The organism is Methanobrevibacter oralis (assembly GCF_001639275.1).
GTDB lineage: Archaea > Methanobacteriota > Methanobacteria > Methanobacteriales > Methanobacteriaceae > Methanocatella > Methanocatella oralis.
Window position 1 is genome coordinate 57,672 of the sequence record NZ_LWMU01000048.1, and the last position, 57,671, is coordinate 115,342.

General features: G+C 29.6%; 60 protein-coding genes and 6 tRNA genes (2 of these 66 cut by a window edge). 24 read left to right on the top strand and 42 right to left on the bottom strand.

Annotation, left to right across the window (positions count from 1 at the left end; genetic code table 11):
* The 5 genes in view from hisA to pyrI are tightly spaced (at most 12 nt apart) and all read left to right on the top strand, a layout consistent with a single transcriptional unit that may run on beyond the window.
* A protein-coding gene (hisA, locus tag MBORA_RS02525; RefSeq protein ID WP_042691346.1) for a 1-(5-phosphoribosyl)-5-[(5-phosphoribosylamino)methylideneamino]imidazole-4-carboxamide isomerase crosses the window boundary here: on the top strand, nucleotides 1–5 show its 3' end. 742 nt of this gene lie to the left of the window's left edge; the window shows 5 of its 747 coding nt (coding positions 743–747); its start codon lies beyond the left edge, outside the window; the stop codon is at nucleotides 3–5.
* On the top strand, nucleotides 2–460 hold the full coding sequence (locus MBORA_RS02530; RefSeq protein WP_231475705.1) for an FAD synthase: 459 nt from the start codon (nucleotides 2–4) through the stop codon (nucleotides 458–460). Before hisA ends, MBORA_RS02530 begins: the two co-directional genes overlap by 4 nt.
* A gap of 1 nt (nucleotide 461) precedes the next feature.
* Entirely contained in the window at nucleotides 462–1,481 is a 1,020-nt protein-coding gene (gene argC, locus MBORA_RS02535; protein ID WP_042691348.1) for an N-acetyl-gamma-glutamyl-phosphate reductase, read from the top strand.
* 12 nt (nucleotides 1,482–1,493) lie between these two features.
* The gene (locus tag MBORA_RS02540) at nucleotides 1,494–1,988 is read left to right on the top strand and encodes a flavodoxin family protein (protein WP_042691352.1); all 495 of its coding nucleotides are present in this window, start codon (nucleotides 1,494–1,496) and stop codon (nucleotides 1,986–1,988) included.
* A gap of 6 nt (nucleotides 1,989–1,994) precedes the next feature.
* Nucleotides 1,995–2,474: an aspartate carbamoyltransferase regulatory subunit gene (gene pyrI, locus MBORA_RS02545; protein WP_063720190.1), complete on the top strand. Its 480-nt coding sequence runs from the start codon at nucleotides 1,995–1,997 to the stop codon at nucleotides 2,472–2,474.
* 5 nt (nucleotides 2,475–2,479) lie between these two features.
* Here pyrI and MBORA_RS02550 read toward each other — a convergent pair whose 3' ends face one another.
* Complete coding sequence (locus MBORA_RS02550; RefSeq protein WP_042691354.1) at nucleotides 2,480–3,682, bottom strand: GMC family oxidoreductase N-terminal domain-containing protein; 1,203 nt, start codon at nucleotides 3,680–3,682, stop codon at nucleotides 2,480–2,482.
* Nucleotides 3,683–3,803: 121 nt separating this feature from the next.
* Between MBORA_RS02550 and MBORA_RS02555 the strand changes: the two genes are divergently transcribed.
* The 4 genes from MBORA_RS02555 to MBORA_RS02570 all read left to right on the top strand — a co-directional run bounded on the left by MBORA_RS02555 (nucleotide 3,804) and on the right by MBORA_RS02570 (nucleotide 7,390).
* Complete coding sequence (locus tag MBORA_RS02555; RefSeq protein WP_042691357.1) at nucleotides 3,804–5,174, top strand: TldD/PmbA family protein; 1,371 nt, start codon at nucleotides 3,804–3,806, stop codon at nucleotides 5,172–5,174.
* Complete coding sequence (locus MBORA_RS02560; protein WP_042691360.1) at nucleotides 5,174–5,731, top strand: TIGR00296 family protein; 558 nt, start codon at nucleotides 5,174–5,176, stop codon at nucleotides 5,729–5,731. The genes MBORA_RS02555 and MBORA_RS02560 overlap by 1 nt, the downstream gene beginning before the upstream one ends.
* Before the next feature lie 8 nt (nucleotides 5,732–5,739).
* Nucleotides 5,740–6,759 (top strand): NOG1 family protein, encoded by a 1,020-nt coding sequence (locus MBORA_RS02565; protein WP_063720191.1) that lies wholly within the window; start codon nucleotides 5,740–5,742, stop codon nucleotides 6,757–6,759.
* 70 nt (nucleotides 6,760–6,829) lie between these two features.
* Nucleotides 6,830–7,390, top strand: coding sequence for an Hsp20/alpha crystallin family protein (locus tag MBORA_RS02570; protein WP_042691362.1), 561 nt, complete (start codon nucleotides 6,830–6,832; stop codon nucleotides 7,388–7,390).
* Nucleotides 7,391–7,513: 123 nt separating this feature from the next.
* Here the strand turns inward: MBORA_RS02570 and MBORA_RS02575 are convergent, their stop codons facing one another.
* The 7 genes from MBORA_RS02575 to MBORA_RS02605 form a co-directional block, all read right to left on the bottom strand.
* Nucleotides 7,514–8,524 carry an SIS domain-containing protein gene (locus tag MBORA_RS02575; RefSeq protein WP_042691364.1) on the bottom strand — a complete coding sequence of 337 codons (1,011 nt, stop codon included), beginning with the start codon at nucleotides 8,522–8,524 and terminating at the stop codon, nucleotides 7,514–7,516.
* 260 nt (nucleotides 8,525–8,784) lie between these two features.
* Nucleotides 8,785–10,500, bottom strand: coding sequence for an adenine deaminase (gene ade / locus MBORA_RS02580; protein ID WP_042691368.1), 1,716 nt, complete (start codon nucleotides 10,498–10,500; stop codon nucleotides 8,785–8,787).
* A gap of 1 nt (nucleotide 10,501) precedes the next feature.
* Nucleotides 10,502–11,722: an ornithine cyclodeaminase, nickel-pincer nucleotide-dependent gene (locus MBORA_RS02585; protein ID WP_042691371.1), complete on the bottom strand. Its 1,221-nt coding sequence runs from the start codon at nucleotides 11,720–11,722 to the stop codon at nucleotides 10,502–10,504.
* 181 nt (nucleotides 11,723–11,903) lie between these two features.
* Entirely contained in the window at nucleotides 11,904–12,710 is an 807-nt protein-coding gene (locus tag MBORA_RS02590; protein ID WP_063720192.1) for a class I SAM-dependent methyltransferase, read from the bottom strand.
* 115 nt (nucleotides 12,711–12,825) lie between these two features.
* A complete protein-coding gene (speB, locus tag MBORA_RS02595) occupies nucleotides 12,826–13,698 on the bottom strand; it encodes an agmatinase (RefSeq protein ID WP_042691374.1) in 873 nt (290 codons plus the stop codon).
* A 33-nt stretch (nucleotides 13,699–13,731) separates the two neighbouring features.
* Complete coding sequence (locus MBORA_RS02600; protein ID WP_042691377.1) at nucleotides 13,732–14,121, bottom strand: translation initiation factor IF-5A; 390 nt, start codon at nucleotides 14,119–14,121, stop codon at nucleotides 13,732–13,734.
* Between the two features lie 103 nt (nucleotides 14,122–14,224).
* Nucleotides 14,225–14,497: a hypothetical protein gene (locus MBORA_RS02605; RefSeq protein ID WP_169805456.1), complete on the bottom strand. Its 273-nt coding sequence runs from the start codon at nucleotides 14,495–14,497 to the stop codon at nucleotides 14,225–14,227.
* A gap of 196 nt (nucleotides 14,498–14,693) precedes the next feature.
* Here MBORA_RS02605 and MBORA_RS02610 point away from each other — a divergent pair, with 196 nt between their 5' ends.
* From MBORA_RS02610 to MBORA_RS02635, 6 genes are all read left to right on the top strand, one after another.
* Complete coding sequence (locus MBORA_RS02610; protein WP_042691382.1) at nucleotides 14,694–15,155, top strand: pyruvoyl-dependent arginine decarboxylase; 462 nt, start codon at nucleotides 14,694–14,696, stop codon at nucleotides 15,153–15,155.
* A gap of 2 nt (nucleotides 15,156–15,157) precedes the next feature.
* A complete protein-coding gene (locus tag MBORA_RS02615) occupies nucleotides 15,158–17,008 on the top strand; it encodes a bifunctional NADP phosphatase/NAD kinase (RefSeq protein ID WP_063720193.1) in 1,851 nt (616 codons plus the stop codon).
* Entirely contained in the window at nucleotides 16,989–18,365 is a 1,377-nt protein-coding gene (gene cfbE / locus MBORA_RS02620) for a coenzyme F430 synthase (protein WP_063720194.1), read from the top strand. The genes MBORA_RS02615 and cfbE overlap by 20 nt, the downstream gene beginning before the upstream one ends.
* Nucleotides 18,366–18,516: 151 nt before the next feature.
* Entirely contained in the window at nucleotides 18,517–19,386 is an 870-nt protein-coding gene (gene hemC, locus MBORA_RS02625) for a hydroxymethylbilane synthase (protein WP_042691386.1), read from the top strand.
* A gap of 12 nt (nucleotides 19,387–19,398) precedes the next feature.
* Complete coding sequence (locus MBORA_RS02630; protein WP_063720195.1) at nucleotides 19,399–20,352, top strand: Gfo/Idh/MocA family protein; 954 nt, start codon at nucleotides 19,399–19,401, stop codon at nucleotides 20,350–20,352.
* A 13-nt stretch (nucleotides 20,353–20,365) separates the two neighbouring features.
* A complete protein-coding gene (locus MBORA_RS02635; RefSeq protein WP_063720196.1) occupies nucleotides 20,366–20,980 on the top strand; it encodes an orotate phosphoribosyltransferase-like protein in 615 nt (204 codons plus the stop codon).
* A 44-nt stretch (nucleotides 20,981–21,024) separates the two neighbouring features.
* Here the strand turns inward: MBORA_RS02635 and MBORA_RS02640 are convergent, their stop codons facing one another.
* A complete protein-coding gene (locus MBORA_RS02640) occupies nucleotides 21,025–21,399 on the bottom strand; it encodes a hypothetical protein (RefSeq protein WP_042691388.1) in 375 nt (124 codons plus the stop codon).
* 287 nt (nucleotides 21,400–21,686) lie between these two features.
* Here MBORA_RS02640 and MBORA_RS02645 point away from each other — a divergent pair, with 287 nt between their 5' ends.
* Both MBORA_RS02645 and MBORA_RS02650 read left to right on the top strand, forming a co-directional pair.
* Entirely contained in the window at nucleotides 21,687–22,280 is a 594-nt protein-coding gene (locus tag MBORA_RS02645; RefSeq protein WP_063720197.1) for a TetR/AcrR family transcriptional regulator, read from the top strand.
* A gap of 1 nt (nucleotide 22,281) precedes the next feature.
* Nucleotides 22,282–24,162 carry a YhgE/Pip domain-containing protein gene (locus MBORA_RS02650; protein WP_042691390.1) on the top strand — a complete coding sequence of 627 codons (1,881 nt, stop codon included), beginning with the start codon at nucleotides 22,282–22,284 and terminating at the stop codon, nucleotides 24,160–24,162.
* Between the two features lie 49 nt (nucleotides 24,163–24,211).
* Here MBORA_RS02650 and MBORA_RS02655 read toward each other — a convergent pair whose 3' ends face one another.
* The 9 genes from MBORA_RS02655 to gdhA all read right to left on the bottom strand — a co-directional run bounded on the left by MBORA_RS02655 (nucleotide 24,212) and on the right by gdhA (nucleotide 31,693).
* Complete coding sequence (locus MBORA_RS02655; RefSeq protein WP_042691392.1) at nucleotides 24,212–24,502, bottom strand: hypothetical protein; 291 nt, start codon at nucleotides 24,500–24,502, stop codon at nucleotides 24,212–24,214.
* Nucleotides 24,503–24,583: 81 nt separating this feature from the next.
* The gene (locus MBORA_RS02660; protein WP_147659453.1) at nucleotides 24,584–24,787 is read right to left on the bottom strand and encodes a nitroreductase family protein; all 204 of its coding nucleotides are present in this window, start codon (nucleotides 24,785–24,787) and stop codon (nucleotides 24,584–24,586) included.
* 44 nt (nucleotides 24,788–24,831) lie between these two features.
* Nucleotides 24,832–25,326, bottom strand: a complete 495-nt coding sequence (gene larC2 / locus MBORA_RS02665) for a nickel pincer cofactor biosynthesis protein LarC2 (RefSeq protein ID WP_063720198.1) — start codon at nucleotides 25,324–25,326, stop codon at nucleotides 24,832–24,834.
* Nucleotides 25,320–27,107 carry a hypothetical protein gene (locus MBORA_RS02670; protein ID WP_198643709.1) on the bottom strand — a complete coding sequence of 596 codons (1,788 nt, stop codon included), beginning with the start codon at nucleotides 27,105–27,107 and terminating at the stop codon, nucleotides 25,320–25,322. Before MBORA_RS02670 ends, larC2 begins: the two co-directional genes overlap by 7 nt.
* Before the next feature lie 311 nt (nucleotides 27,108–27,418).
* Nucleotides 27,419–27,565: a hypothetical protein gene (locus MBORA_RS10490; protein WP_156482687.1), complete on the bottom strand. Its 147-nt coding sequence runs from the start codon at nucleotides 27,563–27,565 to the stop codon at nucleotides 27,419–27,421.
* Between the two features lie 180 nt (nucleotides 27,566–27,745).
* The gene (gene dusB, locus MBORA_RS02675) at nucleotides 27,746–28,723 is read right to left on the bottom strand and encodes a tRNA dihydrouridine synthase DusB (RefSeq protein ID WP_042691401.1); all 978 of its coding nucleotides are present in this window, start codon (nucleotides 28,721–28,723) and stop codon (nucleotides 27,746–27,748) included.
* 206 nt (nucleotides 28,724–28,929) lie between these two features.
* Nucleotides 28,930–29,868 carry an AAA family ATPase gene (locus MBORA_RS02680; protein WP_169805457.1) on the bottom strand — a complete coding sequence of 313 codons (939 nt, stop codon included), beginning with the start codon at nucleotides 29,866–29,868 and terminating at the stop codon, nucleotides 28,930–28,932.
* Between the two features lie 54 nt (nucleotides 29,869–29,922).
* Nucleotides 29,923–30,114 (bottom strand): ATP-binding protein, encoded by a 192-nt coding sequence (locus MBORA_RS11435; RefSeq protein WP_106787296.1) that lies wholly within the window; start codon nucleotides 30,112–30,114, stop codon nucleotides 29,923–29,925.
* Nucleotides 30,115–30,358: 244 nt separating this feature from the next.
* On the bottom strand, nucleotides 30,359–31,693 hold the full coding sequence (gdhA, locus tag MBORA_RS02685) for an NADP-specific glutamate dehydrogenase (RefSeq protein ID WP_042691403.1): 1,335 nt from the start codon (nucleotides 31,691–31,693) through the stop codon (nucleotides 30,359–30,361).
* 385 nt (nucleotides 31,694–32,078) lie between these two features.
* Here gdhA and MBORA_RS02690 point away from each other — a divergent pair, with 385 nt between their 5' ends.
* Nucleotides 32,079–32,285, top strand: a complete 207-nt coding sequence (locus MBORA_RS02690; protein ID WP_042691406.1) for a hypothetical protein — start codon at nucleotides 32,079–32,081, stop codon at nucleotides 32,283–32,285.
* Nucleotides 32,286–32,289: 4 nt separating this feature from the next.
* Here the strand turns inward: MBORA_RS02690 and prf1 are convergent, their stop codons facing one another.
* Entirely contained in the window at nucleotides 32,290–33,534 is a 1,245-nt protein-coding gene (gene prf1, locus MBORA_RS02695; protein WP_063720199.1) for a peptide chain release factor aRF-1, read from the bottom strand.
* Nucleotides 33,535–33,613: 79 nt separating this feature from the next.
* Nucleotides 33,614–34,585 (bottom strand): hypothetical protein, encoded by a 972-nt coding sequence (locus MBORA_RS02700; protein WP_042691411.1) that lies wholly within the window; start codon nucleotides 34,583–34,585, stop codon nucleotides 33,614–33,616.
* Nucleotides 34,586–34,689: 104 nt separating this feature from the next.
* Here MBORA_RS02700 and MBORA_RS02705 point away from each other — a divergent pair, with 104 nt between their 5' ends.
* Entirely contained in the window at nucleotides 34,690–35,256 is a 567-nt protein-coding gene (locus tag MBORA_RS02705) for a zinc ribbon domain-containing protein (protein ID WP_042691414.1), read from the top strand.
* Here the strand turns inward: MBORA_RS02705 and rimI are convergent.
* Nucleotides 35,243–35,680, bottom strand: a complete 438-nt coding sequence (gene rimI, locus MBORA_RS02710; RefSeq protein ID WP_042691416.1) for a ribosomal protein S18-alanine N-acetyltransferase — start codon at nucleotides 35,678–35,680, stop codon at nucleotides 35,243–35,245. The two genes, MBORA_RS02705 and rimI, sit on opposite strands and share 14 nt — an antisense overlap.
* A gap of 115 nt (nucleotides 35,681–35,795) precedes the next feature.
* On the opposite strand from rimI, the gene MBORA_RS02715 reads away from it, so the two are divergent.
* Genes MBORA_RS02715 through cobK form a run of 3 tightly spaced genes read left to right on the top strand, consistent with a single transcriptional unit; the run spans nucleotide 35,796 to nucleotide 39,406 of the window.
* Complete coding sequence (locus MBORA_RS02715) at nucleotides 35,796–36,185, top strand: UPF0146 family protein (RefSeq protein WP_042691420.1); 390 nt, start codon at nucleotides 35,796–35,798, stop codon at nucleotides 36,183–36,185.
* A 6-nt stretch (nucleotides 36,186–36,191) separates the two neighbouring features.
* On the top strand, nucleotides 36,192–38,612 hold the full coding sequence (locus tag MBORA_RS02720; protein WP_042691422.1) for a cation-translocating P-type ATPase: 2,421 nt from the start codon (nucleotides 36,192–36,194) through the stop codon (nucleotides 38,610–38,612).
* Nucleotides 38,612–39,406 (top strand): precorrin-6A reductase, encoded by a 795-nt coding sequence (gene cobK / locus MBORA_RS02725; RefSeq protein ID WP_063720200.1) that lies wholly within the window; start codon nucleotides 38,612–38,614, stop codon nucleotides 39,404–39,406. Before MBORA_RS02720 ends, cobK begins: the two co-directional genes overlap by 1 nt.
* 19 nt (nucleotides 39,407–39,425) lie before the next feature.
* On the opposite strand, the gene MBORA_RS02730 is transcribed toward cobK, so the two are convergent.
* The 18 genes from MBORA_RS02730 to MBORA_RS02815 all read right to left on the bottom strand — a co-directional run bounded on the left by MBORA_RS02730 (nucleotide 39,426) and on the right by MBORA_RS02815 (nucleotide 54,437).
* A tRNA-Ser gene (locus MBORA_RS02730) sits at nucleotides 39,426–39,508 on the bottom strand.
* Between the two features lie 36 nt (nucleotides 39,509–39,544).
* A complete protein-coding gene (gene rpsJ, locus MBORA_RS02735) occupies nucleotides 39,545–39,853 on the bottom strand; it encodes a 30S ribosomal protein S10 (protein WP_042691424.1) in 309 nt (102 codons plus the stop codon).
* Between the two features lie 66 nt (nucleotides 39,854–39,919).
* A complete protein-coding gene (tuf, locus tag MBORA_RS02740) occupies nucleotides 39,920–41,161 on the bottom strand; it encodes a translation elongation factor EF-1 subunit alpha (protein WP_063720201.1) in 1,242 nt (413 codons plus the stop codon).
* 147 nt (nucleotides 41,162–41,308) lie between these two features.
* Nucleotides 41,309–43,504 carry an elongation factor EF-2 gene (locus MBORA_RS02745; RefSeq protein WP_042691427.1) on the bottom strand — a complete coding sequence of 732 codons (2,196 nt, stop codon included), beginning with the start codon at nucleotides 43,502–43,504 and terminating at the stop codon, nucleotides 41,309–41,311.
* Nucleotides 43,505–43,527: 23 nt separating this feature from the next.
* On the bottom strand, nucleotides 43,528–44,088 hold the full coding sequence (locus MBORA_RS02750; RefSeq protein WP_063720212.1) for a 30S ribosomal protein S7: 561 nt from the start codon (nucleotides 44,086–44,088) through the stop codon (nucleotides 43,528–43,530).
* Nucleotides 44,089–44,102: 14 nt separating this feature from the next.
* Entirely contained in the window at nucleotides 44,103–44,528 is a 426-nt protein-coding gene (locus MBORA_RS02755) for a 30S ribosomal protein S12 (RefSeq protein WP_042691432.1), read from the bottom strand.
* Between the two features lie 534 nt (nucleotides 44,529–45,062).
* Nucleotides 45,063–45,494: a NusA-like transcription termination signal-binding factor gene (locus MBORA_RS02760; RefSeq protein ID WP_042691435.1), complete on the bottom strand. Its 432-nt coding sequence runs from the start codon at nucleotides 45,492–45,494 to the stop codon at nucleotides 45,063–45,065.
* A 6-nt stretch (nucleotides 45,495–45,500) separates the two neighbouring features.
* Nucleotides 45,501–45,800: a 50S ribosomal protein L30e gene (locus tag MBORA_RS02765; protein WP_187115401.1), complete on the bottom strand. Its 300-nt coding sequence runs from the start codon at nucleotides 45,798–45,800 to the stop codon at nucleotides 45,501–45,503.
* A gap of 8 nt (nucleotides 45,801–45,808) precedes the next feature.
* Nucleotides 45,809–46,963: a DNA-directed RNA polymerase subunit A'' gene (gene rpoA2, locus MBORA_RS02770; protein ID WP_042691437.1), complete on the bottom strand. Its 1,155-nt coding sequence runs from the start codon at nucleotides 46,961–46,963 to the stop codon at nucleotides 45,809–45,811.
* Between the two features lie 8 nt (nucleotides 46,964–46,971).
* A complete protein-coding gene (locus MBORA_RS02775; RefSeq protein ID WP_042691440.1) occupies nucleotides 46,972–49,695 on the bottom strand; it encodes a DNA-directed RNA polymerase subunit A' in 2,724 nt (907 codons plus the stop codon).
* A gap of 24 nt (nucleotides 49,696–49,719) precedes the next feature.
* Entirely contained in the window at nucleotides 49,720–51,681 is a 1,962-nt protein-coding gene (gene rpoB, locus MBORA_RS02780; protein ID WP_231475710.1) for a DNA-directed RNA polymerase subunit B, read from the bottom strand.
* 23 nt (nucleotides 51,682–51,704) lie between these two features.
* On the bottom strand, nucleotides 51,705–53,249 hold the full coding sequence (locus MBORA_RS02785) for a DNA-directed RNA polymerase subunit B'' (RefSeq protein ID WP_042691443.1): 1,545 nt from the start codon (nucleotides 53,247–53,249) through the stop codon (nucleotides 51,705–51,707).
* A 251-nt stretch (nucleotides 53,250–53,500) separates the two neighbouring features.
* On the bottom strand, nucleotides 53,501–53,737 hold the full coding sequence (locus MBORA_RS02790; protein ID WP_052331727.1) for a DNA-directed RNA polymerase subunit H: 237 nt from the start codon (nucleotides 53,735–53,737) through the stop codon (nucleotides 53,501–53,503).
* A 44-nt stretch (nucleotides 53,738–53,781) separates the two neighbouring features.
* Nucleotides 53,782–53,855 (bottom strand) — tRNA-Lys (locus MBORA_RS02795).
* A gap of 23 nt (nucleotides 53,856–53,878) precedes the next feature.
* A tRNA-Asp gene (locus MBORA_RS02800) sits at nucleotides 53,879–53,950 on the bottom strand.
* A 143-nt stretch (nucleotides 53,951–54,093) separates the two neighbouring features.
* A tRNA-Tyr gene (locus tag MBORA_RS02805) sits at nucleotides 54,094–54,167 on the bottom strand.
* A 6-nt stretch (nucleotides 54,168–54,173) separates the two neighbouring features.
* Nucleotides 54,174–54,248, bottom strand: a tRNA-Pro gene (locus tag MBORA_RS02810).
* Nucleotides 54,249–54,363: 115 nt separating this feature from the next.
* Nucleotides 54,364–54,437: transfer RNA gene (locus MBORA_RS02815), tRNA-Thr, on the bottom strand.
* A gap of 116 nt (nucleotides 54,438–54,553) precedes the next feature.
* On the opposite strand from MBORA_RS02815, the gene thiM reads away from it, so the two are divergent.
* Nucleotides 54,554–55,417: a hydroxyethylthiazole kinase gene (thiM, locus tag MBORA_RS02820; RefSeq protein ID WP_042691445.1), complete on the top strand. Its 864-nt coding sequence runs from the start codon at nucleotides 54,554–54,556 to the stop codon at nucleotides 55,415–55,417.
* Nucleotides 55,414–56,037, top strand: coding sequence for a thiamine phosphate synthase (gene thiE / locus MBORA_RS02825; protein WP_063720202.1), 624 nt, complete (start codon nucleotides 55,414–55,416; stop codon nucleotides 56,035–56,037). The genes thiM and thiE overlap by 4 nt, the downstream gene beginning before the upstream one ends.
* On the opposite strand, the gene MBORA_RS02830 is transcribed toward thiE, so the two are convergent.
* The 3 genes in view from MBORA_RS02830 to tpiA are tightly spaced (at most 45 nt apart) and all read right to left on the bottom strand, a layout consistent with a single transcriptional unit that may run on beyond the window.
* On the bottom strand, nucleotides 56,018–56,365 hold the full coding sequence (locus tag MBORA_RS02830) for a VOC family protein (RefSeq protein ID WP_063720203.1): 348 nt from the start codon (nucleotides 56,363–56,365) through the stop codon (nucleotides 56,018–56,020). The two genes, thiE and MBORA_RS02830, sit on opposite strands and share 20 nt — an antisense overlap.
* 5 nt (nucleotides 56,366–56,370) lie before the next feature.
* A complete protein-coding gene (locus tag MBORA_RS02835; RefSeq protein WP_042692127.1) occupies nucleotides 56,371–57,591 on the bottom strand; it encodes a phosphoglycerate kinase in 1,221 nt (406 codons plus the stop codon).
* A 45-nt stretch (nucleotides 57,592–57,636) separates the two neighbouring features.
* Nucleotides 57,637–57,671: the 3' end of a triose-phosphate isomerase gene (gene tpiA / locus MBORA_RS02840; RefSeq protein ID WP_042691448.1), read on the bottom strand. The gene runs 634 nt beyond the window's last position; only the last 35 of its 669 coding nucleotides appear in the window; its start codon lies beyond the right edge, outside the window; the stop codon is at nucleotides 57,637–57,639.

Consider the following 57,671-nt stretch of genomic DNA (forward strand, 5'->3'; position numbering starts at 1 on the left):
AATGAAAGTAATGGCCACTGGAACCTTTGACATTTTACATCCAGGACATGGAGTATACCTTGAAGAATCAAAAAAGCTAGGAGGAAAAAATGCTAAACTTTATGTTGTTGTAGCACGTGATTTAACCGTTGAAAAGCGAAAAAGAGTTCCTATTATTGGAGAAAAACAACGTTTAGAGGTAATTAAAATGTTAAAACCTGTTGATGAAGCTTATTTAGGTAATGAAAATGGAAATTTTTTAGAGATTGTAGAAAAAATCAAACCAGACATTATTACTGTTGGAGCCGATCAAAATCATGATATTAATAAACTACAAAATATGCTCAATAACAAAAATTTAAATGCTAAAGTTGTTCGTATTGAGAAATATAGGAATTGTGAGTTAGATAGTAGTTGTAAGATTATTAAAAAAATTCAAAAAACTGATTTTACTGATAAAATAATGGATAATTGTGATTAAAATGTTTAAAGTAGCTATTGTTGGAGCAAGTGGATATACAGGAGGAGAACTTTTAAGGATCTTATTAAATCATGAAAAGGTTGAAATAACAGATATTACTTCAAGACAATATGATGGTATTGCAGTTCATAAAATCCATCCTCACATAAGAGATTCAAATTTAATTTTTAAAAATAAATCTGTTAGTGACTTGGATGCTGATGTTGTATTTACAGCAACACCTCATGGAACATCAATGAAAATAGTTCCAGATATATTAGAGACTGGAGCAAAAGTTGTTGATTTGAGTGGAGATTACAGATATCATGATAGAGCAGTTTATGAAAAATGGTATGGAATTAAACACAGCGATAATTTAGAATCTGTATTTGGTCTTCCTGAAATTTATAGAAAAGAAATTGAAAAAGCTAATTTAGTTGCTAATCCAGGATGTTTCCCAACTGGAGCAATTTTATCTTCATATCCCCTAGTAAAAAATGATTTAGTAGATAGAATTGTGATTGACTCAAAAACTGGAGTTAGTGGAGCTGGAGTTAACCCATCGTCAACTACACATTATCCTAATATTGCTGATAATGTTAATCCATATAAAATTTCAGCTCATAGGCACACATCTGAAATTCAACAAGAATTACACGGTTTTGATGATGTTAAAGTATCATTTACACCTCACTTAGTACCAGTTAATAGAGGAATACAAACTACAAGCCATAGCTTTTTAAATGATGAAAATATAGACATTACTCCAGAAGAGTTGAAAAAATTATATGAAAAGGAATATAGTAGGGAATACTTTATTAAGTTAATGGATGATGGAGAAATTCCTCATTTAAGCTCTGTTAGAGGATCAAACTTTGTTCATATTGGTGGATTTGAAATTGATGAAACCGGAAGAGTTATAATATTATCTGCAATCGATAACTTAGTCAAAGGAGCATCAGGTCAAGCAGTCCAAAATATGAATATTATACTTGGTATAAAAGAAAATATTGGATTAACAAACTTTGGTCTTCACCCTTAACAAGGCGATAATATGAAAACATTAATAATATATTATTCAAACAGTGGAAAGACACATCTTGTAGCAAAAACCCTTGCAGTTAATTTAAATGTAGACATGGTTAGAATCAATGATTTAAAAAACCGTGACGGATTTAAAAATAGATTATTATCCTCAATTAATGCACTTAGAGAAACAAAAACAGATATTGTTCCTGCAAAACTAAATTTAAATGAATATGATATAATTTACTTTGGAACACCAATCTGGGCAGGTAATCCTACACCAGCTATTCTTACAATAATTGATAGATGCGATTTAAGAGGAAAAGATGTGATACTATTTGCAACAATGAATTCTAATCATGGTGAAGCTAACATTAAAAGACTTGAAGAAAAAGTTAAAACACGAGGAGCAAGAGTTATTGAAAGTTTTACTCTTAAAACTCAAAATAAGAGTTCTGAAAAAATAATAATGGATACCGAAACCATGATCGAAATATTAGATTTAAAGATGTATAAAGGATAGGTTAAATTGACAAGCAACAAAAAATCTGAATTAAAAATCGAAGCAATTGAAAATGGAACAGTAATCGACCACATTACTGCGAACAAATCCTTACACATTCTTAAAATCCTAGGATTACCAAATTCTGAAGTTATCAATGTTACAATAGCAATGAATGTATCATCTAAAGAAATTGGTAGAAAAGATATTTTAAAAATTGAAAACAGAGAATTGGATTATAATGAACTTAATCAAATTGCGTTAATTGCTCCTAAAGCTACAATTAATATTATTAGAGACTTTAAACCAATTAAAAAAGATAAAATTGATTTACCTAAAAAAATTACATCGATTCTTAAATGTACAAATCCCAAATGTATTACTAATTATGAAAATGAACCTATTACTACAATATTTAATGTTATTAAAAAACAGCCCCCAATTGTAAGATGCCATTATTGTGAAAAATTAATTGGATTAAAAGATATTGAAAAACAATTCGAATAATCCTTTTATTTTTTTAAATAATCACTTAACCTCTTTGATAAAGCAAGTATTGTGAGAATTGGTGGTTTTCCAGGAGATATTGGAAGAACACTTGCATCACAAACATACAAACCATCAATTTTTGTTTTTAAATTATTATCAACAACTTTTCCAATCGGTGCTGTTCCTCCAGGATGCGCACCTCTATAAACTGTTGATGCAATGGTTGTTGCATCTACACCAGCTTTTTCTAGAATAAAGCCAGCAGTAGCGACTCCTTCTGACAAGTATCTAATATCATTAATTGTATTATATTTAACAACATTTCCTTCCCTATCCACATAACCTCTACATTCATCTGAGGTTTTAACCATAATACTTAAAATATCTTTATCACTTACACCATTAACATCAATATTGCCCTTAATAGATGATGAAAAATGAGGAGATAATACAAAATTTCTACCAATAACCAAAGCACCCATTTGAACTTCAGAATTAAATTTAATATCTTTAAGATAACCTCCCACACTAACAAAAGGATCAAAAAATATTTCATTACCTGCTTCAATATCTACTTTTCGCAAAATTAAAGTAGAACCAATAGCTCCTGCAGATAACACAATCGTGTCAGATAAGATTGATTCTTCTTTACCATTTTTAATGTAAATTAATCCTTTAACCGAATTATTTTTAACAATTACATCAACAATATCAGCTTCAGTAATTAAATTTGCACCATATTCAATAGCTTTATCAACAAAATCCTTTCCAGACCATTTGGCATCAACAGGACAACCAAATGCACACTTTCCACATTGAATACATTTTTCCTCACGAATAGCTTTAGGCATTTTTAAAGTATTTAGTCCTAATTTGTTACCTGCATCTAAAAATAGCTGTGTTCCCATGCCTATATGAGAATCACTAAGTGGTTTAACATTAATTAATTTTTCCACATATTCATAAGCGTCTGATAAATCAATCCCAAATTCCAATAACTCTTCATCTAATGCACGAACCATATTAGCCATTGAAACAATAGTTGAACCACCGACACAAGTTGTTGTTAATAAATCAATCCCCTCATTATACTTATCATAATAATTAAAAGCATATTTTGATTTTATATACGATCCTTTTTCAATAATAGTAACAGGAACATTGTCCTTAGCCAGTTCATAAGCAAGAATTCCACCACCTGCACCAGTACCTACTATCACGACCATTAAATCACCTACTATAAAAAATATATCATATGTTATGAATATTTAATCAACCAATATAAAAAACTTTTATTAAACATGTGAATTAAAATAAACAATATAATACTCTTTTAGGAGAGATAAAATGGAAGAATATATTGACTTATTTAACAAAGTTATTGACAAAACAATCCCTCAAGTAGATTACATCGATATTAGAGCAGGAAATGGTGATATAACTTCTATATTAATGAAAGATGGAATCATTCAAGAAATTAATACTGGAATGAGTTTATCAGTGCGAATAAGAGTTTTAAATAATGGTGCATGGGGATTTGCACATACAACAGACTTATCTAAACTTAATGAAATAACAAAAACAGCAATTAAAATTTCTAATTCACTTAAAGGAGATGAAAAGTTAAGTGAAGAAGAAATAATAAAAGATAAAATTGCTGTTGATGTTAAAATACCATTTAATGAAATATCAATAGATGAAAAAAAAGAAATAATGAAATATGCGAGTGATTCGGCCAATATTGATAAAATTAATAGTACTACAGTTAGCTATGGAAATTCTGAAGTTGAAGAAATATTTTTAAATAGTGAAGGAAGTAACATCCAAGTTAAAACCTCAAGAGTTAGAATGGCATTAAATGCCTCTGCAACAAATGGAGAAATCATTCAATTTGGACATGGGAGTCTTGGAGGAGTTAAAGGATTTGAAATAATAGCTGATGCAGATATTGAAGAATTTGGAAGAAAAATTGGTCAAAAAGCTGTCAGATTGTTAGATGCTAAAGCTGCACCATCTGGAAGATTCCAAGTTATTACCGATCCTGAACTAACAGGTGTTTTAATACATGAAGCTTTAGGTCATGCAACAGAAGGAGACTTAATCTTACAAAATGATTCCATACTTAAAGATAAACTCGGAAGCAAAATTGCCTCAGATATTGTGAATATATATGATAATGCAACACTTAAAAATGGCTTTGGATATTATCCATATGATGCTGAAGGAATTAAAACAACACCTAATCAATTAGTTAAAGATGGAGAATTAGTATCTCTTTTAAATTCCAGAGAAACAGCAGCAAAATTAGGTATGAAATCCTCTGGAAATGCAAGATCATCCATATCTGACCAGCCAATTGTAAGAATGAGCAATACTTATTTAGAACCTGGAGATATGAATTTTGATGAACTTATAGAAGATGTTTCAGATGGAATTTACCTTAAAGGATCAAGAGGTGGACAAGTAGATACTGGTAAAGGAATTTTCCAATTCAATGCAGTTGAAGGATTTAAAATTGAAAATGGAGAACTAACAACACCACTAAGGGATGTTTCATTATCAGGAAATATTTTGGAAACTTTAAAAAATGTAGATGCATTAGGAAATGATTTTAAACTTAGTGTGGGTTACTGTGGAAAAGATGGGCAAACAGCACCAGTAGGAGATGGTGGACCACATACAAGAATTTTAAATACAATGGTAGGAGGAATGGGTTAATGATAAGTGAGAGTAGTGGAAAATACTTATTAGAAATAGCTAAAAAAGCAGTTTATGAGTATATAACAAATGGAAAAACTTTAGAAATCCCAGATGATTGTCCTTCAGAACTCCATGAAAAATTAGGAGTTTTTGTGACAATTAATAAAAATAATCGGTTGAGAGGATGTATTGGTTATCCAGAACCTATCAAAACAGCAATTCAAGCAACAATTGATGTAGCTATTGCTGCAGCAGTAAATGATCCAAGATTTAATCAAGTAGGTGAAAATGAATATGATGATTTGGAATTTGAAGTAACAGTTCTTACAAAGCCAGAATTAATTATAATTGCTCATCCAAATCAATATTTTGAAGAAATAGAAATTGGCAAAGATGGATTGATAATTCAAAAAGGAAGATCAAGAGGTTTATTACTTCCACAAGTAGCAGTTGAAAATGCTTTTGAAATTGAAGACTTTTTAGAACATACCTGTATGAAAGCTGGAATCAGTGCTGACAGTTGGTTGGATGAAAGCTGTGATGTCTACAAATTTCAAGGACAAATATTTAAATAGTGATTGCAATGATGATACCAACAATCCCTACACCTGATGAACTGTTAAACAAAGGGTTTAGCAGAGGAAAAAAAGCAGCGGATTTACTTAGAGATCAAAAAATACCTAAGCATCTAAAAGGTAAAAGAATTGAAGAAAGACGTGTGATAACTTCATGTCAAGTGATTAAAGATAAATTAAAATCAATATTAGATGCAGTTCCAGAAATTGAAGAACTACATCCATTTTATCAAGATTATATTGATATTACTGTTGGTGTAGATGATATGAAGCAATCACTTGGAGCTTTAAACTGGGCATATGGAATTTTAACACAACTTGAAAAAGAATATGGTGGAAAAATTAGGAAAAATCCGTCAGAAAAAGCTACAATGCTTCAAAAACAAGCTTATGGAAGAATTGCTTCAGTTGTAAATAAAATTAAAAAAGATCTCGATTTTCTCGATTTTGCAAAAGCCAATTTAAGAAATATGCCAACAATTGACTTTGATGCAACTACCATAGTTATTGCAGGATTTCCCAATGTAGGAAAATCAACACTTCTCCGCCAAATTACAGGAGCAGATCCGCAAGTAGCTAATTACCCATTTACAACAAAAGGAATACAAATAGGTCACACCGAAAGACATTGGAAAAGCATTCAAATTATTGATACACCAGGATTACTTGACAGACCAGTTTTAGAAATGAACGATATTGAAATGAATGCAATAGTAGCTTTAGAACATTTAGCAGATGCAATTTTATTTATTTTTGATGGATCTGAAACTTGTGGATTTCGTTTAGATAATCAATATAATCTTTTAAAACAAATTGAAAAAATTTTTAGCGAAATACCAATTGTATACCTTTTCAATAAAATGGATTTAGTTGAAGATAAAGAATATCTTAACCAATACATAGACAATGTAGATAACACAATATTTATATCAGCCATTGAAGGAGAAGGTATTGAAAAAATTAATAAAAAAATAGACAGTATTAGTAAAATTGAAAGAAATATTGATGATGAAGATGAATATTATTAATGGTTAATTTTATATACAACATATAATAATTATATTAGTAACCAAAATTAACTAAAAGGAGGCAATTAATATGGTTGATAATAAAACAATAAAAAGCAAAGTAGAAGATGCAAAAGAAAAATACGAAGAAACAAAAGAAACAAGAAAAGAAAAATACGAAGAAACAAAAGAAAAAAGCAAAAATTTTGCAGATAATGTAATGAATGATTTATACAAAAGTATTGATGAAATTAAAGAAAATATTAAAACCGTTCAAAAAGCAGCTGATGAAAAATATACTTCCTATAAACAAGCAACTGTCCAAAACTTAGATGTTGATTTAATTGAAAGTGATGATGTATACTACTTAAAAGTAGCTGTACCAGGAATTCCAAAAGAAGATATTAACATAGAAGCTGGGGACAATGATATTACCATTGAAGCAACTTTTGATGCATACATTAATGAATTTGCAGAAGATGATAGTGCTAAAGAAATCGTGTCTAACTTGAAAAAAGGAAAATGTGTAAAAACTGTAAGATTTGAAAGTAGTATTAATATTGAAGAAATTTCTGCTAAATTTAATAATGGAACTGTAATTATTAATATACCAAAATTAATCATACCAAAACATAAAGTGAATGTAGAATAGAGTTATTTATCCTAAACTTTTTTTTACTCTATTTTTACCTTTTTTATTTTTATAAAAAGTTTCGAAAAAACTATTGTTTAAGTCTTTATTGGCATATATAAAAAAAATGCAAAATATTTTTTTTTAATATCTGACTTTGCCAATATGTCTTGTAGCTCCAGGATCTTCACCATTAAAATGAGCTAAATAATATACAAACCATTCAAGTGGAACCACAAATATTAATGGAGATAATAAATTATCTACATCAGCATAATCTTTCAAATTATAAACTATTGCTTTTAATTCAAAATTGTTAGAAAAATCAATAGTTTTATCAGTAATTTCATCAGATTCAAAATTGGAATGGAATATAATTACTGGAACTCCTTTTTCTGCACGTTCAATTAAACCATGCCTGAATTCTGCAGAATAAAGAGGGCATGCATGTTTAATAGCTCCTTCCATAAGCATAGTCATAGCTAATTTAAATGATAAACCAAAGTTAGGACCACTTCCCATACAATAAAAAATATCTTCGTCTTTAAATTCTTTAGCTAATTTTTTATTATCATTTTCAGTAGTTTTTAATAGATTTTCAATAATATTTGGAATTTCTTGTAATTGATTTAATAGTTTATCTGCATTTTCATAATTAGCTACCTTAAAGAAGATTTGATAAAGACATGCTAGTTGAGTTACATAAGTTTTAGTACCCAAAATAGCTGTTTCTCTCCCACATTGAGTTACAATAGGAATTTTAACTTCTTTAATCATTGAACTATCTTTTTCATTTGAAATAGAAACCGTGTTAATTTCATAATCATTTGCTTTTCTAAGTGATGCAAGAGTATCAGCAGTTTCACCTGATTGTGATGCAAAAATAGCTATTGAGTTTTCACCCTTAGTTAATTTTTTATTATAAAAAAACTCATAGCCAGTAAATACTTCAATATTGATATTGGTTGAAGACATTCTTATTGCATCTCTAATTGTATAACATGTTGAAATTGAACTTCCACAACCAATTAAATAAACTTTATCAACCTTTGAAACAAATTTTGAAACATCATTTAATTTAGACATCTCACTTTCAAATGTTTTTCTTAATGAATCGGGTTGTTCCATCATTTCATCATACATATTATAGTTCATTATTAAACCCCTTAAAAATTGATAAGAATTATGATTATTTTATTTTTTTATCTATATATATTTTGAGGACATGCTAAAAAATATTTTATTAAAAAATCAGCTTAACATTACATATAGCATAACTTTAGATATAATTATATATCAAAAAAACTTTTGTTAATATATGTAAAAATTCGGAATTATCCACTCTATCAACTATTGAAAATATCCTTTAATAATAGATGAAGTAAAAAGAGCATTAATTGAGAAGGTTTTAAGATTTAATTAATAATTAAATCAATAAATTCAAAATTATCTCCATCAAATAATCCTTTATCTGAAAGTTTTAAAGAAGGAATTACCAAAAGAGCCATGAATGATAATGTCATGAATGGAGAATCAAGACGACATCCAAATCTATCAACAATTTCTTCAAGTTCATCTAATTTAGAAGCTACACTATATGCATCCTCATTACTCATTAAACCCGCAACAGAAAGAGTTAAATAATCATTCATATCCTCATAAGCAACAGAAAATCCTCCCTTATTTTCAATTAATATGTTAATAGCATTAGCCATATCATTAGCATTTGTCCCTACAACAATCAGATTATGAGAATCATGGGAAACAGAAGATGCAATAGCACCTTTTTTAAGGTGAAAACCCTTAATAAATGCATTTGAAATATTATCCCCAGTATACCTATCAACAACAGCTATTTTTAAAATATCTTCTTTTAAGTCTGGTTGAATAATATTATTTTCACACTTTAAAGTTGATTTAATGTTTTGAGTTATTAATTCACCATTAAAACATTGAATAACATTAACTTCGCATTCTTCACCATCAAAACATACTTCAAAATCACGAACCTCTTTTTTAGAAACATTGATAGTGTTTTTATAATCTATCTCTTCAACATCAAATAAGACATTTTCTCCATCAAAAACACATTGTCCACCAATATATGTTTTTAAAACATTTAAATCGACTAAATTATCTACTACTATAAAATCTGCTTTAGCACCCTTTACAATAGTTCCAGCATCTATATTATAATGAGAAGCAGGATTAATTGTAACCATTTCAATAGCTTTTATAATATCCACTTCTAATTCACAAGCTTTTTGAATTGATTTGTTTAGATGTCCTTTAGTTAAATCATTAGGATGTTTGTCATCACTTACAATAAAATCAAAAATTGGTGAGTGAATTCTTCTCTCTAAAATTTCAGTTGGTATTATTCCAAAACTGTCTTGGTTTCTCCAATAGTTTACTCTTTCAGTGAAATCAAAAAGAGCCTCCATATTTTTAGCAGAAGAACCATCACGAACCATTATTTTCATGCCTTTATGTTTTTTTTCAATAGCTTCACCAAAACTACTGCATTCATGATCTGTGATAATATATTGTTCTATATATTTATCTAAATCTTTACCAGAAAGCATAGGTGCATGACCATCAACTGGTTTATTATATTCATTAGCTAGTTCTAATTTTCTTAAAACTTCAACATCACCATTAATTACCCCTGGAAAATTCATCATTTCCCCTAAAGCAACAATTTCATCTTTTTCAAGCAAAAATTCCATATCACTACTATCTAAAACAGCTCCAGAAGTTTCAAAATTAGTAGCAGGAACACAAGATGGTGCTGTAAAATAAAAATTAAAAGGAACTGTTTGGGCATTTTTAATCATGAATTCAATGCCTTCAATTCCACAAACATTAGCTATTTCATGAGGGTCACAAACAACAGAAGTAGTACCATGCCTAACAGCAATTTTTGCAAATTGGGCTGGTGTAAGCATTGTACTTTCAATGTGAATATGAGAATCAATGAAGCCTGGAAGAATTAAACCTTCAATATCTGCTTTAAATTCACTTTCAACAGCTATTGGAATAATTTCTTTAAAAATCCCATTTTCAATAGTTATTTTAGCTGGATAAACAGAATCTGTTAAAACATCAAGAATATAAGCAGTGAAAGTCATTTTAATCCTCATGTAATGAATTATAAAGAAGAGGTAAAAATGTACCAATATCTGTTACAATACCAACTACCTGAGCACTACCTCTATCAGATAATTTAGTAACCGTAGATGGATTAATATCTACACAAATACTTTTTACTTTTGAAGGTAGTAAATTACCAGTTGCAATCGAATGCAACATTGTAGCTATCATAATAACCATGTCAACTTCTTGAGCGTATTTTCTCATTATTCTTTGAGATTTAGCTGTGTCAGTTATTACATCAGGAAGAGGACCATCATCACGAATAGAACCGGCTAAGACAAATGGAACATCATTCTTAATACATTCATACATGATTCCACCATTTAAAGTTCCATCCTCAACAGCATTCTTAATAGAACCTGAATTATTAATTCTATTAATTGCCCTCATATGATGAGTATGACCATGAGCTATAATTTTACCAGTTTCTACCTCAATACCTAACGATGTTCCAAACAAATTACTTTCAATATCATGAGTAGCTAATGCATTACCTGCCATTATAACATCAATATAACCTTCACGAATTAATGATGCTAAAAACTTACCAGAACCTGTGTGAACAATAGCAGGCCCTCCAACAATGGCTATTTTCCCGCCTTTTTTCTTAATTTCTTTTATTTCATCAGCAATTCCATTAATTAAACTCATCAATGGTTTTTCAGAAGAAACTTCACTATTCATAAACTCAAATACTTCTTGCTCACCTCTTGATCTCTGAGGAGGTGTAACTTTTACTCCTTCAAGACCAACGACAATTTTATCTCCAGCTTTAATATCATCTATTGGTTTAACAAAAGCTCGTTTTTCTTCTTCATCAACAACAATCAAACAATCCATTTCAATTTGTTCTACATAAATCCAATCCCCAGCATAAAGAATGTGAGTTGTATGGTTGGATGTGGAATAAAAACCTTCAGGAGCAACTTTATCTTTAGTTGATGCAACTAATTGAACTTCTTTTAACTCTGCAATTGATGCACCAAGAACAGATAATTCATCTAATATTGAATCCAACAATTCAGGAGATTCAGCAGAAACAGAAATTTTAGCTCTGCTTGTATCTGATTTTTTTCTACCAACTTCGAATTCTAATATATCAAAATCCCCACCTTTGTCCATAATTAAACCCATTGTCTTAGTAAGAGCCAATGAATCTATAATATGGCCAGAAAGTTCAATAGTTCTTTTATTCATAATACTTTGCCCCATTATAATTAATATTATAAGTATACTTTAAAGTGATATTTAATTGTATTGATGAAATCCTATCCTTTCAATCAAGTAATATATCAGCAGTTAAAAAGATAAATCTAAAGCATCATAATATGAATAATAAAAAAAAGAAAATAAATCAATTGAAAAGTTATGATTCAAATTAATTTATTTTTTTGAATTTGCCGATTCTATTGTTTCTAGATTTTAGAAATGGAGAAATTAAAGTAATAAAAATTGGAGAATATCTTTTCATAACATTAGTTAAATTATAATCTCCAGTCATTTTAAACATTGGACAGAGATCTTCAAAATCTCGACTTTCTTTTATACCCCATTTAAATACTGCACCAGTTTGCCTCACAGTATCATGATTCTTTTGATTTTTTACCATCCAAGGAGTCATTAATTCTATAAGTAATTCAACTTTTCCAAAGCTTTCAGAAATTTTAAAAAATAATTTTTTTACCTTTTCTTCAGATAAATACATTAAAAAACCTTCAGCTATGATTAAAACATTATCTTTATTCTCAATTTTATCAATCCAATTAAAATCAAGAGCTGAAGATGAAATATTTAAAACTCTATCATGATTATCTATTAATTTATTTCTCAAAGAGATAACATTTTCAAAATCAATATTATACCATTTTATTTTTCCATTATCTACTCTACTAAATCTATCATCCAAACCACAAGCTAAATTAATAACAGAACATTCAGGGTTGTTTTTAATATATTTAGAAACCTCATCATCTAGTATAATAGTTCTTGCAGCACATCCCCAAAAGTTCATTTTATTTTTAGACTCTTTAAAACGTTCTGCAAAATCGTAATCAAGATTATTAATAATCTCAATTGCAGTTTTATCATAAAATGCTGGATTTTCCCTATTATTTTCTAATGCTCTTGAATATAATGGAACAAGCATTGTTTCACTAACACCAGATAAATCTACTCTTTCTTTCATAAAACACCTCCTTTTCTGATTTGATGTATTAATTCTAAAACATCAATAATTAGGTATACCTAAATTTTTAATTCATCATATATAATCTTTTCACCGAATAAGACATATAGTTAAATTAATCAATTAATGTTAAAAAATCATGAATAATTTTAGCCGCAACAACTGCAGTAACATCACCTAATTTGTCACTAGCTGTTTCTACAACATCAAAACCAACAATATTTTTATGAGATGCAGCCTGAAGTAAATCTTCTATCTCAGAAATAAACAATCCTGCAGGAACTGGATTACCCACATTAGGAGCAATAGATGGATCAACTACATCCATATCAATAGATAAATAAATAGGACCATCAATATTAGATACATAATACTCAATAGCATCCATATGTTTATGAACATCTTTATTTTTAAATGTTTGAATATTATACGTTGATTTTACAAATTCCTCTTCATCAATAGACGATGACCTAATTCCAATTTGAACCAAATCGCAACCAATTTCATGAGCTCTCCTCATAACAGTTGCATGAGAATACTTCTCACCAATAAAATCAAAAGCTAAATCTCTATGAGCATCTAAATGTATAACTGTCAAACTACCATATTGATTAAAAAGTGCTTTAATAGCTCCGATAGATACAGAATGTTCTCCACCAATTATAATTGGTTTAATTTTTAAATCAGCTAATTCACAAACAGTTTCTTCTACAATGTCACATGTTGCTTTACAATTACCATAAACTACATTAACATCTCCAAAATCATAAAAATTAGCTGTTAATTCTTTATTAAAAATAGTATTAAATTTTTCAAGGCCAAATGATGCTTCACGAACAACAATTGGACCCAAACGAGTTCCAGAATGATAAGAAGTAGTGCTGTCAAATGGAACTCCAATTATACCATATGAATTCTCACGAATATTTTCAAAATCATTTTCACTAGAAAATGCAAATTTCCAAGGTTCGTAAGTGTTTAATAGCATAATTAATCTTGAAAGGAAAAATAATAGAAGAACTTATTTAGTTCTCATTATTTTCATGTTACCTAAAGCAACAATGTATTCTACTTCAATACCTTCAGTTATTGTATCTTTTAACTCTTCAGGCATTGGTAAATCTAATGTATCATAACTTTCCATATCCATTAATTGAACATTGTCACCTTGAATGGATAAAACTTGACCTACTCTTTTATCAATAATAGGAATATCTACTTTAGTATCTACTGGTTTTACAATGCTTCTTTTTTGATTATCAAAGATACCTACAGCTTCTAATCTTGCTTTTGCAGCCCCATGTTTACCAGGGGATGAAGTAGTTAAACTAGTAATTTTAGATGCTTCTCCACCTAAAACTATATATTTTCCAACTTTTAATGTTTTAATCTCTACAACTTTTGTTGACATTAATTTTCCTCCATAAATAAAAACCGGTTTTTATAATCTTATAATAAGGAATATTATTAGACTAATATTAATTTATATGTTCTATTTTATATAAAAGTACCTATTATATTAAAGCTTTATTTTTCAAAAATAAAATCATTGCAATAGACAAACAAAACAATATAAAAATAACCCAAATTATAATAAACAATTTTTTACTGTCTTTTTCTCCCTTAATTATATAATGTTCTCCTTTAACATCACTAGATTTCTTCTTAGTATTTTTAAACTCATCATCATTTCTCAAAAAATTATAAAATGAACGAGAAAGAATAAAGAATACAATCAGCAGTATTACACCTAAATAAGAAGCTAAACTACTTTTAACAAATATCATGATCATAGATGAAGATAATAAGACTAACAAAATATAAAATGCTACACTCAACAATAAAGACAAATATTTGTTTAAAATCATAAAGTTACACCTATTTAATTATAATTTAAAATACTATTTAATTTTAAGGCATATATAAAAATTCATTATATAATATTATTAAATAGAAATAACATATTAAAATTTAGTGATTTAAATGAAAATAGCTATAGTTTGTGGAAAAGATGAAGGTCCAACAAAATTAAATGCTTTCGACAATGCTCTAAGTGATGCAGGAATTGGAGATGTTAATTTAATCAAAGTATCCAGTATGCTTTCAGGAAACACAGAAATAAAAAAACTACCTAAACTTAAAGCTGGAGCTATGGTCAACTGTGTATTATCTGAAGTTACATCCAACACACCAGGAGATCAAATAACAGCAGTTGTAGCAGTAGCTATTGGAAATAAATTAGGTTGTGTAGTTGAAACAAGTGGAATAAACAAAAATCGAAAAGAACTATTAAATAAAGCAGAATTGATGGTAAAATATATGATGGAAAAACGAGATGTTGAAATAAAAGATTTAATTGTAAAAGAATCAACAACAACAGTTAAAAATATTGCATCAGTAGTTTCATCAGTTATTTATTTAAATGAAGATATAATAGAGGAATAAAAATGGATGCTCGAGATAAAAAAATAGCAACTGATCTTTCTTATGAAATTATAAAAGAAGTTGGAAGAGCTATACGACCCTATGTTGGAAAAGTAGAATCCGGGGAAAAAGTAAAAATGGGAGCTGATGGAACACCAACATCCCTTATTGATATTATTGCTGAAGAAAAAGTCATTAATATATTAAAAAATGCTCCTGTTTACTCTTACATTATTAGTGAAGAAATTGGAGAGTTAAAATTAGGAAAAGGAACAGAAAAAAGTGTTGTTTTAACTCAAGAATTAAGACGTGAATTAGAAGATAATGAGGAGCGACCGAAATTCATATTCTTAGTTGACCCTCTTGATGGAACAAGCAATGCAATTAAAGAAATTCCTGCTTACGGTATTTCAATAGCTATTGCAAATGTTCCTAAAGGAAGAATAGCTAATTTAAACGATGTAGAATTAGGCTTTATTAATAATTTCGGGAATGGTAACTTTTTTGAAGCGGAGAAAGGAAAAGGATGTTGGTTAAATAATGAATCAGTACATCCAAGCGATGAAACTAACATAGCTAACATGTCTCTTGGAGGATTTACCAAAAGTGGAACCATAGAAGCATCAAAATTAGTTGATAATGCAAGAAGAATGAGAGTGCTTGGAAGTGTAGTTTTAGAACTTTCATATATAGCTAGTGGAAGATATGATGCCTTCCTTGATTTGAGAGGCAGTCGAATTATAGATATAGCCGCATCTAAATTAATTGTAGAAGAAGCAGGAGGAATTATCACAAATAAATATGGTGAAAAATTAAACAACAAACTAAGCATCCATGAAAGAGCTATTGTAGTTGCAGCTAATACTGAAAAATTACACAAACAAATAATTGACATTTTAAATAATAATCAATCAGAACATTTCGAAAAAATAGGTATTATAAGCCGTATTGATAAATATAAAGCATTATTATTCTCAGCTAAGATCATAGATTACCTAGAAAAAAAAGGAAAACAAGTAGTTATTGAAAAAAGGTTAGCTAATAAAATCGAAGAACTAAAACAAGACCCTAAATTAGATAAAAGAATAAAAAAAGTAAAAAAGAATTCACCCAAATTATCCTCATTTTTCGATGATGTAAATCTTAATCGAAACTTTAAAACAATTTCTGAAAGTATTTTTGACTTTGATTGTGATATGGCTATTGTTCTTGGAGGAGATGGGACTCTCCTCAGAGCACAATCAAAATTAAAAGATGAAACACCATTATTTGGAGTTAATATGGGAACAGTGGGATTTTTAACAGAAATTGAAAGCGAAGACACATTTAAAGCATTGGATGAAGTTTTTAATGAAAATTACTACAAAGAAAAAAGAACAAAACTTGTTGTATCTCACGAAAATCACAGATACACAGCAATGAATGAAGTAGTAATCATGACAAATAAACCTGCTAAAATGTTGCATTTTGAAATACAAGTAGATGGTGAAATAATAGAAGAAGTTAGAGCTGATGGATTAATAATTTCAACACCAAGTGGATCTACTGCTTATGCAATGTCAGCAGGTGGACCTATTGTTGATCCTAAGGTAGAAGGATTTGTTATAATTCCAATATGCCCCTATAAATTAGGTGTAAGACCATTTATCGTGTCAGACAATAGTGAAATCATTGTTAAATTACTTAAAAAAGGTAAAAGTGCTGTATTTGTAATGGATGGGCAAAGAAACGAAGAAGCTGAATATCAGGAAGAAATTAAATTTAAAAAATCAGAAAAAGATGTGTATTTCATTAGAACCTCTACAAAATATTTCTATGAAAAAGTTAAAGACAAACTAAGTGAAGGCGGAATTAATGACGGAAACCACTACTAATCTAGTAATTGATTTAACACATGGTGGAGTCAAAATAGCTATTAATTTAGCTAAAAAAGGTGAAAAAGTATATGCTTATGACATATACAACACATTAAAAATTGATGAAAAAAAGCTTTTAAAGAATTATAAAGTAGAATTAATCCAATTAAAAGACATAAATAAGTTAAGAAATAATTTAAAAGTTATTTATCCAATTCATCTTCCTTTAACACATGAAGAAATTAAAAAACACAATCCCGATTTAAATTATACATTCATCACACACCACAAAGCAGTTAAAGAACTTTTAAAAGAATGGGGCAAAAATATTTTAAAAGTAGAAATAACAGGAGTTAAAGGGAAAACTAGCTCTGTTTTTATGCTTAAAGAAATATTAATAGATAAAAATCCTTTAATTTTATCTAGTTTAGGTGCAATTTTTTATAACAATGGTAAAAAGAGCCTGCTCAAAAAAAATATCTCAATAACTCCAGCTAATATTAAAGAAACAATAGATTTAGCAAATGGAAAGGATTATAATTTAGCTATTTTTGAAAACTCTCTTGGAGCTTGCGGTATTGGTGATGTTGGTCTTTTAACAAACATTGCTGAAAATTATTCAATAGCTAAAAACAAATGTAATGCAGCTGAAGCTAAAAAACAAATATTTGATTGTAACCTTGTAGTTTGTCAAAAAGAAAGTTTAGATAAGTATTATTCAGATATCCATCATGAAAAAATCAATAGCTTTTCTCTAGATGATAAAAATGCTAATCTTTACTTAAATGATGTGAATTTTTCATTAGATAAAACAATCATGGACTTAGAATATAAAGACATGATAACTCTAAAAGGAGAAAGAATAAGTGGTAATTTTAAAGTGGAAAGCTTTGCACCAGGACTTCATCATGTTTCAAATGTACTAGGAGTTGTTTTAACCTGTTTATCATTAAATATTGATAAAGAAAAAATAATATCTGGACTTAAAAAATATAAAGGAATTAAAGGAAGAACAAATAAAAAAACAATTAAAAATAGCATTATTATAGAAGAGATTAATCCTGGAATAAATACAAAAGCTATAAAAGAATCAATAAACATGATTAAAGATTTAAAAAATTATTACATTGCTATTGGTGGAGATTATGGTATTACTTGTGAAGAAATTGATGAAAAAAAAGTAAGTGAATTTTTAGATACTATTAGCAATGATATTATACTTACAGGACCTGTTGGTAATGGAATATTAGATAAAATGAAAAATAAGCCAAAATATATGGAAAATTATAATGAAGTTTATGATTTAGCTATTAAAAACAACAAAAACTTATTATTCATTTACAGATCCAATTACAGCAAATTATCTAAACGATAAAACAAAATTATTCTTAAATGAAAATTGAAACATTTAATAAATATTAATTATAAAGATTAAGAATATAAATATTTGTTATAAGTTAAAACTTATAAATATAATTAAAAAGATTTTTCTTAAATTAAGTTATTAAACAATTGGTGACTATTAAATGATTGTTGGAACAAGAGGAAGTCAATTAGCACTTGCACAAACAAAACAAGTATGTTCTGAACTGTCTAAAATAACAAAAAAAGCTATTGACATCAACATAATTAAAACAAAAGGAGATAAAATAACTAATTCTCAACTATACAACATAGATTCAAAAGGATTATTTACTAAAGAATTAGATATTGCTCTTCTTGATGAAGAAGTTGATTTTACTGTTCATAGTTTTAAAGATTTGCCTACTGAATTAGATGAAGATTTAGAAATAGTAGCTGTCCCTAAACGTGAATCTCCAAATGAAGTTCTAATATCAGATAAAAGTTGGAATGAATTAAAAACAGGTTCTAAACTTGGAACAAGTAGCTTAAGACGTGAAGCTTTTTGTAATCGTTACCAAAAAGATTTTGAACTTAAACCTATGAGAGGTAACATTGAAACTAGAATTCGAAAAGTTTATGAAAGTGATTTAGATGCTACTATTATGGCTGAAGCAGGAATTAAACGATTAAATTTAACAAAATACATAAAACAAGTATTTTCTCTAGATTATATCACACCTCCTGCTGGACAAGGAGCATTAGCCATTATAACTAGAAAAGATTCTGATAAAAAAGAAGCTATATCAAAGTTAAATGATTATACTTCAATGCAAGAAGTATTTGCAGAAAAAAAAGTGCTTGAAGAACTTGGTGTTGGCTGTCAATGGCCAATTGGTTCAATTGCACGTATGAAAGAAAATCAGTTTAATATTTATTCAATATTATTAACTAAAGAAGGAAATATCTTAAAAGAGCAAACTGAAAAAGGTTCCATTAAAAATGCTGTTGAACTTGGTAAAAAAATTGGGAGACTTTTTGAGGACTATGTTTAAGGAGGAATAAAATTGAGTGCAGTAAATGTAGGAGTTATTGGAGTAGGAGCAATGGGTGAAAACCATGTGCGTGTATACCATAAAATGGAAGAAGCTAATTTAATTGCTATTTCAGATGTTAATGAAAGAGCTTTAAAAAGAATCGAAAAAAAATATGAAACAACCGGTTATACTGACTACAATGAATTATTAGAAAATCCTGAAATAGAAGCAGTTAGTATTTGTGTCCCAACAACATTCCACCATTCAGTAGTGATGGAAGCCATTAAAAACAAAAAGCATGTTTTAGTTGAAAAACCAATTGCATTTACTTTAGAAGAAGCTGAAGAAATGATTGCTGCTGCAAAAGAAGCAGGAGTTATACTTGCAACAGGACATGTAGAACGATTTAACCCCGCAGTTCAAAAAGCTAAAGAACTTGTTGATGATGGTGTTATTGGAGATATCGTTTCAGCATTTGCAAAAAGAGTAGGACCACTACCTCCAAGAATAAAAGATGTTGGTGTTGCAATAGATTTAGCTATTCATGATTTAGATGTAATGAATTACTTATTTGATGAAAATATTGTTCAAGTTTATGGCGTAATGAACAGTATTTTAGATGATTGTGAATTTGAAGATCATGCTGAAATTATGGTAAGTTTTGATAATGAATCTACTGGAATTATTGAAGTTAATTGGTTAACTCCATACAAAAGAAGAGAATTAGAACTTACTGGAACTGATGGTATCATATCTGTAGATTATATTGAACAAAGTATTGATGTATTTGGCAAATTTGCTCAAGATATTGAAATTAAACATGAAGAACCATTGAAAGAAGAGTTAAAATCTTTTTTAAATGCAGTTGAAAACGATCAAGAACCAGAAATCACTGGTGAAGATGGTCTTAAAGCTCTTAAAATGGTTATTGCTGCTAATAAATCTTCTAGGGAACATAAACCAATTAGTTTTGATGAACTTTAATCAGGTGATATAATTGAAGAAAAAATTAATTAAAAAAGCTCAAGAACTAAGACAACACGGTTTTACAACTGGAGAAATAGCTGATGAACTCAATGTTAGTATGGACACAGCTAGATGGTTAACTTTACAAAAACCAACTGAAGAAAAAACAAAAGCACCAACAGACTTTGCAATAAATTGGAAAAGTGTTGGAGGTAATTCAACACGTTTAAGATATGTTTCTGGTGCATTAAGTGACATGGCATTATCTCATGGAGAAGCAAATGTAGTTGTTGGAATTGCTGTAAGTGGTGTACCATTTGCAACCATGATGGCTGATTTTTTAGAAGATATGTCAGAAACAGAAACTTCACTAGCTATTTTCCACCCAAATAAACATAGAAAAGGACAAGACACAACTGATGATGAAGGAACTATCAGTACAAACTTCGGAAATGTTGAAGGTAAAAAAGTCATTATTGTAGATGATGTTATAACTAGCGGTAAAACTGTAAAAGAAGTCATTCATACAGTTAAAGACCAAGGTGGAGAACCTACTTGTGTTACCGTATTAATTGATAAAGCAGGATTATCTGAAATTGAAGATGTTCCTATCGAATCGTTAATAAAAGTTAGTAGACTAGGATAATAACCTACCTCATTATTTTTTTAAACTTTCATTATTTAAAGTAATTATTGGTATAATCCACCAAAATCGTTCAATAATTCTTCTGAAGAAATTTCACTGATATCTCTTTTTTCACTAGAAACCCCTCCAATAACACCAATACTTTGAATATTATTCTTTAAAACGGCTGTTGATATGATTCCTCCATTTTCAGGAGATAGTACAAATAATTCTAAAAATAATTCATCTTCACCTACAATAAATGCTGGTTCAATAGACTCTGGAGATTTAGTTTGGACTTTAATTAATATGTTTTTAGCATCATTAATACCATCAATACCAATTTCTTTTCTAATGGTTTCATCTAATTGCATTACTTTTTCACTCCAATTAATTTTAAATAAATCATTTTTATTGGTTCTGGTTGTTTTATTTTCCATGATAACACCTTTTAGTCATTTACACAATATCTAAACATCTTTTTAGTAAACCAACTTTTCTAAAACTAATCAATTTTTTAAATGATATTCTTTTAAATATACTAAAATTTATACAATTTTACATAAATATTCTAAGTTGATATTCATTTTCTAAAAAATATTTGCTTTTAAAGGGTACTCTATCTTATGTTATAAACACTATATAACATTTTTGTGTTTTTCAAAAATAATTTTTCAAAGTCAAAACAATGAAAAGGTTTATATGTATGTAGGTGCTTACTTACATTATGGAAGTAAAAGCTGGTAGTGTTGAAGAGAGAATAATAAATGCTTCATTTGATGTATTAGAAAAAGAAGGATACAGTGGAGCAACGACAAAAAAAATTGCTAAAAAAGCCAATATAAATGAAGTAACATTATTTAGAAAGTTCAAATCAAAACACAGGTTAATGGAAATAGTTAAAGAATATTATAGTGATTATTTAATAAATCAATTAGAAGAAATATTTCAATTTAATGATGAAATTAGTTTTGAAGAATACTCAAAAAATTGTTTTTATAAAATAGTAAATTTGTCTGATAATGAATTAAATATTATTAAAATAGGATTAGAAGAAGTAAGAAATCCCGGGGATGAACAATTATTTTCAAAAACTTCTGATATGATAATAAATAAACTAACAGAATTTTTTAAAATAAAAATTGCTAAAAAAGAAATAAAAAAAGTTAATCCACATGTATTAGCCTTAAATATGTTTAGTATTCTTTTTGAATCCATGATTCTTTGGAAAGTTTATGGAAAAAGTCCCCATTATGATATAGACCAGTATGTTAAAGACTTCCTTGAAATTATAATAAATGGAATAAAATGTGAGGTATAAAATGGAAAAAACATTAAAAAACATTTCTGAAATCATGAAAAATGATTTAAAATCAGCATTTCAAAACCCAATTGTAGTTATTGTTTTAGTAGCTTTAATTATCATTCCATCATTATACGCACTCATAAATATTGAAGCTTGTTGGGATCCCTACCAAAGAACTGACGATATAGATTTTGCAATAGCTAATCTAGATAATGGTTCTCAATATGATGGTGAAAAAATAGAAGCTGGTAGCGAACTTGTAAATGAGTTAAAAAATAATAGTGATTTTAACTGGAAATTTGTTAGTGAAAAAGATTTGAGGCAAGGAGTAGATAATGGAACATATTACGCTGGAATCATAATCCCTAAAAATTTCAGTCAAAAAGTAGTTTCGATTACCTCAGATAATCCAGAATCTGCAAAATTAATTTATATTGTCAATATTAAAGAAAATCCAGTTGCAAATAAACTAACAGATAGTGGAGCAAAAGCTGTATATAATACTATGAATGCAAAAATTGTAGAATTTATAAATATTGCTGCTTATGGAAAATTAGGTGATTTACAATCAAGTTTATCATCAGGGTCAATGCAATTATCATCAGGAGCATCACAATTATCATCAGGAGCTCATGATGTTTCAAATGGTGCAAATAAAGTATCATCTGGAGCTTCAAACTTAGCTAATGCTAAAAATCAGGTAAATTCCGGAGCTAATGATGTTCAAAATGGAGCATCACAAATAAAATCTGGATCCAACAATATCAATAAAGGCGCATCTGATCTTTCAAATGCTGCAGGACAAGTAAGTAGTGGTTCTAAAAAAGTTCAAGATAGTGCCTCTCAAATCCAATCAAGTATTGATCCTAGTAAATTACCTGATGGACCAGTAAAGAATGTGGTTGAAGGTTCTGTTAAATTAGCCAATTCAAGTTCAAAAGTAGCTAGTGGATCAAACTCTGTTGCACAAGGTTCTGTTAAATTAGCTAATAATTCAGCAAAACTAGCTAATGGAGCATCTGATGTAGCAGGTGGAGCTTCAAAATTAGCAAATGGGGCAGTTGATTTAGCAGATGGTTCTGGAAAATTAGCTGAAGGATCATTAAGTTTAGCAGCAGGTTCACAATTACTTGCTAATTCAGCCGCTTCTGCTTTATTTTCAGCTTCAAGTTCACTAGCTATTGCATCTGATTCATTATCTGATGTTACTGGAATTGATAAAGATAAAGTTGGAGATTATTTTTATTCACCTGTTGAATTAGAAAAAGAAGAACTATATCCAGTTGATAATTATGGTTCACAAGTAGCTCCATTTTATATTGTTTTATCAATGTGGGTTGGTGCAGTTATTACTGGAGCTATGATAAAAGTTGGAAGTAGTCATAAGACTAAATACAAACCAATAGAAGTATATTTTGGTAAATTAGCTTTGTTTATTATAATGAGTATTTTACAAGCTTTAATTACATTATCAAGTGCATTTATTCTTGGAATTACTGTTGAAAATCCTGCATTATTCATATTTTCAGGAGTATTAATATCTGTAATATTTATGACGATAGTTTATTCATTTTTATCTGCATTAGGAACCGTTGGTGAAGGTGTTGCTGTTATTCTTTTAGTACTTCAAATATCTGGTACTGGAGGAATTTATCCAATAGAAATTATGAGTCCTATATTTCAACAATTGTACTCGTATCTTCCAATGACACATGCAATAACATTACTACGTGAATCCGCCCTTGGAATTGTATGGTCAAATTATATACCAGCATTAGTATTTTTAGTTGTTGTAGGAATTTTAACTGAAATAATAGCAATAATTATCAAAACAAAAGCAGATAAAAGATCCCACTACTTTGAAGAACGTTTAAAAGAAAGTGGATTGTTTAAATAGTTCTTAAATTAGATTTATTCTAATTTAAGAAATTTTTTTAAAAAAAAAATTATAAATATAAATCAGATGGTTTTCCAATATATTCAAAATCATCTTTATTATTGAGATATTTCACACCATTGACTTTACCATTCGGTAATTTAGTAACAACAGACATTCCATCATTTACATCAATAATAATCATCCTAACTTTACCGTCATTTTCAACTCTGATTTTGATTACATCATCGTTTTCTACTAATTCAGCTTCTTCAAAATCATTGTGAACATCAGTTGAATACCAATGTTGCGGTATTTTAATTCTTAAACCTAAATCATCTAAAATATCTTTAACATGCATTTTTAAAACCTTCCTAATATAACCTATGTATGAAATCTATTTAAATATTTTGTAACTTTATTAGGGTGAAAAGTAGTAAAACTAAATTAAAAAATGAATTTTACTTTTACCAATATTATCTAAGGACTGTGGTTCAACATTACCTTCTGGAATCCCTAAAGCTAAAATACCAGCAATTAGATAATTCATCAGTTCCTCTAATTTCATGAATTGTTCTTTTGAAATTTCATCCTTTGTAAATTTACATACACTTTTCCTTTTTAACATTATCTCTAACAAAACCACATTACCACTAAGGAATATAAGTTAAAAAGAGTTTATAATGATGATTAAAGAGATAATTTAATCTCATCTAAATCATCATTATATGCTTCTGCCTCAATAATAGTTTTAATTTTAGAAAAAGAAATATTAAATCCATTACTAGCTATTTCATTAGAAAAAGTTTTTAAATCTTCATATTCAGCTTTTAAAGATATTATTTCATCATTTAAATTATATAAATATTTAATTTTGATTTTTTTATTGAATTTTTGTTTATTTATCTCAACAGAAACATCTTTAGTTTTTAATTTAAATGGAAACTTTAAATGTTCACAAGACAATATTCTCATCCCAATAGTTCCAAACTCTAAAGCCAAAAGGGATGAAACATCTTCTAATTTATTCTCATCTAAATCTACAAATAGAATATATTCCATTCTTCCTTTTTTAGTAAATGAATTGATTATATGAAAATTATTAGCTCCATTATCAATTAATCGATTACCAATATAAGGAATACTTTCAAGAGATATATCATCAATAGTAGTCATTATTAACATGATAAGTCTCTCATTATTTTTCTTGCTCTTTTAGCACAGTTTTCTGCCCTTTCAATTCCACCAGGAATAGATGAAGTTACATATGCTCCCCGTGTAGCTTTAACAGCTATTTCATGCACATCCCCATCAGTCATTGCCCCTGCAACTGCTGCTGGAACAATGATATTAATTATAGTGTGTCCACAAAGTTGTAATTCATCGATAGGAACTGCAACTAATGGAATAACATCTAAAATATCTGTTTTTTTATTTAAAACAGCATCAGGAATTATATTATTTGCAATACCTTTAAATTTAATAGTTTCACCATCAATTGTAACTTCAGCATCAACATCTGTGTCAAAACCTGCATAATGACGTAAAAACGGATTTTCAACTCGACGAGAACATCCTGCATATTTAGTAATTTTAATATTAATCTCTTTATTCATCATTCCACTAAACATTTTAGATGCTGCATTTTGAATATTTTCTACTTTTTCATCATCGAGTAATTTAGTTATCTCATCAACAGTTAATCCTTCTTTAATTTTATCATAAGCAAGTTTAGCTATTCTTAAAGTTTCTTTTGCTAAAGCTCCTTCACTAGCTAAAATCATAGCTTTTGTAACAGGCCCTCTTTGAACTTGCTCTGCTTTACGTGTAATTGTATTTGTAGCTATTTTAGCAATTTCAGGTTCTAGCCAAAAATTATTTTTAATATCCTCAATAGCTAATGCTGCTTTTTCAATATCCCCATTTTTTGAAAGTAATACTTTTAAAGCCAAAATTGCATCAGCAGCCATGTGCCCTAATGGAGGTTGTAGTGGACCACCTGAAAAACCAGCTCCAATATCTAAAGACTCTTCAAAAGCAGATAACATTTCTTCAAATGCAATCATACCTACAACAGAAGGCCCTCCAATATCTTTCATGATGACGCCTAAATCTCCAACTAAAGTAGCTGTATCATATTCTTCCCCAGTCCCCCTAATATGTAACTTTTCAGGAAGACCTGCAGCTTCACATGCTCCTAAACCTGCAACATATGCACTATTAGCTTGAAAAAGTCCACCATATTCTTCTGCAACTTCTGAATCAGGATGAACAATTTCTAAAATAGCTGCTACTCCTAAAATTGCTGCAATTATTGGGCTTGGAGGCATACCAACATTAGCATATGCAGTTAACATTCCTTTAGTTCCTGAATATGCTCCCTTTTTTGCAAGAACTGTAAAACCTGTATCCTCACCTAATGAATTATGTCCATAAAGTGGACCTCCTCCAACACCTAATGGGAGAATTGATCCATCAATTGGGGTTAAATTACCTTCAAAAATATCATCATAAATTGCACGAACCGCAGCATAACCAGATATTCTATTATTAGCTTTTGGAGTTGGAATAGCTATTACACCAGTTCTATTAACTCCTGCAATCATTCTTGCCATGGCTCCAAGTTTTCTATTTCCTGCAGGGACTCCTGCTTGAGCATTGGATCCTGCAAAATAACATAAGGTTGCACTTAGTAATGCTGCATTTGTAGGATCAGCTCCAGCATTTTCAGCAGATTTAATAGCTTTTTTTAAGATAAAATCAATTGGAAGCTCCCTTACATTTTCATCAGTCAATTGAAGGTTACTTCCCCTGATAACTTCTTCAGCAATAGAATTAGCAGCGCAAATAGCTGCAATATTTAACATTCCATGACCTTTTGTTAAAGCTTCAATCCTATCACTTGTCATATTATCCACATCTAATGTAGATGCCATGATTGCTGATACTAATTCTTTTTCCATCATAAACCCTCCTTCAATTATATATTTCAATTGAATATTATTTAAATTAATCTTTTCAAAATAAAATATTTTTTTAGAATTATTAATCTTTTCAAGTTTATATGAAAAATTTTTATAAACTAAATAAAAAGTGTTAGAAAAAGTAAATTATATAAACAATTTTCTAGGAAATATTTTTATTCATTTGAAATAATCAATCTTTTAGACCATTCATCATACGCTGAAATATAAAATCTTCCACCAATTATTCTAGATTTTCATTATTTAATAATATATCTAAAGACATTTTTTAACAAACAATGCTTTAAGATTATCTAGAAAATTATACTATCAAAATTGTATCCTTCTTTTATTTTTTCTAAAATATGGAACATATCAATTTCCATGCCACAAGTCGGATAATCTTTGCCATAATTAATAATATCATCAAGTAAATAATTGGGGATTTTAAAATTACTCATAAAATCTTCAAATTCTGAAAAAATGAATCGAATCCATCAGCTTTCTTCCAAGTTTTTGAACCATTTTAATACATAAATCACAATATTCTTCATTAAGGTTATCATTACAAAGTTAATAGTCATGTCAAATTGTTTTTCTTTAATTTTAATGGAATTATCAATCATGTTGAAAAATATGATTTAATATAAAGATTCCCTGTATCCATCAATTAAATTAAATAATTCTTCTTTTGTATTAGCTTTAAATAGTTTCGGTTTAAAATCAACACTTCTAGGTAATCCTTTCATATAATATGCAGCATGAGATCTCATTTTCTTTATAGCTACCTTTTCACCTTTATTATCAATGAGTAAATTCATGTGTTTTTTTATCATGCTAATTTTCTCATCGACCGTTACTGTTTTTGGCTCAATTCCTTTTTCTAAATAATCCACACATTCTTTAATTAACCATGGATTACCAAGAACTCCCCTACCAATCATGATTGCATCACAATCAGTTTCATCAATCATTCTTTTAGCATCATAACATGATTTAATATCACCATTACCAATAACTGGGATAAACAACTCCTCTTTAATTTGCTTGATAATATTCCAATCTGCATGACCAGAATATCCTTGATTTCTATCTCTTGGATGAATAGTAATAGCCGATGCACCTGCTTTTTCGACTATTTTGGCAATTTCAACTGCATTAATACTATCACAATCCCAACCACTTCTAATTTTAACCGTGATTGGAATAGGAATCTGACCAGTTAAAGCATTTATAATTTCATAAACCTTATTTGGATTTTTAAGTAGTGCACTTCCAGCTTGAGATTTAATAGCTACCTTTGAAACAGGACATCCCATGTTAATATCAATAATATCTGGTTCCATATATTCGTAAATATATTTTGATGCAATTTTAAATGATTCTACATCAGATCCAAATATTTGTTGTGAAATAGGTCTTTCAAAATCTGTCATATATAACATTTCATTAGTTCTTTTATCTCCATGCATGACTGCTTTAGCAGATACCATTTCAGTCCCAATAAGCCCACATCCCATGGATTTAATAATATTTCTAAATGCTGAATCACAAATACCTGCCATAGGAGCTAATACTACCTTATTGTTTATTTCAACATTACCAATTTTCCATTTCATAAACTACCCAAATTTGTTTTAATAAAAATTTATGTTATAACTAACTAGACATCACTGAATTAAATCAATGCCCCGCCAAAAGACTATTAATATTTAAATTTACATATTTAACCAACAAATAAATCCTATTGTTTACAGATGAAAAGCAATCATATCAAATCAAAGGAATTAAATCTATACAATTAATGAGAGAACTTCAAATTAAATTAATACAATCTAAAAAGAAAATTCATATTTTTAGAATACTCTAATTCTAACCACCTTTTAAGAATTGGTTCCGATAAATAGTACAAATTATTTTCTAAAACAATTAATTCTTGATGTTGAAGATTAACTAAAGGTCTACTAATCGAACCCGTGGTAACACCAAGTTTATTTGCAATTTCGTTTCTTTTTAAAGGACCATCTAATAGAGAAATAATAATATATTGTTCACGTAATGTTAATTTATCCCACATTACAACTAAATGAGAATTTATAACTTTAATTTTATCTTCAAATTCTATTTTAACCATATGTTCATCTAATTTAATATCTTTTGGAAGTAATGTTGCAAAAATATTAACATATGCTGGAATTCCAGAAGTACATTTGTAAAATTTATTAAATCCAGTATCACTAAATATTAAATTTGGTGCCTTTTGTTTTAAATATGATTTTACAGTTTCTTTAGTAAATGGAGGCATGTTAATTGTTATCATTCTCCCTCCAAACACTCCTCTCTGACTTGCAATTTCAGATATTAATTCATCTTGCATACTAATAGATCCTGAAAACAGATAAGACACATTATTCTGATTTTGTATGTAATTTCTAAGTTTCCATAAAAAAGAATCTTTATAGTCATCCAATTCTTTAATGATTTGGAATTCATCAATAAATATTAATACTCCCTTAATTTTATTGTTATTAATTTCATAAATGTTTTGAGGCAATGTTAAAACAAAATCCATTAACTTTTCAACATTAGTTTCACTTCCAAATACAGGAATTGGAAATTTATCAATTTTTATGAAATCTTTTATTTTAAAATCATTTACCTTAAAAAATTTCTCTATTTTTTTATCTAATGTATTTAAATTTTTATTTTTGGCTTCAATTAAAAATTCTTTAAAAAAATATTCCATTAATCCAATTATAGACATTTTCTTTTTTTTTGATAACATTCAGCATTTGAAAAATTCATGTATACTACTAAATTACTCACCATCCAATTCTTTTTTAATTTTTTTAAGAAAAACCGTTTTTCCAACACCTCGAAGACCCGTTAATAATATCTGTGGTGCATTACCATTAGCTGTAGTATTTAAAAGACTTTTAAGATTATCTAATTCGCTAGTACGGTTATAAAATTCATCATCATTAAGATTTCCTCTAGTTCCCCATGGTATCGTATCAACACTTCAACATATTATATTATTTAAAGATATATAAAATTATTTGCATATAGAATAAGTATTCAATCAGTGAATAAAATATAAAATTATTCATAGATAGAATAAGTATTTAAAAAATAAATAAAATATGAATTTATCCTAACAATAAATATATAAAAATAAAGTCTAAATAACCTAAAAAAAGAAAAAAATAGGTCAAGCTAACAAATTAACAGTCACTGTAATAAGTAAGGTTGTTCTACACAATTCCTTGTGCGTTCATTGCATCCACTACTTTTTTAAATCCTGCAATATTAGCTCCTACAACATAGTTTTTATTCATGTTATATTCAGCAGCTGCATCTGCAACATTTGCAAAGATATTTTCCATAATAGTTTGAAGTTTACCATCAACTTCATCAAAACTCCAAGATAATCTTTCAGAATTTTGAGACATTTCCAGTGCAGAAGTAGCTACTCCTCCAGCATTTGAAGCTTTTCCAGGTGCAAATAATACTCCATTTTCTTGTAAGTATTCAGTTGCTTCAATTGAAGTTGGCATATTAGCTCCTTCAGCTACAGCTTTTACACCATTAGCTACTAAGTTTTTAGCATCTTCTAAGAGTAATTCATTTTGAGTAGCACATGGAAGAGCAATATCTGCTTTAACAGTCCATACACCTTTACCTTCATGATATTCTGCACTTTCTCTAGCTTCAGCATATGCAGTTAATCTTTCACGTTTTACCTCTTTTATTTCTTTTAATAATTCAACATCAATTCCTTCTGGATCATATATCCAACCAGTTGAATCAGAACAGGTTACAGGTTTACCCCCTAATTGTTGAGCTTTTTCGATTGCATAAATTGCAACATTTCCTGCTCCAGAAACAATAATTGTTTTACCTGCAATATCAATATCATTAGCTTTTAACATTGCATTAGTAAAGTATAATAAACCATATCCAGTAGCTTCAGTTCTTGCAAGAGAACCACCATATGATAATCCTTTACCAGTGAGAACTCCTTCAGATAATCCTCTAATCCTTTTATATTGACCATATAAAAATCCGATTTCACGACCACCAACGCCAATATCCCCAGCAGGAACATCAGTATCTGCACCAATGTACTTACATAATTCAGTCATGAAACTTTGGCAAAATGCCATTATTTCTCTATCAGATTTACCTTTAGGATCAAAGTCTGAGCCTCCTTTTCCTCCACCAATAGGAAGTCCAGTTAAAGAGTTTTTAAAAATTTGTTCAAAACCTAAGAATTTAATAATACCTACATTTACAGAGGGGTGGAAACGTAATCCTCCTTTGTAAGGTCCAATTGCACTGTTAAATTGTACACGGTATCCTGTGTTTACGTGAACTTGGCCATTATCATCTACCCATGGAACACGGAATTTTAGTTGTCTTTCTGGGTTAGTTAATCTTTCAAGAAGAGCATTTTTTCTAAATTCTTCTTCATTTTCCTCAATGACGACCCTTAAAGATTCCAATACTTCACGAATAGCTTGATGGAATTCTGGTTCAGAAGGGTTTTGTTTTATTATTGTTTCTATTACATCATCTATGTATGACAAAAATATTCCTCCAAATTTTTTTAAAGATAAAATTTTAAAATGATAAAAAATAAATAACAAATCAAAATGATGATTTGAAAATTTATTAATTTATATTCAAAATTAATACCTTTTGTTCACTCTACATCATTAAATAATATTCAGATTTTGCTATGTAATTAACCAAAATATTTAACAATATAGTAATTGATATATATTTTCTAATATATAAAATTTTCAATTTTTTATAAAAAAAGCGAATAATATTCAAATTAATTAATAAAAAAATTAAACAAAAGAAAAAATTAAATAAAAAAATGCAGGGATTTATATATGATATTAAATAAATCTATCTACAAAATTCTATAAAAAATATTTTTTAATAGACAAAATACTAAGTGAAATAATGCGAAATGATAAAATAACTAGAAGTGAATATAATAAGTTAAAAGATGCTTTTCTAGCTAAAAATAGGCGTAGTATGTACTCATTATATATTGATATAAATAAGAATAATACTGTAAGCAAACATTTATTTTTTGGATTAATAAATAAAATTTGTCGAGAAGCAGGAATGAAAGAATTTTATGACATGAAAAATATTAAAAAATAATATACTAAGATTCAACATAATATCTTAAAATAGCCGCAATACCACCAAAAGCTCTGAGTAGTTGCACACCTTCTTCAGTTTCAGTAGAAATAAATTCAACATTAGTATTCATTTCTTCAGCTTTCTCTACAAAATAATCAACTAAAAGTTCAGATGAATCTTCCTTTAAAATTTCATTACACTTTGAACATCTTTTTTCTAATTTATCTGCTTCACTTTGGTTTTTAACTGTTATAAATTCTTTATTTCCACAGCTTGAACATTTGAAAGTTTTATGAAGTAAAGATAAATCTTCAGATAAAAGTAATGTATCAACAGCTCCAATAATTAAATTATTTTTTACTTCTTGTTCTCCGTAAGATGCAAGACCTTTATCTTTAATTAACTCCTTTAAAAATTTTTGAACTACTTTTTTCTCATGCATAACATCCAAATCATTTAGAATATCAGCAGATTTATCAATAACTTCCCTAATACCGAATTCACCAGTATATGATGTATCAACAGTAGCTATAATCTTATCTTTAATTTCGTATTGAAGATAATCCCCTTTAATAAATTCTTCTTTAGTAAAACCCGGTCCACCAACAATAACTCCTTTTAAATCATCTTTTAAAGGAATAAATGCTTCATTCATATGTTCACCAATACGTTTTTTAAACTCATGAGCTGCCAGATCAATTACACGGTCAAACCTTCTTTGAGATTGACCTCCAGCTTTATGTTTACCTGGAACACCACTAGTTAAATGACCTAAAATATTAATCTTTTTACCCTTTAAAGTAGCTATTGTAGCTTCTTTTCTATCAACAACTGCTAAACCATAAGTTTCTCTTTCTTCAATCATATATTCTAAAGGTTCTAAGAAAAATTCATTATTACATTGATACCAGTAAGTTGTAATTGGTTCCGGTGGTTCAAAAACATAAGTTTCCATTTTTTCTGTTCCTGGACCTCCTTTGGGAATCATTCCTACAAATAACACCAACCCATGTTCTGGAGGTTTTTTGAACATACGAATTCTTTGTAAAATTACTTCAATAGCCGATTGTACATTTTTTCTTGTTTGTTTACTTTTAATGTTAGCACTTTGACCAAGTTCATCCCTCATGTGTTTACCAACATCACTTAATTGTTTATCTGGTGGAATATAAACCGAAACAAGTTCAGTGCCCCTACCTTTTTTCTCAGCTAACTCTTTTAACGTTTTTTTAAATTCATATAACTCTTTTGATGATACTTCTGCCATGTTATCTCCATAAAATTTAATATAATATTATTAGATATCTATTTACAAATATAAATAATTAATTAATAAAAGCTTATTTTCAAGGCAATTTTCTTTTAGCATATTTTTTAAATAGCTTTCTTTCATTATCATCAATTGTGTTTAATTCCAATAAATCATAGCCAGTTAATTCAATTATTTTTAAAGCTATAGCTGTGTAAGTATCAGGATACTCATTGTTTCCAAAGATGTACCAAATAACACCTCCATCAAATACTAGCTCTAAATACCAATCATAACCATCAAAAATAGCTAAATCATGATTAAGAGATTTATTCTGATAATCATCTGTAATCCATAAATAAACACCATAGTAATCTAATAAATCTAAAATTTTTAAAATATCTTTATCATTTAACTTCCTTTCATAATATCCGTCAATTTTTCGATTAGCTAAATCAACCACAAAATTTAAACGAGGCAATCCCATAGAAAGAACTGAATGATGTCCAAATTCTATTAAATTTAAAGATAATTTCTTATTATTTCTATCATAAATTCCATCTTTTCTAAAATCATAAAATAATCCTGTAACTAACTTTTTTTGATAATCAAGATGACAAACATCAAAACCAACTAAATTAATTAATAAATTAGCAAATTTTTCCCAATTTTTAGGAAAGTTATTTTTAAATGAATATTCCTCATAATTAGTATCATGATAAATATTTATATTACAAGAATAAATTAATTCTAATTTTTCAAAATAAGCAAATTTTTCCGATTCAAAATCCTCAAACAAATTTATATTCTCAAAGCCCTGTTTAAAGTCTTCAATTTCTTTATTTTTTAAATTATGAATTTTACTTGATACATTAGATTTAAGTTCTCTTAAAATAGCTATCCAAGAATCATCACATATTAAACTTTCTTGAATAAACCTTTCATCATTAAATCTCTCATGGATTTTATAATAAGCCATTTCATTTTCTAAATCTATAATAAAACATTCATAATGACGATTTAATTTTTTAAAATTAAATCTTTGTGAAATTTCAATTTGACGAATCATTTAAATCAAAAAACATTTATTATTAATTATTAATTCAAAACAAATAAATCTTTATAAGAAATACTTAAATAACTTCAATATATAAGATTAATATAAGTGATAAAATGGTTATAAGAAGATGTCCGAAATGCCATACAGCAAGTGATGACATTTATGGTTTTTGTATAAAATGTGGATATGAATTTCCAGAAATTAATCCGGCTAAAGTATGTATCCATTGTGGATATCAAAATCCTGATGAAGCAGATTATTGTGTTAAATGTGGAACCCCATTGATTTTAAGAAATCCTACAGAAGTACCGAAAAAAATAATTATTAATAAAGAAATGCTTGAAAATGCCCAATATGGGGAAGAAAATAAATTAAATCCAATCATTATTAAAAAAGAAGTTGTTGATAGTGCTGAAAATTACAGACAACATAAAACAAGTTCATTTCTCATATTATTAGGTTATATTTTTTCAATTTTAGGTGGAATAATAGGTTTAATTATTGCAGTTTACTTAGTAAGTAGAAAAGATCCAACAGTAAAAAAACATGGATTTATCCAACTCGGAATCTTTGCATTTTACATAATTCTTATTAGCTTATTAATTATAACTGGAGTAATTCCAATGGAAGCAATAACTAATTATAAACAATTTATCGTTGGAAATGTTACCAATCCGTAGGTAAATACATTACAATAGCTCCGTCCTGATTTTCATAATAGTTTGGGACAATTCTATCTATCCTAAACTTAAAACTTTTATAAAATTCAACTGCCGAATTATTATTTTCATTTACTTCCAACATTACTTTATCAATTTCAAGTAATGAAAGAACATTAATCGCTCTTGATAATAATTTAGAACCAACTCCTAAACGTCTATAATTTTTATCAACAGCTATGGATATAATATGACCTTCCCTATCATTTTTTATCCAAAAAATTATATATCCTATTACATAATTGTCTTTTTCAGCTACTAAAAATCCAACCCCCATTTCATATAATTGTTTAAAGATATTTATTTCATAAGATTGATTAAAAGACATGTTTTCTATTTCATAAACCCTTTTTAAATCTTCTAGAACAAATTTTCTAACTTTCATAATATAAACCTAGATTAAAGTTTAAGATAAACTATAATAAATCTTTTTGTATAAATCAAACTTTAAATACTTATTTAAATATAATAAAATATACAATTTTTAGAAGGCTTTTTTAATGTGGCAAAGTTTTGGAGAATATTTACTAGATTTAATTGGAAATAGGAAAGTTAAAATAGCAGAAATAGCCGTTGGAAAATTTGATAAAATTTACAAAATTTTAGAAGAAAAAAAGAATATTGATGTTATTAAAACAGATATTGACCCTGATAATGAAAATATAATTAAAGATGACATTACAAATCCTAATTTTGACTTATACAAAGAGGTATGTTTAATTTATTCAATTAGACCACCAAATGAACTTCAACCATATTTAGTAAATCTAGCTAATGAGATTAATTGTCAATTAATTATAAAGACATTGACCAATGAGGACTTAAATACCGGTAGATTCAATATGAAGTTAAAAAATTATAAAAAAGCAAGTTTTTACACGTTACGGTGATAAATAATGGAAAATACTTTAAAAGAATACAAAACCTCACTTGAAGGACTCAATACTCTAGAAATTCAAAAAAGACAAGAAAAATATGGTTTAAATAAACTAGTTGAACCAAAAAAACAACACCCAATTGTTCTATTTTTATCACAATTCTTTGATGCATTAATAGCCCTGCTTTTAATTGCAGCCATTGCTGCTTTTTTAATTAATGATATAATTGACGCATCAGTTATTTTAATTGCAGTTTTACTAAACACAATAATCGGATTTGTTCAAGAATATAAATCTCAAAAAGCTGTTGAAATGCTTAAAAATTTAGTTACAAAAACAGCTATTGTTAAGAGAAATAATGAAATTAAAGAAATTAATTCTTGTGAGCTTACAATTGGTGATATTGTACTTGTTAGTGAAGGAGATAAAGTATCTGCAGATTTAAAAATAATTGAAGCTAATGATTTGACTGCTGATGAATCCTATTTAACTGGAGAATCTGATGCTATTTTAAAAGAAATTAATGATGAACTATACATGGACTCTAATATTCTTTCAGGAAATGCAATAGGTGTTGTAAAAGCTATTGGAATGTCTACTTCAATTGGTCAAATTGCTGAGATTGTTTCTGAAAAATCTGATGAAACTCCTCTTCAAAAAAAAGTAGGTCATGTTGGAAAAGTTATATCACTAATAGCTATCCTTGTTTGTATATTTGTATTTATCTTAGAATTGTTTAGAGGAGTTCCACTTGTTGAAACTTTTATGACAGCTATTTCACTTGCCGTTGCAGCCATTCCTGAAGGGCTTCCTGCTGTATTAACATTAACTCTTGCACTTGGAATGCAAAAAATGGCCAAATCTAATGCAATCGTTAGAAAACTACTTTCCGTAGAAACATTAGGCTCCTGTACAATAATCTGTAGCGATAAAACAGGTACATTAACTGAAAATAAAATGACAGTTACTGACTATTATTTTTTAAATAAAGACAAAACCATGCTTATTGGTAATTTATGCAATAATGCTAATCTTAATAATGGAAAAATAATTGGAAATCCTACTGATGGAGCTATTCTTAAATTTATAGACGATAATTCAGACATTGGTGAAATTAGCTACAAACGAATTGACGAAACCCCACTTAATAGTAATCGTAAAATGATGAGTACTACTCATAGATTAGATGGTGAAAATATTATTACTTTAGTAAAAGGTGCTCCAGAAATAATTATAGGTGAATGTAAATACATAGATAATGAAGGAAATATTGAAATACTAAGTCCTAAAATTAATAAAATGCTATGTGAAAAAATTAGTGAAATGACAAATAAAGCATTAAGAGTCATAGGTTTTGCTTATAAAATTAATAATGAAGACTTAATTTTTACTGGATTAATGGGACTAATAGATCCCCCAAAATCAAACACTATAAAAGCAATTGAAGAATGTAAAAATGCAGGAATCCAAGTTAAAATGATTACTGGTGATCATTCAAAAACTGCTGAGGCAATTGCTCGAGACATTGGTATTTTAACTGATGGAAAAGTAATTACAGGAGAAAAGCTAGATGAATTAAGTGATGAGGAATATTTAGCTATTGTTGATGATATTCAAGTTTATGCAAGAGTTAAACCAATGCAAAAAATGAGAATTGTTGAAACATTAAAAAATAAAGGAAATATTGTTTCAATGACTGGAGATGGAGTAAATGATGCTCCTGCTCTTAAAAAAGCATCAATTGGAGTAGCTATGGGTAGTGGAACAGATGTGGCAAAAGAATCAGCAGATATGGTTATAAAAGACGATGATTTTGGAACTATTGTAAAAGCAATAAAAGAAGGAAGAAAAATCTATGATAATATTAAAAGATTTATTAAATTCCAAGTATCTACAAATGTTGGAGCCATTATAACAATTATTGGAGCATCATTATTATCACTACCTCTACCATTTAATCCCGTGCAATTGTTATGTATTAATATTTTGATGGATGGGCCTCCTGCACAAACATTGAGTATGGAAGGAGCTGAAAAAGACATTATGCATAGAAATCCTGAAAATGGAGACATCTTAAATAAAAATACTTTAACAAAAATTTTTATTTCAGGACTTGTAATGGCAATAGGCACAATAGGAATATTTGCATACAAATTAACAAATTCAAACATAAAAACGGCTATGAGTGTTGCATTTACATTATTTGTTGTATACCAACTATTTAATGCATATAATTGTAAAGCAAACTCACATAAATCAAGTAAATATTTGTATGCAGGAATTATAAGTTCATTTATACTTCAATTATTAATCATATATTTACCACAGCTACAAACAGTGTTTAGAACAGCACCAATTAATATTTTTGATTGGGTTTTAATAATTTTAACTGGATTTACAATAATAATTTCTGAAAAAATAGTAAATAAAGTGATATAATGAAAAAATTAAATATTTTCTTACTTGGAGGTACTAAAGATTCAATAAATATTATACAACATATTAAAAATAATTATGAATCTTACATTTTAACAACAACCACCACAGAATATGGTTCAAAATTAGCTATTGAAGGTGGAAGTGATGATACAATAGCTAAACCTCTTTTAAAAGAGGATATAATTAATATTTTAAAAGAAAAAAGTTTCGATGTTTTAATTGATGCAACCCACCCTTTTGCAAGCCATATAACTCAAACTAGTGTGAGTGTTGCAAAATTATTAAAAATACCTTATATTCGCTTTGAGAGACCCACTACAACTTTCGAAAATATTGATTGTTCTAATATCCATTATGTAAACTCGTTTGAAGATGCTGGGAAATTAATTTCAGAAAAATTCAATCAAGGAAATGTGTTGCATTTTGCGGGAGCTAACACGATGGAGGATGTGTTAAAAAATGTTCCTCTAGAAAAATTCTACCCAAGGATTCTAAAAGTAGAAAAATCACTTAAAAAATGTGAAGACTTAGGAATAAAGAAAGATCATATCATTCCAATGAATGGAGCTGCTAGTAAAGAAGAAAATATAAAACTAATCAATAATCTTAATGCATCTGTAATGATTACTAAAGAAAGTGGTAAAATTGGAGGAGTAACCGAAAAAATCCAAGCAGCTAATGAAACAAGCATAGCTGTAATAATGATACAAAGACCTAAAATAAAAGAATTAAATAAAAAAAATATTGTATCAAATCTAGATGAACTAGATAAAAAAATAAAAAGCTATTTTTAAAAAAATTAATTATAAAAAACGCCGAGACTGGGATTTGAACCCAGGCGGAGAAACTCCACAGGATTTCAAGTCCTGCGCCTTACCAGACTAGACTATCTCGGCAAATGAAAGGAGTATTTAGAAAGGATATCTAAATATCTATCCTTTAAGTTCAATTTCAATACTTACATTATCAGGAACGTTGACTTTCATCACTTGTCTCATTGCACGTTCGTCAGCACCAATACCAATTAAACGTTTGTGGATTCTAAGTTCCCATTTTTCCCAAGAAGCTTTACCTTCACCATCTGGTGATTTCCTTGTAGGTACTACTAATTTTTTAGTAGGTAATGGAATAGGACCAGATAAATCAACACCAGTTCTTTCAGCAATTTTTTTGAGTTGATCACATACATAAGCTAATTTTTCTGGGTCAGTCCCCGTAAGCTTAATCCTTGCTTGATTCATTTATTATCCTCCAAAAAAATAAAAAAAAAGTAATAAAAATTACTTCTTTTTATTACGCTTACAAACTTATTTTGCAGGGACTACATCAATACATAATCCAGCAGCAACAGTTTGACCCATATCCCTAATAGCAAATCTACCCATTTGCGGAATTTCAGTTGCTTTTTCAAGACACATTGGTTTAGTAGGTTTGAGTTTTACGATAGCAGCATCACCAGTTTTTAAGAAGTCTGGGTTTTCTGTAGCAACTTGACCAGTGGCTGGGTCTAATTTTTTAGATAATTCTAAGAAAGTACATGCTACTTGAGAAGTGTGACAATGGAATACAGGAGTGTATCCAACAGTGATTACACCAGGATGTTGTAATACAACTACTTGTGCATCAAATTCTTTAGCTACAGTAGGAGCGTTATCAGTATGTCCAGCTACATCTCCTCTTCTAATATCGTTTTTACCTACACCTCTTACATTAAATCCAATGTTATCACCAGGTTCAGCAAGATCAAATATTTCGTGGTGCATTTCGATAGATTTTACTTCGCCGGAAGCTCCAGCAGGTTCAAAGATAACGTTTTCACCTTTTTTCATTACACCGGTTTCTACTCTTCCAACAGGTACAGTACCTACACCAGTAATGGAGTAAACATCTTGAATAGGAATTCTTAAAGGTAAAGTTACAGGTTTTTCAGGAGCAGTTAACTCATCTAAAGTATCAATTAAACTTTTTCCTTTGTACCATGGAGTGTTACTACTACTTTCTTTAATGTTGTCTCCTTCAAATGCGGAAACAGGGATGAAAGGTACTTGATCAGGGTTGAAACCTACAGTTTTAATTAATGCAGAAACTTCATCCTTTAATTCATTGAATTTAGCTTCATCATAGTTTACTAAATCAATTTTGTTAATTGCAATGATTAATTGATTAATACCTAAAGTTCTAGATAAGAACACGTGTTCTTTAGTTTGTGGCATTACACCATCATCAGCTGCAACAACTAATACACCAGCATCTGCTTGGGAAGCACCAGTAATCATATTTTTAACGAAGTCTCTGTGTCCAGGACAATCTACAACAGTGTAGTCGTATTTTTTAGTGGAGAATTTTTGGTGAGCAAGATCGATAGTTACTCCCCTTTCCCTTTCTTCTCCTAATTTGTCCATGACAAATCTGAATTTGTTTTCTCCGTCATCTAATTGTTGTTCAGCGATTGCACCAGCTTTTAATAATAAGTGTCCAACTAAAGTGGATTTTCCGTGGTCAACGTGTCCAATAAATGCTAAATTGATATGTTCTTTTTCTTTTGCCATTATAATACCTCTTTTTAATATTAATTTAACAACATTTAAGCTTAAATGATAGCTTAATTATACTTATAAATCTTAACCTATAAATAGCTAATGCTTTTTATATAAATTTTATTAAAAAATATAAAAAAATTAAAATTTAATTTTTAATTATCCCAAATAATGCTCTGGACCAAATGGTTCTGGAGATAAACCTTTTCTTTGTCTAATTTCTCTGACAATTTGGTTTTGCATTTCATGTGGAAGTGGTTCGAAACCGGATATTTCAGTAGACCATAAACATCTACCTTCAGCTGCAGATCTAATATCTCCAGCGAAACCAAACATTTCAGCTACAGGAACTTTAGACTCAATAATAGCCATGTCCCCTGCATCTTGACCCATATTTACGATTTGACCTCTTCTGTTTTGAATTTCCCTAGTACATGCACCCATATAATCATTAGGAGTGTTAATAACTACTTTTTGCATAGGTTCAAGTAATGAAGGTTTTGCAAGCATCATAGATCCAAGAATTGCATTTCTAATTGCTGGTAATACTTGTGCAGGTCCTCTGTGAACTGCATCTTCGTGAAGTTTTGCATCATGTAGTTTGAATTTTAATCCCATTGAAATTTCACTAGCTAAAGGTCCATTTTCAAGAGTTGCTTCAAATCCTTCAAGTAAAAGTTCTTTTACTTCATCTAAGTATTGGATACCACGGGTCATGTTAAGGAATAAGCTTCTGTTATGTACAGACCATACTCTTCTAGCTTCTTCTTTTTCTAATCCATGTTCCATGAAATCATTAGCTGATTCTTTACCTTTAACTCTACCTTCTTTTAAGTCACCATCTTGAATAGCATCATAGATACTTTGTTCTAATGGTTCAACAGTAATATAGAATCTGTTATGTTTGTTTGGAGATTTACCTTCAACTTGTGGAGATAATTGTGATACTGTTTCCCTGTATACTACAATAGGTTCAGAAGTAGTAATGTCTACACCTTTATTTTCGATTCTTACTCCCATAACCTCTAAGTGAAGTTCACCCATACCAGATACTAAGTGTTCACCAGTTTCTTCGTTAATATCGATTTTAACAGTAGGGTCTTCTTTACCTACTTGTCTTAATACTTCAATTAATTTAGGTAAATCTTTTGTATTTTTAGCTTCAACAGCTACTGTAACAACTGGTTCAGATATGTGTTCTAATCCTTCAAATTCTTTAATTTTATCTTCAGGAGAACATAATGTTTCACCAGCAATAGCACCTTTTGCACCAGCAATGTATACAATGTTACCTGCAGGTACTTTGTCAGTGTTAACTCTTTCAGGACCAAAATAAACACCTACTTGTTGAATTCTAGATTTACCATGAGATCCAACGAGATATATTTCCGTACCCTTTTCAATAGCTCCTCCATATACCCTACCAGTAGCAATTTCACCAGCATGTTTATCTACTGATACATTAGTAACCATTACAGCTAAAGGTCCATCAGGAGAAGTGTTAATCATACATTCACCAGCAGGAGAATCTGCATCTCCATCCCATATATTAGGTACTCTGTAAACTTGAGCTTCTTTAGGAGAAGGTAAATGCTCTACTACCATACCAAGTAATACATCAGACAATGGTACTTTCTGTGCTAATTCTTTTTGATTATCAGCATTACAGTAATCAATAATATCTTTAAAGTTAACACCAGTTTCTTGCATAGTTGGGACATTAATAGCCCAATTGTGATATGCTGAACCAAAAGCTACACTACCATCAGTGAAATCTAACATCCATTCTTCTTTTTTATCTTCAGGAGCCATGTTTTTGATTAATTTATTAGCTTCCATGAAAATATTAATGAATCTTTTTTGTAATTCATCAGGTTCCAATTTTAACTCATTGATTAATCTATCAACTTTGTTAATAAATAATACTGGTTTTACATTTTCTTTTAAAGCTTGTCTGAATACAGTTTCAGTTTGAGGCATAATACCTTCTACAGCACAAACAACAACCACTGCACCATCTACAGCTCTCATTGCACGAGTTACATCCCCTCCAAAGTCAACGTGACCTGGAGTATCGATTAAGTTAATTAAGTATTCCTGATCTTTGTAATCGTGAACCATAGATACGTTTGCAGCGTCAATAGTAATACCACGTGCTTGTTCTTGTTCATCAAAATCTAAGAATCTTTGATCACCAGCAAGTTCTTCGGAAATCATTCCTGCACCTGCTAAAAGGTTATCAGATAAAGTAGTTTTACCATGATCAATGTGAGCACAAATACCAATATTCCTAATTTGATCTGGTTTGTACATCAATTCTTTAATTTTTGCAATCATTTTGTCTCGTCTACTCAAAAAAATCACCTATATGAATATGATTAGTGTGCTGCTTTAGCAACTCTTTCTTTTTCTTCAGCTTTTTGTAAAGCAAAACTTCTTGAATCTTCTTCTGAAGCAAGAATTAATTCATCGGCTAAACATTGTGCAACAGATTTTTTATTTTTAAATGAAGATTGTAAAGTTCCTCTAGTTAAAAATCCTAAAGAAAGGTCTACTCTTCTTTGTGGAGAAATATCTACAGCAACTTGGTATCCAATACCCCCATATTTAATACGAGTAGTTTCTTCACGAGGTGCTGTGTTTTCAACAGCAGTTACTAAAACTTGAACTGGATTCTTTTTAGTTTTATTGTGAATAATTTCTAAAGCATCTTTAACAATATTATAAGCTTTATTTTTTTTACCAGAGTTAAGATGGGTTCTCATAATTTTATTCATTAATCTTTCAACAATAGAAACTTTAGATTTTGCGAATTGTCTTTTTACATGTCTACCAGAAGTGTGTGGAACCATTGTTTCATCTAAACAAATATATTTGACTAAACCTAAGTCCTCAACTTTCACTTCATCGAGATTCCATTTATCGAATAATTTACTCATAAAAATAACCATCCTTATCTTACAGGTTTTTCAATTTTTCCACTTACCATTTCTGATAAAGCAACATTGTTTACTTTTGATACTTTCCAACGAACCCCTGGAATATCTCCCATAGATCTTCCAGATGGTCCCCCGATTCCTTCAATCATAACTTCATCGTGCTCATCAATAAATCCAATAGCTCCATCACCTGGTGCGAAAGCAGTTAATTGTTTACCATTTTTAATTAATTGTACACGTACACATTTACGAATAGCAGAGTTAGGTTGTTTTGCTTCTATCCCTACTTTTTCGATTACAATACCTCTAGCTTGAGGAGCTCCTTCAAGAGGATCTGCTTTAACATCTAATCTTAAAGCTTTTCTTTTGTAATCTACATCTTTCCACTTAAAATTTTGTCTATTTCTTTTAAGTTTTTTTGCAGCAAAAAGTCCTGGCATATTTTTTTCCTCGAATTTTTTTTCTTAAAAATACATATCTACGAATCCACCGCTGCGATTTATACTATATTCATAGTACAATCTAAATTCTAAGATATAAATCAGTCAAATAATAATTAACATAGATAATTGACTTATCTAAATGAAGATATCTTGAAATAAATATAAATCACGACAAAAAGCACACATAGTCATGTTTTTGAATATAGATATCTTAAGATTATTTATTTCTTTTAACCTTTATAAATGTATTTATTTCCAGAGTAATTTAGCCATGCGAAAATTTCATTAATAACTTTTATTTTTCCCATTTAGAAAGTTTTTAATAGCTTAATTTTTTAAATGCTTTTGAATTCTTAGCTATTTCATATCATACACAAATAAAAATTTTGTTTTCAAATTATATTCAATGACCTAAAATTAACAATACAGACAAAAAAAATGAATAATTAAAAAATAGTAAGTAAAGATTGAAAAGAATCTTTAGTGAATTTGTTTTAAATGGAATAATAAAAAAGGTAAATAGTTAAAAAACTATTTTAAAATAATATTATCAATATCATGTTGTCTTTTTGCTAAAAATTTAGCTCGCTCAATATTGATCCCTTTTTTACCAATAGCAATACGTTTGTTAGTATTATCAGCTGTGACTGTAGCAAATTTTTCGCCTGATGTTTTTTGATGTAGTTTAACACTTTGTAACTTTGCAGGGGATAAAATATTTTTAATAAATTGAATTGGATCTTCAGATAATTCAATTACTTCAACACTTTTATCTACAGCTCTTTGAACTTTTGATACGGAGTTTCCACCTTTACCTATAGCAAGTCCCATATCCCCATTTTTAACAACAAAAGTAACCTTACCATGTTCATCATCGATAATACAATCCTTAACCATTGCTCCAGTCATGTTCTCAAAAAGAGCTATGTATCTAATTTCATTTGCACTCAATTTAATAGACACTTAAATCTACCTCAAATCGTCTAATATAGTAGAATCTCCTGGATCGTTAATAATTAATGTAGCAACAGTGAAAGGTTTACCACAAACTGAACCTAAATCTACACTAGTTCCATCAAATGTTAAAGATGGAATTTCTGAAAGATTGGAATAATATTTAACGTCTTCAACAATTTCTTTAGGAGCATTATTAGCAACTACAACAAGTTGACCTTTTCCTAATTTTAATGATTGAATTGATTTTTCAGAACCTAATGTAACATCACCAGTATCAACAGCTACCCTGATATTCCTATCTACGTCCATCATCTAGCCTCCTATTCTTTTTTATAATCCATTTTGACACCGACTGATCCGGTACCAAGAGGTATTGGTTGTCCAATAATAATATTTTCAATGATCCCTGTTAAATCATCTACTTCACCATGAATAGATGCCTGAAGTAAATGTTTACCAGTTTCTTCAAAAGCTGCACGAGCTAAAACACTTGATTTTTCACCACTAATACCATGTCTTCCAATAGATTTTACAACACCTTCAGAAGTCATAATATCTGCAACTAACATGATATGCCTAACATCAACACTAAGACCTTGTTCAGATAGAGTATTTTGAGCTTCGTTAATAATAGATTGACGAGCTGCTTCAATACCTAAAACTTCACCAATTTCATGAATATTATTTGTTGTAGTTCTATAAGTATCAATACCCTCCATTTCAAGGATTTGTTTAAGATTTGAACCCTCAGTTTGGATAATCCATTCTTCTTCATCACGACGAATGATAACTTTACCTATATGTTTAATACCACTAATTTGTAAATCACGAACCTTATCTGCTAATAGACGAAGTTCCCTAATTTCTGGTTTAGCTGGTTCAAAAATAATATCATTATCATTAATTGTAACTTTATTTTTAAATGATTCTTTAATTGTTTGAATAATATCTTCTTTATTTAGTCTTTTTTCATTGATTTTTTTATCATCTAAAACTGCTTCAACTTGCATATCAGCATAATTTAGATTGAAATCTGAAAGAATATCATTGACTGTACTCTTACCAATTTTATTAGCTAAAGTTTTAACAAATTCTTCATCGTTACGTCTTTCTTCATCAAAGAAAATATCCATAGTTGGAGTAGCAATGTCTTTTCTTGCATCAACGATTTCAATAAGTCTTGGAAGACCTAATGTTACGTTTAACTCAGTTACCCCTGCATAGTGAAAAGTACGCATAGTCATCTGAGTACCTGGTTCACCTACAGATTGAGCAGCTACAGTTCCAACAGCCTCACCAGCTTCAACATGAGCTCGGTCATAGGCATTTTTAAGTTTAAAAACAAGTTCATCTAATTCATCATCAGATAAGTCACGACGAATATATGTTTTTGCTAAATCTTCAATATAACTTATTGGAAATTCTATTTCAGCTTTTTTTAAAGATTGATTAACTTTTTCAATTGCTTGATCCATAGTTACACCTACTTACCCTCAATTTTAGATTTTGACTCTAATTTAATCTCATCTATAAGCTTATCTAAGTTTGCAACTTTTCCAAAGTCACTTTTTGCAGGATCTACTCCATCTTCACCAAACATAGTTTGAATAACTAGTCCTTGATTATCTGTAACCAGTCCTGTGGATTTAACCTGTAAATCTTGAAGTGCATTTACTAGTCTTCTTTGCATGTATCCTGATTGGGCTGTACGAATCGCTGTATCTACAAGTCCTTCTCTTCCCCCCATTGCATGGAAGAAAAATTCTATCGGGTCTAATCCCTCTTTGTAACTTGAATGTACAAATCCTTTTGCTTTAGCTCCTAATTCTCCTTTTTTGAAGTGTGGTAAAGTTCTATTTAAATATCCTCTTTCAATACGTCCACCCCTAACTGCTTGTTGACCTACACATGCAGTAATTTGAGTAAGGTTCAACATAGAAGCCCTAGCACCAGTACGTGCCATAACTACAGAATGATTTTCTACTGCCATTATATGGTCATATGATTCATTTTCATATGTTTTACCCATTGTAAGATAATTTTCTGCAATTTCACCAGACATATCCCTCGCTTCCCCGAGAACTTGCATGATTCTCATTTCTAAAGTTTCTTCTAGACTTCTACCAGGTAAAGCTTGGAGATAACCCTGTTCATAGTTATCGATTAATTCATCTACTTTTTCTTCGGATTTTTGTAAATGCTCATCGATTCTGTCTTGAGCTTCTTCAGGAATTTCTTCATCATTAATACTTGTAGTAATTCCTGTTTTCATAATCCCACAAATAGCTAAATCTGTGGATTTGTCTAAAAATTCTTTTGCTTTTCCAGGACCATATTCTTTTACAATTTTATCTAAGATTTGTCCTGAAAATGATCCATATGCTTTTTCATCTATTACCCCTTGTTTTAGTATACCGTTTTCAATGATTACATGTGCATCACTTTCTGGTAAAACAGAAGGAGATTTTGATATTTCTGCATCATAAGCTAAGTTTAGGTCGTTTGGTAAAAGTAAAGAGAATAGTTCTTTACCTGTCCATTTTTCACCTTTATCTTTGTAGATGTAAGATTCTTCACCATATTCTTTATCATGTTTTAAAACCCATTGTCCTTTTTTAAATGTAGGGATTGGTAAGTGGGATTTTCTAATGATTTGGAGAGCTTCTTCTTCACTAAATTCTACTCCATTTCTTGTTAATAGGTATGCTCCAGATATATGATCATGTATTGCTCCTATGATTGGTCCTCCGAATCTTGGAGATAAGATGTGTTCTTGTACACGCATTAGGTATTTTGCTTCTGCTCTGGATTCGTCGGTTTGGAATACATGCATGTTCATTTCGTCTCCATCAAAATCTGCATTGTATGGAGGACATACACACAAATTAAGTCTGAATGTTTTGTATGGTAATACTCTTACTTCGTGTGCCATCATTGACATTCTGTGAAGTGAAGGTTGACGATTGAATAAAACCATGTCCCCATCTTTTAAGTGCCTTTCTATGACAAATCCACATTCTAGTTGTTCTAGAATCATTTCTTTTGTTTCTTCTAATACTCTGATTTTTCTTCCGTCTTTACGAATTACGTAGTTTGCTCCTGGATGGACATTTGGACCGTTTTCAATGTATTGTTTCATTTCATCGATGTTCCATTCATTTACATGTACCGGTACGGTTACTTCTTTTGCTATCATTTCTGGAACGCCGACTTCGTTGATACTGATGTTTGGATCTGGTGAAATTACTGTACGTGCTGAGAAGTTTACACGTTTTCCTGATAGATTTGAACGGAACCGTCCTTCTTTTCCTTTTAATCTTTGTGTTAATGTTTTAAGTGGTCTTCCTGATCTGTGTCTTGCAGGTGGAACTCCACTAGCTTCGTTGTCGAAGTATGTGGTTACATGGTATTGTAGTAATTCCCATAAGTCCTCTACGATCAGTTGTGGTGCTCCTGCATCCATGTTTTCAATTAATCTTTGGTTGATTCTTAAAATATCAACTAGTTTGTGTGTTAAATCATCTTCTGATCTTTCACCAGTATCTAATGTAATTGATGGTCTTACAGTAACTGGAGGAACAGGAAGTACGGTTAAAACTAACCATTCTGGTCTAGCAACCTCAGGATTAACACCTAAAACATAAGCATCATCATCAGTAATTTTTTCAAGTCTTTCTCTGATTTCAGAAGCTGTTAATTTATAATCTCCTTGGCGAATAGAAACAGGTTTATCAATTTTAATATCTTCTTGAGCTGCTTCACAATGTGGACAAACATCTTTTTTAGCAACCTTATAAATATCTTTTAAAATTGCACCTAAACTTTCCCTATTTTCTTGTGCTTCATTGAGTTTTTCTGTAAAATAAGCAATTTCATTGTCGTTTAAAAGAACACGTCCACATTCATTACAAGTAGAACGTAATATTTTGTGAATAATATCCCCAAAACCGACATGAATAACAGGTCTAGCAAGTTCAATACTACCAAAATGCCCTTGACATTCCCCCCCTCTAAAACCACAAGCTCTACATTTTAAGCTTGGGTCAATAACACCTAAATGAGGATCCATTAAACCATTTTCAATAGGATAGCCATCCTCATCATAAGTGTCAGGAGTTTCAACTGTTACAACAGACATTTCACGAATATCTTCAGGAGACATTAATCCAAAGTTGATTTGCTCAATTTTTTTAATAAAATTTGTCATGTGTTGGCTCCGTTATAATTTTAATTATGTTTTATCTCCTAAAATTAATTTAGGGAAAATACATAAACTCTTAAGTTCGTCTAATAATAATTTAAATGCATATGAAATTTCAACAGGATATGTTTCAACATCACCACAAATTGGGCAATAAGTTTTATTTCTATTTTTATCATATACTGCTAACATACCACAATTTTCACAAACAATGGCTTCATATTTGTCAGATTCATCGAGAAGTCTCTCTTTTAAGGTAAGTGCTGCACCATGTGCAATAAGACAATCTCTTTCCATTTCTCCAAACCTTAACCCTCCTTCACGAGCCCTACCTTCAGTAGGTTGACGAGTAAGAACTTGTACAGGACCTCTAGAACGAGCATAAACCTTATCAGTTGTCATGTGGTGTAATTTTTGATAATAAGCTACTCCAACAAAAATCTCTGCATCGATTCTCTCACCAGTTACACCATTGTATAATGATTCACAACCAGCAGATTCAAATCCATGATCAATAAGTTGTTGTTTAATTTCACTTTCTAATTGTTGATTAAACGGAGTTCCATCAACACGTTTCCCTTCAAGACAACCAGCTTTACCTGCGACCATTTCTAATACTTGTCCTACAGACATCCTTGAAGGAATAGCATGAGGGTTAACTATTAAATCAGGTACCACACCAAATTCAGTAAATGGAACATCTTCAGGAGATAATATTAAACCAATAACACCTTTCTGACCATGTCTTGAAGCAAATTTATCACCAAATTCTGGTTGTCTAGTATCTCTGACCCTAATTTTAGCTAGTCTAGAACCTTCAACAGTTTCAGTTAATAAAACTGCATCTACAATACCTTTTTCACCGTGTCTGACAGTAACAGAAGTTTCTCTTCTTTTTTCAGCAACAGTACCAAACTCATCAATTTCTTCTAAAAATCTTGGAGGTGAAGTTTTACCGATTAATACATCACCAGATTCTACATAAGATTCTGGATTTACAACACCATCATCATCTAAATGCCTATAAGCATCTTCAGATCTATAACCTTTAATATTTTTATCAGGAACTTCAAATTTATCTTCTTGTCCACCAGGATACCTTTTTTCTGAAGTATCATAAGCTCTAAAGAAAGAAGACCTAGCTAAACCTCTTTCAAGAGAACCTTTGTTAATAACCATTGCGTCTTCCATATTATATCCTTCATAAGACATCAAAGCTACAACAAAGTTTTGACCAGATGGTCTTTTATCATAATTAGTTGAATCAATAATACGTGTTTTAACAATTGGAGTTTGAGGATGATGTAATAAATGAGCTCTAGTATCTGTACGTAATGCATAATTAGAAACATATAACCCTAAAGCTTGTTTTGTCATACCTGCTTCCATTGTATTCCTTGGAGAAGAATTATGATCTGAAAATGGAATAATACCGGCACAAATTCCAAGCATAGTGGCAGGGTCTATTTCTAAATGAGTATGATCTTCATTTAACTCAGCTAAATTCATAGCTATATATGAATTTTCTTCTTCTTCAGCATCTAAATATTCAATTAAACCTTCAGAAATTAAATCATCCCAATTTAATTTTCCATTGGATATTTTATTAATATGTTCATCTTTAAGAAGAGGAACACCTTCTTTAACTATGATTAATGGTCTTCTAGCTCTACCAGGATCATTGAAAATATAAATCTCATTATTATCTTCATAATAAGTAATATTCATTTCATGAGAAACTTCACCATTTCTCCTTTTTTCACGCATTTCTTGGGTAAATGCTTCAGGATCTTCACAAGACCCAAGAAGTTCACCATTTATATAAATTTTAGACTTTTTTGAAATATCCTCAGCTACACCAATCTCTTTTGAATTAGCATTAGCTAACTCCCCAATAACATGCCCCTTAGAATCTTCATTTTTTTTCATCATTTCTTGAGGAACTTCCTTAGAAGAATTCAAAGCTTTATCATTTTTTTTAGATTTTTGCAAAAATTTCCCTCCTAATAAACAAATTATTCAATTAATACATTCATACTTTCAATAACATCTTTAATTTCTTGTTCATCAGAACCTTTTGAAATATTACACATTAAAGCTAAATTTTTTACCAAACCACAATTAGGTCCTTCTGGAGTTTCATTTGGACATATTTTACCAAATTGTGTTGGGTGCAAATCTCTTGCTTCAAAGTGAGGTTGACTTCTTGTTAATGGAGATACAACACGTCTTAAATGAGAAAGAGTACCCATATAACTAGTTCTATCTAAAAGTTGACTTACACCAGCTCTTCCACCAACCCAATTACCAGTTGCAATAGCATGTTTTATATTTTCAGTTAAAACATCACTACGGACAGCTTGTTTAATTGAAAGTTCTTTACCACGAGAAAGACTTCTTTCAAGTTGATAACTCATATCTCTAGTTAAACTTGTAAATGCTACTCTGAATAAATCTTCCATTAAATCCCCAGAAACTCTGAGTCTTTTATTTGTATAATGGTCCTTATCATGAGGTTTTCTTTGCTCATCAATAACTTGAAGTAACATTTCAGTCATTTCTGCTAAATAAATAGCTTTATCATGACGTCTTCCTTCTTCAGTACCCATATGGGGTAACAAGTAACGATTAATTACATCTTCAGCACGTTTTATACGATATTCTTCAGTCATGCCTTTAGCAACACGATTACCAATGTATTTAATAGCTGCTAATTGCATATATTCTTCTCGTTCCTCTCTTGACATACCATCCATTTCTTTTTGATCAAGTTTTAAAGCTTGAGTTGAAACTTGAATATCATCTGCAATAATCATTTGGAAATTATTATCATCAGAAATAGCTGTAATAATATCTTGATCTGTAGATAATCCTAATGCTCTTAATAAAATAACAAGTGGAATTTCACCAGGAACATATGGGAAAGAAATTCTTAAAAATACACCATTTTTACGTGGTTTTTTATATTCAAGAGTAATTCTTGCTCTAAATCCACTTTTAATAGAAGTTACAACAGCTTTAGCATGCCTATCTTCAACTTCATTCACACGCTCAAGAATGATTTTATTTGGAGCAATTTCTTCCATTGTTACAACAGCTCTTTCAGAACCATTTACAATAAAATATCCTCCTAAATCTTGAGGATCTTCACCTTGTTCAATTAATTCTTCACCACTAAGACCATTAAGATAACAAATATCTGATTTAAGCATTACAGGTAATTCTCCAATGTAAACATTTTCCAAAGGATTATCTTCCCCTTCTTCATTTAAAGCCATCTCAAGGTACATATGTGCAGAATAGTTTAAATTTCTAAGTCTTGCCTCGGTAGGATAGATTGTACTTTTAGAACCATCAGCTTCCTTAGTGTAAGGTTTTTCAATTGTGAGTTTACCAGTTTTTAAAGTATATTTACCATTTTCAAGAGTAATAGGCTCAGTAATATCAATAATATCCTGAATCCTATTATTTACAAAATCATTGTATGATTTAATATGGTGATCCACCAAGTCATATTTGTCAAAAAATGCATCAACTAATTTCCAGTTATTCTCTGTCATGGGCTTCCTCCAGTTTCGTATAATATATATTATTGGATAAAAATAATAAACTAAAAATAAAAACGATTATAATAATCTAATCAACTAATTCATTTAATTATATTCTTAATTTACTCCCAACTATCTTATTTTTAAGATAATTTATCTCAAACTAAGTTCAAATTTATTATAATGAATTTCTAAAAAAACAAAAAAATACAGAAATTATACTATATTAAATTTCACTAACTCTAACATCATATTTAAAACAATCAATCTTCCACAATTCTATATGTAATAAACTCCCCAGCAGTTTCACTTTTACGAGTAATTCTTAGCACTGAACCTGGTTGTACACCGTCTAAAGTTTTTACAACAGGATCATCAGACCTTATTTTAGGAAGATTTCTATAATCATAATCAACATCCGCAAATTCTTTGATAATTTCATCTTCGGTCATGACTTCATGCTCAGGTACAAGCATATGGTTTTGAATATCTATTTTCAAATTATATTCCTCCAGATAGAAAAGTTAAAATATAAAATTAGAAACGGGCCCGACGGGAATTGAACCCGCGGCCGCTTGGTTAAAAGCCAAGCGCTCTGCCAGACTGAGCTACGGGCCCTAAATACATCTGAAATATCTAAGCGCCTTGGCCGGGATTTGAACCCGAGTCGCGGGCTCGACAGGCCCACATGATAGCCCCTACACCACCAAGGCAATTAAATATGAATCGTATAATTAATTTAACAGTATTAAATATACACTATTAGTTAATTATTAATTTAATCTTATATAAAGATTTTGGAAATTTATTGAATTTCACAAAAATTATTAACAATTTCTTAATAATATAAATTAAATCCCGCCTGCCGGACTTGAACCAGCAACATTTGGATCTACAGTCCAACGCTCTGCCAAATTGAGCTAAGGCGGGACAAAATGGGACCGCCCGGATTTGAACCGGAGTCTCAGGCTCCCAAAGCCCAAAGGATCGACCAAGCTACCCTACGGTCCCATACAAATTGGTATGCCATATAACATACTTTTAATAATATATATTTACCCATATATAAACTTTGCCATGAATCATTGATTTTAGATAAAAAAATGTGTATTATGAATAAATAAAAAGCCCCGAACGGGAATTGAACCCGCGACCACGAGATTACAAGTCTCGCGCTCCACCAGACTGAGCTATCGAGGCGCTAGCAAATATTATAGAACACTATAATTTATGTCAATAGTTACATAAATACTTTACTAATTAATTAAGTATAATTCACAAAATTATAAATATAATAGAATTTACAATTAATAATCATGATAAATAAAGAGGATTTATTGGGAAAAATTGATAAAACTTTAATAAATATTAAAAGTAGAACCCCCTTAACCCATTGTATAACAAACTTTGTAACTGTAAATGACTGCGCAAATGCTATTTTGGCAATTGGAGGATCACCAATAATGGCTGATGATGCTGATGAAATGGAAGAAGTTGTTTCAATAGCTGATGCACTTGTTATTAATATCGGAAAATTAAGTAAAGACCAAATAGCTGCTATGATTTCTGCTTCTAAAGTAGCAAACAAAACAAAAACTCCAATCATTTTAGACCCAGTAGGAGTTGGAGTAAGTAATCTAAGAAATAATACTGCTTTAGAAATAATAAACAATTATAATATATCGGCAATACGTGGAAATATCACAGAAATTAAAACAATAGCCAAATTACTTGGAATTATAGATGAAAATAATACTGCAAAAGGTGTTGATGTATGTGTTGATGATATAATTACTAAAACTAACTTAAAAGACAATGGAAAAATAATTTCCAATTTAGCAAAGAAATTAAACGCAATTGTTTTAGCTAGTGGTCCAATTGACCTTTTAAGTGATGGTATAACTACATTAGCTATTGATAATGGAGATGAAATGATGCCACTAATTACTGGTAGTGGATGTATGCTATCTTCAATCGTTGGAACATGCATTGGAGGATCAACACCTCTTGAAGGAACATTGCTTGCAATACTTGCTATGAATATTGCTGGTGAAAAAGCAAGAGCTAAAATAGATGAAAAAGATGAAGGTACTGGTTCATTTAGAGCTTATTTAATAGATTACTTATACAAAACGGATAGTGAGACTTTAATTAACAAATCAAATATTGAGATATTATGAATAAAAATGATTTAAAACTTTATTTAGTTACTGATAATAGTGATGATGAAAAAAAATTTTTAAATACAATTGAAGAAGCTATAAAAGGTGGTGTCAGTTTAGTCCAAATTAGAGAAAAAACAAAAGACACCATAGAATTCTATAATTTAGCTCTAAAAGTTAAAAAAATTACTAAAAAATATAATATTCCATTAATTATTAACGATAGAATCGATGTTGCATTAGCTATTGATGCTGATGGAGTTCATATTGGTCAGACAGATATGCCCTGCAAGATTACAAGAAAATTAATTGGAAATAATAAAATTTTAGGAGTTTCGGCATCAACTGTAAGTGAAGCTCAAAAAGCAGAAAAAGATGGAGCTGATTATATTGGAAGTGGAGCTGTTTTTCCAACATCCACTAAAGATGATGCTCCTTTTATAACAAAAAAAGAATTAAAAGAAATTGTTAAATCAATTAATATACCTGTGGTGGCTATTGGAGGCATTACACTTGATAATGCTTCTGAATTAAAAGATACTGGGATAGCAGGGTTATCTGTAGTGAGTGCTATTATGAGTTCAGACAATCCTAAAATAGCTTCAGAAAAATTAAAGGCTATTTATTGTAATCTGTAAATCCAAATCTATTTCCAAATGGGTCTTCAAATTCTACAGCATTACCTGTACCTATTTCATATGGTGCGGATAAGAAATTTACTTTTTTTTCTTTTAATTCTCTATATTTTTTCGCAACATCATCCACAACAAACCATATTGTTGGTTTAACATCATTGAAAATATTTTCATCCTTTAAAATAATAGCTGGTTCATTATTTCCAACATTATAAGCAACCATACCCTTATCCTTAAAATTAAATTTTAGCTTTAATCCAATTATTTCTTCATAATAATCCATAGCTTTTTCTATATTATCAACTGGAAGAAAAAAATTATCATAATCCATATAAATCACTTTTTACTATTTTTTAGAGCTTCAACAGCAGCTAATTTTTTACCGGCTAACATACTAATACAAGCTCCGCCACCACTACTTACATGACTCATTTGGTCTTCACAACCAAGTGCGGCAGTAGCAGCTGCAATATGTCCTCCACCAATTAGGGAAAATCCTTTAGAAGATGCAATTGCGTTAATTAAATCTTCAGTACCCATTGAAAACCTAGGATCTTCAAATACTCCTGCAGGACCATTAGCAAATATTGTTTTTGCATCACGAATTTCTTTTGCATAACAAGCGATTGTTTCAACACCTATATCCAATATTGCTTCATTAGATAACTCATCAATCGAAACATCAGCTCTTTCACCATTTAACTCAATAGCTGCATCAATTGGATATTTAATTTTATCACCAAATTTATCGATCATCAATTTAGCTTTTTCAACCATATTAACATGACCTCTACTAATTATAAACTGACGATTAACTTCCCCAATATCTGCACCAGATGCCCATAAGACAATGTTTCCCACAATACCCGTAGTTAAAATAGAATCAGCAGTTTTATTTTTTAATACATTTTCCATGACTTCAATAGAATCTTCAGGTTTCATTCCACCTAACAAAAACACACAAGGATGTTGTACATTATCTAATGCTTCTTGTATTACAGTTAACTCTTTTTCCATTACTCTACCAGCAGCTGAAGGAGTATTAACAGTGAACCCCACTAATGATATGTGTGATCTATGAGCTGCTGCAAATGCATCATTTACAAAATAATCAATAACAGGAGATAATTGTTTTACAAGAATTGTTTTTGACTGTTCTTCTGGACTTTTTGAAATAGTTTCTTCAGCAAAAAATCTTACATTTTCCAAAAGTAAAATTTCATGATTTTTCATTGATTTAATAGCTTCTTTAGTAACATTGGAAAAAATAGAATCTATATATTTTACTCTTAAATTTAATAAAGCAGATAATGCATCAGCATGGTGAGAAAGTGTTGTAAAGTCGTTTTTACCTGGACGGCTTTGATGTGCAAGAATGACAACTTTGGCTCCTTTATTAGATAATTCTTTGATTGTTTGAGCATGTAAATTTAATCTAGTGTCATCTAAAATAACCCTAGAACCTGGATCTACCGGAGAATTAACATCAACTCTAACAAGGACAGTTTTACCTTCAATATCAAAATCATCAATAGTATTAAATTTACCAGCCATTATTTCACTCAAATAAATATATATCTTAATATATTAAAAAAGATTCTTTTATAATTTACTTACCAAATCAAGTAATGCTTTTT

What these genes read in the sequence shown, in the direction of transcription:
- MBORA_RS02530 (WP_231475705.1), top strand. Translation starts at nt 2, where the DNA reads ATGAAAGTAATGGCCACTGGAACCTTTGACATTTTACATCCAGGACAT.
- argC (WP_042691348.1), top strand. Translation starts at nt 462, where the DNA reads ATGTTTAAAGTAGCTATTGTTGGAGCAAGTGGATATACAGGAGGAGAA.
- MBORA_RS02540 (WP_042691352.1), top strand. Translation starts at nt 1,494, where the DNA reads ATGAAAACATTAATAATATATTATTCAAACAGTGGAAAGACACATCTT.
- MBORA_RS02550 (WP_042691354.1), bottom strand. Translation starts at nt 3,682, where the DNA reads ATGGTCGTGATAGTAGGTACTGGTGCAGGTGGTGGAATTCTTGCTTAT.
- MBORA_RS02555 (WP_042691357.1), top strand. Translation starts at nt 3,804, where the DNA reads ATGGAAGAATATATTGACTTATTTAACAAAGTTATTGACAAAACAATC.
- MBORA_RS02560 (WP_042691360.1), top strand. Translation starts at nt 5,174, where the DNA reads ATGATAAGTGAGAGTAGTGGAAAATACTTATTAGAAATAGCTAAAAAA.
- MBORA_RS02565 (WP_063720191.1), top strand. Translation starts at nt 5,740, where the DNA reads ATGATGATACCAACAATCCCTACACCTGATGAACTGTTAAACAAAGGG.
- MBORA_RS02570 (WP_042691362.1), top strand. Translation starts at nt 6,830, where the DNA reads ATGGTTGATAATAAAACAATAAAAAGCAAAGTAGAAGATGCAAAAGAA.
- MBORA_RS02575 (WP_042691364.1), bottom strand. Translation starts at nt 8,524, where the DNA reads ATGAACTATAATATGTATGATGAAATGATGGAACAACCCGATTCATTA.
- ade (WP_042691368.1), bottom strand. Translation starts at nt 10,500, where the DNA reads ATGACTTTCACTGCTTATATTCTTGATGTTTTAACAGATTCTGTTTAT.
- MBORA_RS02585 (WP_042691371.1), bottom strand. Translation starts at nt 11,722, where the DNA reads ATGAATAAAAGAACTATTGAACTTTCTGGCCATATTATAGATTCATTG.
- MBORA_RS02590 (WP_063720192.1), bottom strand. Translation starts at nt 12,710, where the DNA reads ATGAAAGAAAGAGTAGATTTATCTGGTGTTAGTGAAACAATGCTTGTT.
- speB (WP_042691374.1), bottom strand. Translation starts at nt 13,698, where the DNA reads ATGCTATTAAACACTTACGAACCTTGGAAATTTGCATTTTCTAGTGAA.
- MBORA_RS02600 (WP_042691377.1), bottom strand. Translation starts at nt 14,121, where the DNA reads ATGTCAACAAAAGTTGTAGAGATTAAAACATTAAAAGTTGGAAAATAT.
- MBORA_RS02605 (WP_169805456.1), bottom strand. Translation starts at nt 14,497, where the DNA reads ATGATATTTGTTAAAAGTAGTTTAGCTTCTTATTTAGGTGTAATACTG.
- MBORA_RS02610 (WP_042691382.1), top strand. Translation starts at nt 14,694, where the DNA reads ATGAAAATAGCTATAGTTTGTGGAAAAGATGAAGGTCCAACAAAATTA.
- MBORA_RS02615 (WP_063720193.1), top strand. Translation starts at nt 15,158, where the DNA reads ATGGATGCTCGAGATAAAAAAATAGCAACTGATCTTTCTTATGAAATT.
- cfbE (WP_063720194.1), top strand. Translation starts at nt 16,989, where the DNA reads ATGACGGAAACCACTACTAATCTAGTAATTGATTTAACACATGGTGGA.
- hemC (WP_042691386.1), top strand. Translation starts at nt 18,517, where the DNA reads ATGATTGTTGGAACAAGAGGAAGTCAATTAGCACTTGCACAAACAAAA.
- MBORA_RS02640 (WP_042691388.1), bottom strand. Translation starts at nt 21,399, where the DNA reads ATGGAAAATAAAACAACCAGAACCAATAAAAATGATTTATTTAAAATT.
- MBORA_RS02645 (WP_063720197.1), top strand. Translation starts at nt 21,687, where the DNA reads ATGGAAGTAAAAGCTGGTAGTGTTGAAGAGAGAATAATAAATGCTTCA.
- MBORA_RS02650 (WP_042691390.1), top strand. Translation starts at nt 22,282, where the DNA reads ATGGAAAAAACATTAAAAAACATTTCTGAAATCATGAAAAATGATTTA.
- MBORA_RS02655 (WP_042691392.1), bottom strand. Translation starts at nt 24,502, where the DNA reads ATGCATGTTAAAGATATTTTAGATGATTTAGGTTTAAGAATTAAAATA.
- larC2 (WP_063720198.1), bottom strand. Translation starts at nt 25,326, where the DNA reads ATGTTAATAATGACTACTATTGATGATATATCTCTTGAAAGTATTCCT.
- MBORA_RS02670 (WP_198643709.1), bottom strand. Translation starts at nt 27,107, where the DNA reads ATGATGGAAAAAGAATTAGTATCAGCAATCATGGCATCTACATTAGAT.
- MBORA_RS10490 (WP_156482687.1), bottom strand. Translation starts at nt 27,565, where the DNA reads ATGAGTAATTTTAAAATCCCCAATTATTTACTTGATGATATTATTAAT.
- dusB (WP_042691401.1), bottom strand. Translation starts at nt 28,723, where the DNA reads ATGAAATGGAAAATTGGTAATGTTGAAATAAACAATAAGGTAGTATTA.
- MBORA_RS02680 (WP_169805457.1), bottom strand. Translation starts at nt 29,868, where the DNA reads ATGTCTATAATTGGATTAATGGAATATTTTTTTAAAGAATTTTTAATT.
- MBORA_RS02690 (WP_042691406.1), top strand. Translation starts at nt 32,079, where the DNA reads ATGCGAAATGATAAAATAACTAGAAGTGAATATAATAAGTTAAAAGAT.
- prf1 (WP_063720199.1), bottom strand. Translation starts at nt 33,534, where the DNA reads ATGGCAGAAGTATCATCAAAAGAGTTATATGAATTTAAAAAAACGTTA.
- MBORA_RS02700 (WP_042691411.1), bottom strand. Translation starts at nt 34,585, where the DNA reads ATGATTCGTCAAATTGAAATTTCACAAAGATTTAATTTTAAAAAATTA.
- MBORA_RS02705 (WP_042691414.1), top strand. Translation starts at nt 34,690, where the DNA reads ATGGTTATAAGAAGATGTCCGAAATGCCATACAGCAAGTGATGACATT.
- rimI (WP_042691416.1), bottom strand. Translation starts at nt 35,680, where the DNA reads ATGAAAGTTAGAAAATTTGTTCTAGAAGATTTAAAAAGGGTTTATGAA.
- MBORA_RS02715 (WP_042691420.1), top strand. Translation starts at nt 35,796, where the DNA reads ATGTGGCAAAGTTTTGGAGAATATTTACTAGATTTAATTGGAAATAGG.
- MBORA_RS02720 (WP_042691422.1), top strand. Translation starts at nt 36,192, where the DNA reads ATGGAAAATACTTTAAAAGAATACAAAACCTCACTTGAAGGACTCAAT.
- cobK (WP_063720200.1), top strand. Translation starts at nt 38,612, where the DNA reads ATGAAAAAATTAAATATTTTCTTACTTGGAGGTACTAAAGATTCAATA.
- rpsJ (WP_042691424.1), bottom strand. Translation starts at nt 39,853, where the DNA reads ATGAATCAAGCAAGGATTAAGCTTACGGGGACTGACCCAGAAAAATTA.
- tuf (WP_063720201.1), bottom strand. Translation starts at nt 41,161, where the DNA reads ATGGCAAAAGAAAAAGAACATATCAATTTAGCATTTATTGGACACGTT.
- MBORA_RS02750 (WP_063720212.1), bottom strand. Translation starts at nt 44,088, where the DNA reads ATGAGTAAATTATTCGATAAATGGAATCTCGATGAAGTGAAAGTTGAG.
- MBORA_RS02755 (WP_042691432.1), bottom strand. Translation starts at nt 44,528, where the DNA reads ATGCCAGGACTTTTTGCTGCAAAAAAACTTAAAAGAAATAGACAAAAT.
- MBORA_RS02765 (WP_187115401.1), bottom strand. Translation starts at nt 45,800, where the DNA reads ATGATGGACGTAGATAGGAATATCAGGGTAGCTGTTGATACTGGTGAT.
- rpoA2 (WP_042691437.1), bottom strand. Translation starts at nt 46,963, where the DNA reads ATGGATCAAGCAATTGAAAAAGTTAATCAATCTTTAAAAAAAGCTGAA.
- MBORA_RS02775 (WP_042691440.1), bottom strand. Translation starts at nt 49,695, where the DNA reads ATGACAAATTTTATTAAAAAAATTGAGCAAATCAACTTTGGATTAATG.
- MBORA_RS02785 (WP_042691443.1), bottom strand. Translation starts at nt 53,249, where the DNA reads ATGACAGAGAATAACTGGAAATTAGTTGATGCATTTTTTGACAAATAT.
- thiM (WP_042691445.1), top strand. Translation starts at nt 54,554, where the DNA reads ATGATAAATAAAGAGGATTTATTGGGAAAAATTGATAAAACTTTAATA.
- thiE (WP_063720202.1), top strand. Translation starts at nt 55,414, where the DNA reads ATGAATAAAAATGATTTAAAACTTTATTTAGTTACTGATAATAGTGAT.
- MBORA_RS02830 (WP_063720203.1), bottom strand. Translation starts at nt 56,365, where the DNA reads ATGGATTATGATAATTTTTTTCTTCCAGTTGATAATATAGAAAAAGCT.